The organism is Mycobacterium sp. IDUB_3, from assembly GCF_055419585.1.
Genome location: NZ_JBVAXZ010000001.1, coordinates 1,775,882 through 1,833,552 on the forward strand (window position 1 = coordinate 1,775,882; position 57,671 = coordinate 1,833,552).

Genomic DNA, 57,671 nt, shown 5'->3' on the forward strand with positions numbered 1-57,671 from the left:
GTCCAACAGCTCGTCTTCGCTGCCTGCCCAGCCGGTCATCGGCGCCATCGCGTCGACGTACTCTGCCGGTATCCAGTTCATGTAGCGGCGTAGGTGACGGTGGATCTGGGCGCGAGACTCCTCGGGGGATCCGAACGCGAACCAGAACGACGTGATCAGGTGGGGTTCGGGCTTGCCGACCTGGGCCCAGGCCGCCCGGGCCACGTCGAACAGCTCGTTCTGCTTGGCGACGTCGAGGTCCAGGGTGGTGCCGGCCAGCCCGTCGGCCCACGCGGCCGCGCTGCGGATGGTTTTCGGCCCGATACTGCCGACGAACAGCGGCGGACCGCCGGGCTGGACCGGAGCCGGTCCGACGGGCAGCACCGAGTCGGTGGTCTTCTCCCCCGCCCAGACGCGCTTCATCACGGCAACGCGTTCGGCCATGCCGCGCATCGTCTGCGTCGCCGGGTCGGCGCTCACGGCGTGGTAGTCCTCGTGCCGGCCGCCCACGCCGATTCCCACCGTCAACCGGCCGCCGCTGAGCAGGTCACCGGTCGCCAGCCCCTTTGCGAGCATGACGGGATCGTGCAGCTGCGGCACGATGACGGTCGTCAGCAGCCGCACCCGATTGGTCCAGGCGGCCAGCGCGCCCAGCAACGTCAGGTTGTCCGGATTGTCGAAGGCGATCCGCTCACCCCAGCACAGCGAAGAGAACGGGCCCTCGTCGATACCGCGCGCCCACGTCTCGAGCACCGTCGCATCCAGATCCGGCTCCATCACCGGCATCGTCATCGCAATCCGCACGACGGCGATTCTGGCATGTTTGATATGCGGCCCTTCAGTGGAACCATGGGGCGAGTGGCGTTCACCAGTAGTTCCATCGCACATGTCCGACTGACCGTGACCGATATCGAGCGGTCGCGGCAGTTCTACGAAAGCGTGTTCGGTTGGCCGGTGCTGATCGAAGTTCCCGAGAATGCTGACGAATCCACCCGCAACCAGTTGAGCTTCCTGTTCGGCGGCGTCATCTACGACCTCGGCGGGACGCTCCTCGGGCTGCGGCCGGTCGCCGCCGACCGCTTCGACGAGGACCGCGTCGGACTCGACCACATTGCCTTTCGCCTCGCCAGCAAAGATGAATTGGATTCGGCGGCAGCGCATCTCGACGAGCTCGGCGTCGCCCACCAGCCGGTCAAAGACATCGGGCCGTCCTACATCCTGGAGTTCCGCGATCCCGACAACATCGCCTTGGAACTAACCGCACCCAAGTAGCGCGGCGTTGGCGGGCCGGGCATCGGAGTGGTTGACTGGAAAGAACTATGACCATCAGTTTCAACCACACCATCGTCGCATCACGCGACAAACACGAATCCGCCGAATTTCTCGCCGAGCTGTTCGGCCTGCCCAGCCCAAAGCCCTTCGGCCACTTCATGGTTGTCGAGCTTGAGCACGGCGCGAGTCTCGACTACGCGGATGCCCCTGAAGGCGCGGACATCCCACGCCAGCACTACGCGTTCCTGGTGTCCGAGCAGGAGTTCGACACCATCTACGGCAAGATCACATCGCGCAATTTGCAGCACTGGGCAGACCCGGGGGCCAAACGGCCCGGCGAGGTCAACCGACGAGACGGCGGGCGCGGCGTGTACTTCCTCGATCCTTCGGGGCACGCCATGGAGATCCTCACGCGCCCGTACGGCTCTGGCAGCTGAGCCCGACCGGCGCCGATTAGGCTCGCTGGGAGCTCTACCCGTCGATGTTCGTGTCGTCCACGTCGTGCCGCACAACCCGCACCTTGCCGTGCGGTAGGCAGGCGGCGTATCCGTGGTACTTGCCATACAGCTCCCACGCGGTGACGTCGTCGTCCGGGGGCACGTCGACCTTGTGACCGTCGGAGAACTCGAGGTGGAGATCTCCGGTGTCAAACCAATCCAACCCTGTGCAGTTTCGCCCGGAGAAATCAAAGAGCGCACGCTCCTGGTCGGCGGGGTCATTCGGGTCGATTGCGACCACTTCCGCGGGGGCGGTGGCGATGGCCGGCAGGGTCAGGCGCATCGGTACCGAGATGACAAGCTCATTGTCATCGTCGAAATTCAGCACCAAACCATCGCGGAACATGATCCGCTGTAAAGCACAGCCTTCAAGCCAATGTTCGATCATTTTCGGCTCAGCCATGAGTCCACTCCGTCCTTGATATGCCAAGTGCACGAACCCCGCGCACCGCCCGGCAGAGCGTCAAATTCTGGGTTCCCGCGCTGCCGCGCAGTTAATCCCCACTCAGTGAATGTTCGGCCCGATGGGGTTTGGATTCCGTGAGGCCCAGCCCCCGATGGTGGCGACCCGCTTCGCCCCTAGTCGCCGGTGCGCGCTGTACCGTGCCGCTGACTTTCCTGCTTGCGATAGTCGTCGGCCAGCTGCGCGACATGCTTGGGCAGGCCGCCGGTGGCGACGTCGGCCAGCGTCGTCTCTTCCAGCACCGACCGCATGCTGGCCCGCAGCGCGCGCCAGACGTCGGTGAGCGCGGCCGTCGGCCCCGAGTACGGCAAGTCACCCAGCCCGATGTCACGGACGCTGGCCAGCGGGCCGTCGATACAGCGCAGCACGTCGGCAATGCTGATGTCTTTCCCGGACCGGGCCAATTCGTAGCCGCCCTCGCGACCGCGGTGGCTTCGCACCAGCCGGTCGGTGCGCAGGTTGGTCAGGATGTCGACCAGAAATTGCGACGGAATGCCCTGCGCCTGGGCCAAATCGTCCGTCTTCACCAGCGTTCCGTCGGGCACCGTGGCGAGCTGAATCATTGCCCGCACGGCATACTCCGCCTTCGCCGACATGCGCACTCACAGGATTGTGCCACCCGACGACACAATTTCGGTGCAGCCTGGCTGATCTGGCGGCTACCCGCGTGATTCAAGCAGGTCGATGATGCGCTGCGCCTGCTCCTCGGCCGTACTGCCCGGGGTGAGCCGCAGCTCGGGGTTCACCGGCGCCTGATACGGGCTGTCGATGCCGGTGAACTGGCTGATCTCACCCGCGCGGGCCTTGGCGTACAGACCCTTGGGATCACGCTTTTCGCATTCCTCGAGCGGGGTGTCACAGAACACCTCGATGAAATCGAAGCCGGCCTCGCCGTGCACGTTGCGGGCCAGTTCGCGTTGCTCGGCCAACGGGCTGATCGCCGGCACCAGCACGACGTTGCCGCAGTCGGCCAGCAGCGCCGCCACATGCGCCAGCCTGCGCAGGTTTTCGGCTCGGTCGGCCATGGAAAAGCCCAGGTCGGCGTTCAGGCCGTGCCGCAGATTGTCGCCGTCGAGAACGTATGCCGGAGTTCCCTTTTGGAGCAGCTTCTGCTCGACCAGCATGGCCACCGACGACTTGCCGGAACCGGACAAGCCGGTGAACCACACGGTCCTGCCTCGGGGCCTGGCCTCGGCGATGGCGGATGACTTGTGCCGCACCGTATTCGGGCTCGCAGCCTGTGCCGAGGCGCCGCGCAGCACCATGCCCGCCGCCACCGTTCCGTTGGTGTGCGGGTCGATGAGGATGAACGAGCCGGTGCTGGCGTTACGGGTGTACTCGTCGAGCAGCAGCGGCACCTGGGTGCGCAGCGAGATGCGGCCGAGTTCGTTGAGCTTCAGCGCCGCTGCCGTCTTGTCGCGATGCAGCGTGTTGACGTCGAGCCGATAGTCGAGCGCGGTCACCTTGGCATGCGTGGTGCGCGTGGTGTGCTTGATGACGTAGTCGCGGCCGGGTTCGAGGGCCGCGGTGTCGGCCATCCAGCACACCGTCGCGTCGAACTCCTGGGCGACCCGGGGCTGATTGTGGGTGCGGGCGATCAAATCGCCGCGCGAGATGTCGATCTCGTCCGCCAGGGTCAGCGATACCGCCATCGGCGGGAACGCTTCTTGCACCGGACCATTCGGCCCATCGATCGCGGTGATGCGGGTCTGCTTGCCGACGGGCAGCACCACCACTTCATCACCGGGACGCATGACCCCGCTGGCCACGGTACCGGCGTAGCTGCGGTGGTCCTGGTGCTCGCGGGTGTGCGGCCGGATGACGTACTGGACCGGGAACCGCACGTCGACCATGTTGCGGTCGCCGGCGATGTACACCTCCTCGAGGTGCGACAGCAACGCCGGGCCCTCGTACCAGGGTGTCTGGTCCGACTTGGTCACCACGTTGTCGCCGTGCAGCGCCGAAAGCGGGATGGTGGCCACATCGTGCACGTCCAGGCGCGCCGCGAAGGCGTGGAATTCGTCCCGGATCGCCTCGAATTTGTCTCTGTCCCAACCGATCAGGTCCATCTTGTTGACCGCGAGCACGATGTGCTGAATGCCGAGCAGGGACGCCAGGAAGGCGTGCCGGCGGGACTGTTCGAGCAAGCCGTGACGCGCGTCGACCAGCACGATCACCAGTTGGGCGGTCGACGCGCCGGTGACCATGTTGCGGGTGTACTGGATGTGGCCGGGGGTATCGGCGATGATGAATTTCCGCTTGGGAGTGGCGAAGTAGCGGTAGGCGACGTCGATCGTGATGCCCTGCTCACGCTCGGCCCGCAGGCCGTCGGTCACCAGCGCCAGGTCGGTGTAATCGTGTCCGCGATCCTTGGACGTCTTCTCCACCGCCGCCCACTGGTCTTCCATGACGGCCTTGGAGTCGTAGAGCAGCCGACCGATCAGGGTGGACTTGCCGTCGTCGACGGAACCCGCAGTCGCCAAGCGCAATAGCGTTGTCATCAGAAGTATCCCTGCCGTTTGCGGTCTTCCATGCCGGCTTCGGAGATCCGGTCGTCAGCCCGGGTGGCCCCGCGTTCGGTCAGCCGCGACACCGCGGTCTCGGCGATGACCTCGTCCACGGTGACGGCCTGCGATTCCACGCAGCCGGTGCACGTGACGTCCCCGACGGTGCGAAACCGCACGGTCGCCTCGAACACGGGTTCGTCATCGCGCGGGTGCATGTTCTTGTCGACCGCCAGCAGCATGCCGTCGCGGCGAAATACCTTGCGCTGGTGGGCGTAATAGATCGACGGCAGGGCGATGTTCTCGGCGCCGATGTAGGACCAGATGTCGAACTCGGTCCAGTTGGACAGCGGGAACACCCGGATGTGCTCGCCCTTGTGATGCCGGCCGTTGTAGAGGTTCCACAACTCGGGCCGCTGCGCCTTGGGATCCCACTGGCCGAACTCGTCGCGAAAGCTGAACACCCGCTCCTTGGCGCGCGCCTTCTCTTCGTCGCGGCGCGCTCCCCCGAACGCGGCGTCGAACTTGTTTTCCCGGATGGCACGCAGCAGCGTGAAGGTCTGGATCGGGTTGCGTCCCTGGCGCGGCTCGACGACCCGGCCGGCGTCGATGTCCTCCTGAACCGAGGCGACCACCAGGCGCACCCCGTGCTCGGCCACCAACTCGTCGCGGGTCGCGATGACCTCGTCGAAGTTGTGCCCGGTGTCGACGTGCATCACCGGGAACGGCAGCCGCCCGGGACGGAACGCCCGCAGCGCCAAATGCAGCATGACGATGGAGTCCTTGCCGCCCGAGAACAGCAGCACCGGCCGTTCGAACTCCGCGGCCACCTCACGAATGATGTGGATCGCCTCTGCCTCCAGCGAGCGCAGATGGCTCAACTCGTACTGTCCGGCGGCGGGGGCCACCGTCACATCACTGGTCATAGCTTCCTTCGATTAAAACCTGGCAGAACTGACCATATTTGGCATCTTAACGATAAATAAGACCAGCTCGGCTTTGCGGTGTCAACCGCAGGACCTGCGGCCCCCGGATCGGCCTGACGCGCACGCCGGTCACCGGACACATCACGTCAAGAGTCGCGGCGGCACTTTTGCGGCCGGTGGAGGTTGCGAAACCATGGACCGATGACTGCCACCCCTGAAACCGCCGGACCATCCGCGCCGGGCGGTCGCGACGTCATCGCGCAGTTTCTCCCTCAATCCCCATTCGTCGTCAAGCTGGGCATCGTCGCCGACCGCCTGGAAGAGGACGAAGTGCGGCTGCGGCTGCCCTGGGACCCCTCCAACGTGACCATCGGCGACATGGTCCACGGCGGGGCCATCGCCACGCTCGCCGATCTCACCGTCATGGCGGCGGCGTGGTGCGGCGCGCAGGCGCCGCCGGAGCTGCGGGGCGTGACGGTATCTCTCACGCTGGACTTCATGGCCCCGGCCCGGGCTACCGACGTGATCGGCATCGGTCGGGTGCTGCGGCGCGGCCGATCACTGGTCAACTGCGAAGCCGAGATCGTCGATCCGCGGGGCACGCTGGTCGCCAAGGCGCTGGCGACCTACAAGGTCGGTTGACGCACCACGCTCTCGCCGGGCTAGAGCGTGACCTCCTCGAGCTTGCCGGTGGCCACGTCGAAGACGAATCCGCGCACGGAGACGTGCTTGGTGACGAACGGGCTGCCCTCGATGCGGCGCAGCGATTGCCGGACATCCTCGGCGACATCGGCGAAAGCCTCCGCCGCCCACGGCGGTTTGAGCCCGGTCTCCTCCTGGATGCTGCGCTTGAAGTCATCGTCGGTGAAGGTGAGCATGCCGCAATCGGTGTGATGAATCAGCATGATCTCCCGCGTCCCCAACAATCGCTGGCTGATGGCCAGTGAGCGGACGACGTCGTCGGTGACGACCCCGCCGGCGTTGCGGATGACGTGGGCCTCCCCCTCGTTGAGCCCCAGGATGCGGTAGACGTCGAGCCGGGCGTCCATGCACGCGACGACCGCGACATGTTTGCCCGGCGGCATCGGCAGCGGCCCCTGGAAGGTGCTCGCATATTCGGCGTTGTTGGCCAGGTATTCCTCGGTAACCGTCACGCAAGCCTCCTCGGGAGTGTCACGGCCGCAACCGTGCTGCGTTTGCTGCTCGGCTCGGTACCGCGGTGGATCCTAACAACCGATCACACGCGATTCACGCATGAGAATCAACCGGATCGGAAGGGGATCGAACGCGCCGGGCGACCGCAACGCGCGACGCTGTGTCGGCGGCTCGATAGCCTGTCCCAATGCGACGTGGGGTGTGCGAACCGGCATGACTCGGTTTCTGGCACGCCGGTTGCTCAACTACGTTGTGCTGCTGGCGCTGGCATCGTTTCTGACGTTTTGCCTGACGTCGGTGGCCTTCAGGCCACTGGACAGCCTGCTGCAGCGCAACCCGCGCCCGCCACAGTCCGTGATCGACGCCAAGGCCCGCACACTCGGCCTGGATGAGCCGATACCGATCCGCTACGCGCACTGGGCGTCGCACGCCGTGCGCGGCGACTTCGGCAAGACCATCACCGGGCAGCCCGTCGGGACGACGCTGTGGCGCCGCATCGGAGTGACCCTGCGCCTGCTGATCATCGGTTCGCTGGCGGGCACCGCACTGGGCATCGCGGCCGGGGCGTGGGGCGCCATTCGGCAGTATCGATTCAGCGATCGTGTGGTCACCATGGTGGCGCTGCTGGTGCTCAGCACCCCGACATTCGTGATCGCCAGCCTGTTGATCCTCGGCGCGCTGCGGGTGAACTGGGCCGTGGGCATTCACATTTTCGACTACACCGGCGAGACCTCACCGGGCGTGACCGGCGGGACGGGCGCGCAGCTGCTCGACCGGCTACGGCATCTGGTCTTGCCGTCGCTGACCCTGGCGCTGACCGCCGCGGCGGGATACAGCCGTTATCAGCGCAACGCGATGCTGGACGTTTTGGGCCAGGACTTCATTCGCACCGCGCGCGCCAAAGGGCTCACCCGGCGGCGGGCGCTGGTCAAGCACGGGCTGCGCACCGCGCTGATCCCGCTGGCCACCCTGTTCGCCTACGGGGTGGCCGGCCTGGTGACCGGGGCGGTGTTCGTGGAGAAGATCTTCGGTTGGCACGGCATGGGTGAATGGCTGGTGCAGGGCATCGCGACTCAGGACACCAACATCATTGCGGCGATCACCCTGTTCTCCGGCGCGGTGGTGCTGCTCGCCGGTCTGCTCTCGGACGTTTTCTACGCGGCCCTTGATCCCCGGGTCCGGGTCTCATGACGTCCCAGGCGAACATCGATGGCGCCCAAAGTTTTTCGGGGCACGAGGTCGCGGACTTCACCTCCCGGCGCACCCTGGTGCTCCGGCGGTTCGCCCGCAACAGGTTCGCGGTGGCGTCGCTGACGTTGTTGGTGCTGCTGTTCGTCGGCTGCTATTCGCTGCCGGCGGTGCTGCCCTATTCCTACGAGGACCTCGATTTCACCGCGCTGCTGCAGCCGCCGAACGCGCGTCACTGGTTGGGCACCAACGCGCTGGGTCAAGACCTGCTGGCACAGATCCTGCGCGGGATGCAGAAGTCGATGCTGATCGGCGTCTGCGTGGCGGTCATCTCCACCGGCATCGCCGCCACCGTCGGGTCGATCGCAGGATATTTCGGTGGCTGGCGCGACCGCGCGCTGATGTGGGTGGTCGACCTGTTGTTGGTGGTGCCGAGCTTCATCCTGATCGCCATCGTGACGCCGCGAATCAAGAACTCGGCCAATGTCTTGATGCTGGTCCTGCTGTTGGCCGGGTTCGGCTGGATGGTCAGCTCGCGCATGGTTCGCGGCATGACCATGAGTCTGCGTGAACGCGAATTCATCCGGGCCGCAAGGTATATGGGGGTCTCCAGCCGTCGCATCATCGTGGGCCACGTGGTGCCCAACGTGGCGTCCATCTTGATCATCGACGCCGCGCTCAACGTCGCCTCGGCCATCCTGGCCGAAACCGGGCTGAGCTTCCTGGGGTTCGGCATTCAGCCGCCCGATGTGTCGCTGGGAACGTTGATCGCCAATGGCACCCAATCCGCGACCACCTTTCCCTGGGTGTTTCTGTTTCCCGCCGGCGTGCTGGTACTGATCCTGGTGTGCGCCAACCTCACCGGTGACGGCCTGCGCGACGCGCTCGACCCGAGCAGCGCGGTGCTGAGCGGTGGGGGCCGATGAGCCCGCTGCTCGAGGTCACCGACCTGGCGGTCACGTTCCCGACGGGTGGCGATCCGGTGACCGCGGTGCGCGGTATCAGCTACCGCATCGAGCCGGGCGAAGTCGTCGCCATGGTCGGTGAATCCGGTTCGGGGAAGTCCGTTTCGGCGATGGCGGCCATCGGCCTGCTGCCCGAGTACGCCCAGGTGCGCGGCTCGGTGCGGTTCCACGACACCGAACTGGTGGGCCTCGGCGACGACGCGATGTCGCGGTTCCGCGGCAAAACGATCGGCATGGTGTTCCAGGATCCCATGTCCGCGCTGACGCCCGTCTACACCGTCGGCGACCAGATCGCCGAGGCCATCGAGATCCATCAACCGCGGGTGGGCAAGAAGGCCGCCCGACGGCGCGCGGTGGAATTACTCGAGCTTGTCGGCATCGCGCAGCCGGGACGGCGCGCCCGCGCCTTTCCCCATGAGCTGTCCGGCGGTGAGCGACAACGGGTGGTCATCGCGATCGCGATCGCCAACGACCCCGACCTGTTGATCTGCGACGAGCCCACCACTGCGCTGGATGTTACGGTGCAGGCGCAGATCCTCGAGGTGCTCAAAACGGCGCGCGACATCACCGGCGCCGGGGTGCTCATCATCACCCACGACCTCGGGGTGGTGGCCGAGTTCGCCGACCGCGCCCTGGTGATGTACGCCGGACGGGTTGTCGAATCCGCTTCCGTGCCTGACCTTTACCGGGATCGCCGGATGCCCTACACGGTTGGTCTGCTGGGCTCGGTCCCGCGGCTGGACGCCGCCCAGGGCACCCGGTTGGTGCCGATCCCCGGTGCGCCGCCGTCTCTGGCGGGCCTGGATCCCGGATGCCCGTTCGCGCCGCGCTGCCCGCTGGCCATCGAGGAATGTCGGCTCGCGGAGCCCGAATTGCTCACCGTCGACGCCGATCACCGGGCGGCCTGTATCCGCACCGATCAGGTCGACGGCCGAAGCGCGGCGGACATCTACGGCGTGAGTACCGAAGCCCGCCAAGCGGAATCCGTTGACACGTCGGTGGTCGTTCGGGTGCGCGACCTGACCAAGACCTACCGGCTGACCAAGGGCGTGTTGCGCCGCAGCGCCGGCGAGGTGCGCGCCGTCGACGGCGTCAGTTTCGAATTGCGGCAGGGCCGCACCCTGGGCATCGTCGGCGAATCGGGATCGGGCAAGTCGACCACCCTGCACGAGATCCTGGAACTCACCGGGCCCGAGTCGGGCTCGATCGAGGTGCTGGGCACCGACGTCACCGCATTGAGCGCCGCGAACAGACGAGCACTGCGACGCGACATCCAGGTCGTCTTCCAAGACCCGGTCGCGTCGCTTGACCCACGGCTACCGGTGTTCGAGCTGCTCGCAGAACCCCTGCGGGCCAACGGGTTCGACAAGAGCCGCACCAACTCGCGCGTCGCCGAGCTGCTCGAGATCGTGGGGCTGCGCCGCGCTGACGCTGTCCGTTACCCCGCCGAGTTCTCCGGCGGCCAGAAGCAGCGCATCGGCATAGCGCGTGCGCTCGCTCTGCAACCGAAAATCCTGGCGCTCGACGAACCCGTGTCCGCGCTCGACGTGTCCATCCAGGCCGGCATCGTCAACCTGCTGCTTGACCTACAGGACCGGTTCGGCCTGTCCTACCTGTTTGTCTCCCACGACCTTTCGGTGGTCAAACACCTCGCGCACGACGTCGTGGTGATGCATGCCGGCGCGATCGTGGAGCAGGGCGACAGCCGTCAGGTCTTCGCCGACCCGCAGCACGAATACACTCGCCAGCTGCTGAACGCGGTGCCGCAACCGGATCCGGGCAGACGTGTCTAGGCGGGCGGTCACGGCGGGTGCGGGCACCCGGTTCGCGGCGGCGTTTCTCGCGATGGCCCTTGTGCTGTCGGGCTGCTCGGCGGCCGTCAGCCTGATTCCGGCGACCGGCCACAACGCGAGGATCGGCTCGACGAGCGACGTCAACCCCCACGATCCGGCGACCCTGCAAGACGGCGGCGACCTGCGACTGGCGCTCACCGACTTTCCGCCGAACTTCAACATCTTGCACATCGACGGCAATTCGGCCGACGTCTCCGCGATGATGAAGGCCACTCTGCCGCGGGCCTTCATCATCGGGCCGGACGGCTCGACGACGGTCGACACCGACTACTTCACCAGCATCGAGCTCACCGGCACTGCGCCGCAGGTGGTTACGTACACGATCAACCCCAAGGCGGTGTGGTCCGACGGCACACCGATCACCTGGGAGGACATCGCCAGCCAGATCCACGCCCTGAGCGGCGCCGACAAGACCTTCGAGATCGCCGGGCCCAGTGGCGCCGACCGTGTCGCCTCGGTGACCCGCGGTGTCGACGACCGGCAGGCCGTCATGACCTTCGCCAAGCCCTACGCGGAATGGCGGGGCATGTTCGCCGGAAACGGAATGCTGCTGCCCAAGAGCATGACGGCCACCCCGGAGGCGTTCAACAAGGGCCAGCTGGAGGGACCCGGGCCGTCGGCCGGTCCATTCGTCGTCTCGTCGCTGGATCGGACCACCCAGCGGATCGTGTTGAGCCGCAACCCGAAATGGTGGGGCGAACGGCCGCGCCTGGACAGCATCACGTACCTGGTGCTCGATGACGCCGCGCGGCTCCCCGCCTTGCAGAACAACACGATCGACGCCACCGGGGTCGGCACGATCGACCAGCTGACCATCGCGCAGCGCACCAAGGGGATCTCGATCCGGCGCGCCCCCGCTCCGTCCTGGTCTCATTTCACGTTCAACGGCGCCCCGGGCTCGATCCTGGCCGACAAGGCGCTGCGCGTCGCGGTGGCCAAGGGGATAGATCGGCAGACCATCGCCAAAGTCGTCCAGTACGGCCTCACCAGTAATCCTGCGGCACTGGGCAATCACATCTATGTCGCCGGGCAGCAGGGCTATCAGGACAACAGCTCGGTCGTGCCCTACGACCCGGCCGCGGCCGGTCGAGAGCTTGACGCGCTGGGTTGGAAGCGAGCCGGACAGTTCCGGGAGAAAGACGGTCGGCAGCTGGTGATCCGCGACCTGTTCTACGACGCCCAGGGCAGCCGGCAGTTCGCCCAGATCGCCCAGCACAGCCTCGCCCAGATCGGCGTCAAGCTCGAGCTCGTCTCTCGGTCGGGCAGCGGCTTCTTCACCAACTACATTAACGTAGGCGCTTTCGATATGGCCCAATTCGGTTGGCTAGGAGACGCTTTCCCACTCTCGGCGCTGACCCAGATCTACAAGTCCGACGGCGAGAGCAATTTCGGCAAGATCGGCAGCGAGCAGATCGACGCCGCCATCGAAGGCACGCTGGAAGAACTCGATCCCGCCAAGGCGCGGGCGTTGGCCAACGATCTCGACAAGATGATCTGGGCGGAGGGATTCAGCCTTCCGCTGACCCAGTCGCCCGGCGATGTCGCGGTGCGCAGCACGCTGGCCAATTTCGGGGCGGCCGGTCTCGCCGACCTCGACTACACCGCCATCGGGTTCACGCGGAGTTGAGCCACCGCCGTAGCCGATTCGGGATCGGCAGGGCGCCCTCGGCGATGGCCGCCGCCGCGAGTGCCTTCCACAGCAGCCGCACCTCTGGGCGCGGCGGGAGCGCGTCCAGCGCCGACGCCTGTGCGACAAGCCCGTTCAGGTCGCCGCGCCGGACCGCGTCGGCACTGGCGAGCGCGACGGGCTCACGGAAATCCAGGGCGCTGTGCGCCATGTTCGGCAGGCTCAACAGCGCCGCATTGGGCAGCAGCGACGCGACGCGCTGCGCGACGGCCGGCGGAGTGATGAGATCCCGACCGCCGGAAACCACCGCGGTGGGCCAGTCGAATTTCGGCAGTTCGGTTGGCAGGTCGTAGGGCTCGTCCTCGAAAGTCACTCGCTGCGTGCGTGCTCTGCTTTCGGCCACCGCGGGATCAAGCGGCAGGCCGTCGGGTTCGGCCGCGTAGTCCAGTTCGCGGAACGCGATGCGGCTCACCAAGTCTTCCTCGTACCGGTACGGCACATTGCTCAGAGTGGTGAACCGGGATAGCGCCGACCACAGCAACTTTCGGCCATCGAGTAACAGGTCGAGTTGCCGCTCGAGCAGGTCGGTTCCGCCGTAACCGTAGATCGTGGCGACGACCTGTGTCGCCGTCGAATTCATGACGCCGGCATCGACGAGTTCGCGCATTTTCGGTGCCACCGACGCGGTTTCGGGGCTGTCGCCCTTCAGCAGCAGCCGGCGGATCGCGCGGCGCACAATGACGATGTCGTGGTGGGACAGCAGCGGTGAATCGAGCACCATGCCGCGCACCCGGTGCGGATGGCGCACCCCGACGCCGGCCGCGATGTAGGTGCCGTACGAGGCGCCGTAGACGACGGCCGACTCGGCTTGGGCGTCGTCGAGCACCGCGGCCACGTCGTCGACTACCTGGTTCACGGTCAGCGACTGCGGGGGCAGGTCCGCACCCGAATCGTCGTGGCGCGACATCCCCACCCCGCGGTGCTCGATCATGATGACGTCGAGACCGGCGGCCGCTGCGCGCCGTCGCAGCCCCTTGTACATCTGCACCGACGCCACTCCCGGGCCGCCGGGGATGATGACCAGCGGATGGGCGGACTTGCGGCCCGCGCGCACGTAGTACAGATCGAACTCTTCGGCGCTGTGCGGTGAGATCGGCCGGCGCACGGGACGCACGCCGGGCAGTTGCGCCAGCTTCTCCTGTATCCGGCTGCGCTTCGCGTTCATCGTCATTCGCGTGGGCCCCCCATGATCCCATTCTGCAGGCAAGGCACCGGTGCGGCGACGAACCGCTTTGACCAGCGATATCGGCGGCGGTCGGCCGCCAGGGCTAAGCGCTGAGATCGATGCGGTGGGCGCCCTTGACACCGTCGTAGCGGTCCGGGCTACAGGTGAGCACGATCACCTGCCCGTGGGTTCCCACGGTGTCGAACAACTCCCCCATCTTGGTCAACCGATCCGGGTCGGTAAAACCGAGCGCGTCGTCGACCACCACCGGGACGGCGTCCTCCTTGGCGACCAGGGCCGCGCCGGCCAGCCGCGCCAGGATGCCGAGTTGCTCCTTGGCGCCCCCGGATAGGGATTCGTACGGCACCGTGATGCCGTTCAGCGTGCGGCTCCGGATGCACAGGTCGCTGTCGATGTCGACCTCGAAACTCGGACCGAAGACCGGGCGGCCGAGCCGCTGCAGCTCGGCCCGGTAGGGCTCGACGTAACGGCGCCGGGTGGTGTCACGGTGGCGCGTCATGACCGACCGCAGCAGTTGTGCGGCGCGGGCGCGGCCGCCCACCTGGGCGTGTTCGCTAGCGGCGTGCTCGCGTTCGGTTTCCGCGGCGTCGAGCTTGCCCTGGCGCCCCTCACCGCCGAACACCGAGAGTTCGATCGTGATCTCACGCAACGCGCGCGCGGCTTCCTCGTAGCGCTCGCGCAGCGAGTCGGCTTCCTTTTTGGCGTCGGCCAATTCGGCCTCGACCGCTTCGGGTGCGGCTGCGGCCAGTTCGGCGGCCAGTTCGGCGGCCCGCTGTTGCGCGGCCTGCGCCGCGCCAAGCGCCGTGGCCGCGGCGGCAGCGAGTTCGTCATCATCGGCCGACGCGCGTTCGGCGGCCAGCCGGCCGGCGGCGGCGTCCAGCTCGGCGCGCTGGGTCTGCAACGTGTTCTGCAGAACCGTTGCCCGCGTGGACAACTCAGCGAGACCGGTGGCGGCGGCGGCGGCGGCCTGGCGGCGCGCCTCGCATTCGCTCGATGCCGCCGCGCGAGCCTCAAGAACCGCGGTGAGTTCGGCGCGGGCGGCGCCGATGTCGGTGAGGACGAGTTGGGCCCCGGCGGGGTGTTCGGCGCGTAATTGCGCCAACCGTGACCGCAGCTCGTCGGCCTGTTCGTCACCGCACAGCCCGGCCAGCGTGGCCGTGAGCTGATCGCGGGTGCTGTGCAACTCGCGGCGACGCTGGTCGGCGGACCGTGCCGCCGCGAGGTCGCTCACCTGACCGGCCGCCAGCGCCGCGGCCATCTCCTCTTGCGCCGCAGCGTGTTTGGCGTGAATGTCGAGCGTGGTCGCGCCCGGGGTGACCCGAGCGGTCAGGACACCTGGAACCTCCACGGCGGTGGGTCCGGCGGCGGTGGTCGACCAGCTCTGTCCGGCCGGCAGCGAGATCTGCTGGCCGCCGACGATCAGCTGAACGTCTGTGGTGGCGGTGAATTCGATTGCCGCCGACGTCAGCGCCAACTGGTCACCGGTGCGATCGACGGCGGCCGCCGCGTCCTCGATGCGTCGCAGCACCGCGGCGGTGACGGCGACGGCACCGAGCTCGACGCCAATCCGTTCGCGATCCCGCTCGATCGCGTCGATCTTGGCCAGCCGGGCGGCCAACCGGTCGACCTCTTCGCGGTTGGCGAGTTGCTCGACCGTGCCCCGCGCCGCTTCGGTCCGGCGTTGCAACTCGGCAAGGGCCTCGGTGGCCTGCTGCAGCGCGGCGCCGGACGCTTCGGCCTCCGCATGCGCCGCCGCTTGGGCGGCGGCGGCTTCCTGGACCCGCGTTTGCGTTTCGGCCACGGCGCCCGCGCGGGTGTCGATTTCGGTGAGCAGTTGCCGGCGCGCGGTGTGGGCGCCGCTCGCCGCGGCGGCGGTGGCGCCCGCGGCCTCGGCGACCAGCTGGGCTTCACGCCGTTGCACGGTGAGCGCCGCGATCTTCTCGGCGGCTTCCTGCGCGGCGGCCACCCGCGGGCCGGCGGCGATACGGCGCTGGGAGAAGTCGGCCACCTGCTCGGTCAACACGGCGTGGCGGGCCACCCGGTCGTCGACCTCGGCGACCGCCGCCGCACACTCGGCGACCGCGGCCTCGGCATCGGCCAGCCGGGTGATCGCGGCGGCCCACTCGCCCGTCGGACGTCCGGTCGGGGTGAAGTAGCGGCAGTATTCGGCGTCGATGCGCTCGATGAGCAAGGGTTCGGTGCCGCACAGCCCCCCGCTGTCGCCGGCGGCCACATCAAGCGCCCGCGAGAGGGCGTCGCACCCGGACAGGTCCACCGCGGCGGTCGACGCCGACTGCAGCACCCGCTGGGCGTGCCACAGGTCGCTATCCACCGTCTCGGCCAGCATCGCCCGGACCCGTTCGTGGGCCTCGTCGCCGGTCAGCTGTTCGCGGTAGGGCCGGACCACGGTCAGCTCCGTCTCGCACTTCTTGTGAAACCGCTTGCGATAGATGAAACGATAAGGACCACAACTGATCTCGGCGGACACCTCGGAGCCCACATCACTGTGGGTGGGCTTGACCTGCTTGACTTCCTTCTTCGTCGAGCGGTCCCGCGCCTCCAGCAGGAGGTCCAGGGCTTCAATCATCGACGACTTGCCGATCTCGTTGGCGCCGCACACCACCACGACGCCGTGGTCGGGGAAGTCGATTTCGCGGTGCGATATGCCGCGGTAGTTCGTCAGGATCAGCCGGTGCAGCTTCACGCCGCGCCCCGGTCGGTGAGGCGCAGCAGCAGCGCCAGCGCCGCCTGCGCGTCGACGGCGGTCGGGCAGTCCTCCTCGCGCGCCGTCGCCACCAATTCTTCAACCGCGGCGGCGGCGAAACCTCCGATGCCGAGATCGCTGAATTCGCCATCGGCCGGGATCACCGCCAAATCGGTGTGACGTTCCCACAGGCCCAACCATGCGAATAACCGTGCGTATTTATCAAGGCAGGCGTCCAGCGCGGCGCGGTCGGAGACTGTCAGTGAACCGGTCAGGGCCAGGCGCACCACGGTTCGGTCCTTCTCGGTCATCAGGTCCAGGTTCATGTCCAGATCGGCGACGTCGCGGCTGGTGTCGACCTGTCGATGCATCGTGACGAACCGCCAGCTGCCGAGGTGCCGCGGCGTCACGCGGACCGCGCGCCGCGGGTCGGCCTCGTCGATGTCGACGATCAGGACATGGCCGGGGTCGGATTCGACGTCGTCGAAATTGGTGACTTCCGGGGAGCCGGAGTACCACACCCGGCCGCTGTCGCCGACCTGGGTGAGTGAGTGTTTATCACCGAGCGCCACATAGTGCACCACGCCGCGGGTCAGCGCGTCCTCAACGGAGGCAAGCCGGATCAGCGAAGGCTTGTCCCGATCCGGATCCAGCACGTCGACGCCGCCGTGCGCGACGAGGATCCGGGTGCCCTCCGCCGCGGGCAGGTCGTCGAGGGCGTCGGCGACCAGGTCGGTGGTCGGCACCTTCGAACGCCACGGCGCGGCAACGATCTCCAGCCCGGGACGCACCTGATGCACGCCGGCCCGATCGAGCACCACCACGTTGTCGGGACGCTCAGCGGCGAACAGCGCGCTGGTGTACACCGACGAGGCATCCAGGGGATCGTGGTTGCCCGGCAGCAGGTACACCGGAATTCCGATGGCGCGCATGGCTTCCAGGGACTGCCCGATCACCTTCGGCGGAAGCTGATTGTGTTCGAAGACATCGCCCGACACGACGACGAACTCGGCGCCCACTTCGGCCGCCAGCGCGCCCAGACCGGAGACCACGTCGCGGCGGGCCGCCGAATAGCGCGGCTGGGCGTCACCGGCGAGGAAGTGCCGGGTCATGCCCAGCTGCCAGTCGGCGGTGTGCAGAAATCGCATGCCGGCGACCCCCTCTCGAAGTGCGTGTTTACCTGGGCATCGAGAGTTTAGGTCTGCGCACCGACAAGACGCGGGACCTCGATCGGCAGGTCTTGGTCTGAGAAAATCCGGCGACACGCTGTGGTTCTTGATCGGCGGGTCGAATCCGAGGCGAAAACCGGCTCAATGCCGCGGTCAGGAACTGCTCGCGACTATGCCTCAGATGAGTTGCGCCAGTGTGAATCCAGACCTGAAGGCCTGCGCAAGCCGCTGCAGTCAGCCAAGCTCACCATCCACGAGCCCGGCTCGAACCACATTGGCGAACAACACTTTCCGATACAAGCTAACTTGGCGGGTTGACAGGCCTGCCGGGATTCGGAAACGCCGGGTTGGTGTAGGCCGGTGTCTGTGGCTCATCGCCGGGATTCGGATTCATGGTTGGTGATGGGCCGGACTCTGGCTCAGCTGATGGAGGCGGGGGTGCCCGATGTTCGGGCGGTGGCGGCTTGGGCACCAAATAGTTCTTCCACGCGCCCGGTGGATTGGGTGCAGGGGCGATCGTGTTATCCGGCCAGCGCCATGAACAGCTACCGGAAGCACCCCCGAAATCGCCTGCAGGAAGGGTCAACCCAAAACCCATAAAACTTCCACCGATGGGAGAGTTGCCACCTGGACCGCCCATGTTCCATCCGCCATATTCACAGTGCCAGTGCGTGCTGTTCTCTTCGAGAGGAAAATCGCAGTAGTACGTCGTGGCCCCCGCCTCGAAACTACTTCCGCCAACACCGGGATAGTCGCAGACGCCGGGGCCTGGAAGGTTGCCGCCCGGCCCGGCCCAGGCCACCGCCGAATTGAGGATTACCCACAAGGTGACGCCCGGTGCCACAAGTAATCTAATTCCCGTGCGCAACGACTCTTTCACTGTAACGCCTTCTAGCTTCGGCAATGGCAGCGCGTGCCTCGAGCGGGGGACTGCTATTCCAAGTTCTACAACGCCCGGGACAAATTCGCAGAGAATTTAGGATTCGTCCTCCATTAGGCTGGTTCTGGCCGTCGCCGCCGAGACTGTGCTGGCTATCGGCCGACCATCTCCACTCGCTACGCCTACCGATACAGCCGAGCTCGGCCACTTCATCTGCCACCCAACACCTGCTACCACCCGGAAAAATTGCTCGACGGCGATGGTGAGGACTACCACTTGCCGCGGCACTGATTAATCTGATTTCTCGTGACTGGCCAGCGCACCTTGCTGTTGATGCGGCACGCGAAGTCCGACTACCCGCCCGGCGTCGCCGACCATGATCGGCCGTTGGCGCCGCGCGGCATCAAGCAGGCGGGGCTCGCCGGCGACTGGTTGCGTGCCAACGCGCCGACCATCGATGGGGTGCTGTGCTCCACGGCGAGGCGCACCCGCGAGACGCTGTCGAACACCCGTATCGACGCGCCGGTGCGATACAGCGATCGCCTCTACGCCAGCACCCCCGGCACGTTGATCGACGAGATCAACACGGTGGGTGACGCCGTCAGCACGCTGCTGGTCATCGGGCATCAGCCGACGATGTCGGCCCTCGTGCTGGGGCTCAGCGGCGCCGGGGATACGAATAGCTCTGCCGCCGAACGGATTTCAGTCAAGTTTCCGACGTCGGCGATCGCGGTACTCACCGTGCCGTGCGCGTGGAAGCAGCTGGAACTCGGGGTGGCGACCCTGATCGGCTTCGAGGTGCCGCGCTGAACGTTGATCAGGAGTTGGTGGCCAGCGTCAGCTCCATCAACTTGATGGCCTGTCCGCATGCGTCGATGCCCGGGGCCTGCGGGTTGATCCACCAACCGACAACCCCGGCGGCATCGCTGGCCACGCCGCACGCGCCGTTCGCGTCGTCGGGCCGCATCACGATGGAGTCGATACCGGCGATCGAACGCGTCTCGATCTTGTACTTCAAGAATTCGGCGACCTTGCGTTCGTTGGACAGGCTGCCCTGCTCGAACCAGAACCGGGTGATGTCGATCAGGCCGGCCGGGTTGGCCGCCTGCCAGCGGCAGATCGCACCAACGAAGGTGCTCTGAATGTCGAGCGGATCGGCGCCCACGGTCTTGGCCAGGATGTCGCTGGTCAAGACCTCACATTCCTTGAGCAGGTTCGGATACTGCTGCTGGGAGTTGTTGTTGCGGGGCACGTTGCCACCCGCCTTGACCGCGTTGCCCCCGATCGAGCGGGAACAGCCCGTCAACACCAGCAGCGCGGCGATCACTACGGTCGCGGCGATACGGGCAGTCCTCCTGCTGCGCGACCCGGCGCGCATGGACGCCATCACTTGGAGTTCGCAATCGATTGACGAGCCAGTTCCTTCGCTATGTCGCACGGCGGCGGGAACGGCTTCTGGCTGAAACTGATTGACCATTCAATAAAGTCGTCCTGGAACTGAATCCCCACCTCGCAGAGCGAGTCACCCAGGTTTGGCTCGTTGCCGACGGCGATGAAACCGCCGTGGCCGTTGATGTTGATGTCGTCGACGCTGGCACGCGAGAGCTCCTCGGTCTTGCGTTCGCGTCCGATGGGGCTCCCGCGATACCAGGAGAAGGAGAAGTGCGGCCCCAGGATGCCGCCGCCGGCGAGCCACTGACACCCGACGGAGTTGCGTGCGGTGTTGATCAGCCCGCTGACCTTGGTGAGCTCGGCGACGGCCTGGTCGCTGATGCCGCCGCATTGCGGGAACATCGCACCGTGGCTGCCCTGGCCGTTCTGCGGCGTCGACGGCGCCGTCGCGCCGGGTTTGTTGCCGCCGGAATCGGAGCAGCCCGCGGTCGCGGGGATCAGGATCGTCAATGCTGACGCCACAAGAGCCAGCGCCCTCGTGTCACGCCGCACCGCTACCCTGCTTCCGTTCCGCCCGCTGCTGGTCCACACGATGCACTGTAGCGGCAGCCCAGCGGGTCAACCACCGACGCGCCTGAGCAGGTATTTCCGGGCCGCCAACACGTGTGGTGCGGACCTTGACCGTCCGGCGGTTGGCGGGGACGGCCGGGCGGACGGTATGCGACAGTTACCCAATGCTCCTGGCACTGCTGCGCCAGTACATCCAGCCGTACCGACGGCTGGTGGCGGTGCTGATGGCGCTGCAGCTGGTCAGCAGCCTCGCGTCGCTGTACCTGCCGACGGTCAACGCCGCCATCATCGACGAGGGCGTCGCCAAGGGCGACACCACCACGATCGTCCGCCTCGGCATGGTGATGCTCGGAGTCACCGCATTGCAGGTGTTGTGTTCGATCGGGGCGGTCTATTTCGGCTCGCGCACCGGAATGGGCTTCGGTCGCGACCTGCGCGTGGCGATGTTCGAACACGTCACCACCTTTTCCGAACGCGAGACCGCCCGATTCGGCGCGCCCACGCTGTTGACGCGCAGCACCAACGACGTGCGGCAGATCCAGTACCTGGTCCAGATAACCGGCACCGTGCTGGTGACCGCCCCCATCATGTGCCTCGGCGGGATCTTCATGGCCGTCCGCCAGGAGGCCGCGCTGACGTGGCTGCTATTGGTTAGCGTGCCGATCATGGCGGTGGCCAACTACTGGGTGATGTCGCACATGCTGCCCCTGTTCCGCCGGATGCAGGGCCTGATCGACGGCATCAATCGTGTGACGCGTGACCAGCTGGCCGGCGTCCGGGTTGTCCGGGCGTTCGCTCGGGAAGATTTCGAGCGTGACCGCTTCGCGCGGGCCAACACCGCGCTGTCGAATACCGCACTGAACGCGGGCAACTGGCAGGCGTTGATGCTGCCGGTGACCACGCTGACCATCAACGTGTCCAGCGTCGCGCTGATCTGGTTCGGCGGTTTGCGCATCGACCGCGGCCAGATGCAGGTCGGTTCGCTGACCGCCTTCCTGGCCTACTTCACCCAGATCCTGATGGCGGTGTTGATGGCGACGATGACCCTGGTGGTCTTGCCGCGGGCCTCCGTCTGCGCCGAACGGATCACCGAAGTGCTCGCCACCCGCCCCGCCGTCACCGACCCGGTAAATCCGCGCTCCCCGCGCGGCGCGATCACCGGAACGGTGCGTCTGGATGGCGCGACGTTCACCTACCCGGGCGCCGATCGCCCAGTGCTGCAGAATATTTCGTTTTCCGCGCTGCCCGGAACTACCACCGCGGTCGTCGGTAGCACCGGTTCGGGCAAGTCGACGCTGGTCTCGCTGATCTGCCGGCTCTACGACGTGACCAGCGGCGCGGTCTCCGTCGACGGCATCGACGTCCGCGATTACCAGACCGAGCGGTTGTGGTCGGCGATCGGGCTGGTTCCTCAGCGCGGCTACCTGTTCTCCGGGACGGTCGCGGACAACCTGCGCTACGGCGCCGCCCCTCACCAAACGGTCACCGACGAACAGATGTGGGAAGCGTTGCGGGTGGCCGCGGCCGACGATTTCGTGCGGGCCCACGACGACGGGCTGCGCATGCGGGTGGCCCAGGGCGGTATCAACTTTTCCGGCGGACAGCGGCAGCGACTCGCCATCGCCCGGGCGGTCATCCGCCGCCCGGCCATCTATTTGTTCGACGACTCGTTCGCCGCGCTCGATGCCCGTACCGACGCGCGGGTCCGCGCCTCGCTACAGGAGATCTCCAGCGCAGCCACCGTCATCGTTGTCACACAACGCATCTCGATCGCGGCGAAGGCCGACCAGGTGATCGTGATCGACAACGGGAATCTGGTGGGCGCGGGCACGCACGAATCGTTGCTGGCCGATTGCACCACCTACGCCGAATTCGCCGACTCGCAGTCGGTCGACACCGTGCGATCGGGTCGAGTCGGGGGCACGCCGTGACACGCGCGACCGCCAAGGCGGCGGCCCGGCCAGCCCCCGTCACCGGTTCCCGCGACTTCTGGGGTTCGGCCACCCGCTTGGTGAAACAGCTTGCGCCGCAACGACGACTCTGCGCCGTTGTGATCACCTTGGGAATCACCGGCACGGCCATCGGCGTGATCGTCCCGCGGATCCTGGGGCATGCCACCGATTTACTGTTCAACGGTGTCATCGGACGCCAGCTCCCCGCCGGCATCACCAAGGCGCAGGCCGTCGCCGCCGCACGCGGCAGAGGAGCCAACACCTTCGCGGACCTGCTGTCCGGGATGAATGTGGTGCCGGGCCACGGCGTGGACTTTCCAGCTGTCGCCCGGACGCTGACACTAGCCCTGGTCCTGTATCTCGTTTCTGCGCTGCTGATTTGGGGGCAGGCCCGGCTGCTCAACGTCACCGTGCAGCGCACCATGGTGGCGCTGCGTTCCGACGTCGAGGACAAGATCCACCGGTTGCCGTTGTCCTACTTCGACGGCCGCCAGCGCGGTGAACTGCTGAGCCGCGTCACCAACGACATCGACAACATCCAATCGTCCCTGTCGATGACGATCAGCCAGCTGCTGACATCTGTTCTGACCGTGGTGGCGGTGCTGGCGATGATGCTGTCCATCTCGCCGCTGCTGGTGCTGATCACCGTGCTGACGGTGCCGTTGTCCCTGCTGGCGACCCGGGCGATAGCGCGTCGTTCCCAGCGGCTGTTCGTCGCCCAGTGGACCAGCATCGGACGCCTCAACGCCCACATCGAGGAGACCTACAGCGGTTTCACGGTGGTCACGACGTTCGGCCACCAGGCCGCGGCGCGCGAGCAATTCCGCACCCTCAACGACAACGTGTACCACGCCAGCTTCGGCGCGCAATTCTTCTCCGGGCTGGTGGCGCCGGCGACCACCTTCATCGGCAACCTCGGCTACGTCGCCGTCGCCGTGGTCGGCGGCCTGCAGGTTGCCACCGGCCACATCACCCTGGGCAACATCCAAGCGTTCATTCAGTATGTGCGGCAGTTCAACTCACCGCTGAGCCAACTGGCCGGGATGTACAACACCCTGCAGTCCGGGGCAGCCAGCGCCGAACGCGTCTTCACGCTGCTGGATGAGCCCGAGGAATCGCCGGATCCCCCGCCCGTTGCCCAACCCTCGACGGGCGCGAGCCCCGGTGGACGCGTCGAATTCGCCCACGTGAGCTTCGCCTACCGCCCGGGCACCCCGGTGATCGAAGACCTGTCCATGGTGGCCGAACCGGGCAGCACGGTGGCGATCGTCGGGCCGACCGGAGCGGGCAAGACCACGCTGGTGAACCTGCTGATGCGGTTCTACGACGTCAACGCGGGCCGAATCCTGCTCGACGGGGTCGACATCACCACGATGGACCGCCGGTCGCTGCGGTCGCGAATCGGCATGGTGCTGCAGGACACCTGGCTCTTCGAAGGGACGATCGCGGAGAACATCGCCTATGGACGTCCCGACGCCGCTGAGGACGAGGTGCTCGAGGCCGCCAGGGCCGCCTACGTCGATCGTTTTGTGCGGACGCTGCCGGCCGGCTACCAGACCCGAATCAGAGGTGACGGCGGCAACATCAGCGCCGGCGAAAAGCAGCTCATCACCATCGCCCGCGCATTCCTTGCCCGCCCCCAGTTGTTGATCCTCGACGAGGCGACAAGTTCGGTCGACACTCGTACCGAGGTCCTCATCCAGCACGCGATGTGTGAACTGCGCCGCGACCGCACGAGTTTTATCATCGCGCACCGACTTTCGACGATCCGCGATGCCGACCGCATTTTGGTGGTCGAGGCCGGCCGGATCGTCGAACAGGGCAATCACACTGAACTACTTGCCCGGCGCGGCACGTATTACGAGATGACACAGGCGTAATGTCGCGCGTCTGGCGGACGCATTGATAAGCGGCCGCGATCGCTACCAAGAAGTTATTGAGAAGACACCAAGGAACAAACGAGACGCTGGGATCGTCCTACTCAGTAACGCACCTGAAAGGGGTGGCAGCAATGTTCTCTCGCCGCATCATGACAATGGCCACCACCGCCATCGGCGCCGCCGCCATCGCGCTTGCGGCCGTTGGCACGGCCGGCACTGCCGCAGCGAGGTCCGTGCAGACCGCCGATCAGGCGTTCCTCAGCCAGATGCAAAGTCTCGGCGTCACTTTCCCGTCGATTCAAGCTGCCGTGCAAGCGGGCCACCAGGTGTGCACCGAACTGGCCGCCGGCCAGACCCCGATCGCCGTCACCGTCCAGATCTTCCGCCACACCAACCTGACTCCCCCGCAGGCGGCCAGCGTGGTGATCGCGGCGACCAACGCCTACTGCCCGCAGTTCTCCGGGCAGCCCGCCTAGCCTGCCAACGGCCCACGATGGGGGATTTCGGGTAACCGGAATCCCCCATCGGCGGCTGGAGCCAATCGCACGCCAGACGGCTCCAAGAATCCGTAGAGAAGCCGAAAAGGCGGACATCCGAAGCTCTTCTCAACAGACCCGCGAGCACACGAGAAGAGGCCCAGTCGACACCCAGCGTCGCCCACCCCGGCCCGACCTACACCAAGCCCGCCGCCAGCAGCAACCCGGAGTCGGGTCCGGGAGCAAACACCGCCGACATCCCCGAATTGCTCGCCCAGTACAAGATCGGCGCCGTCGCCAGCGACAAGGACGACGCCGCGCAGACCGGCACCCCGTCGGGAATGGTGGGGCTGGAGCGAGCACTGGCCTCCGGTCACAAGGTGATCGTCAGCCTCAACGCCGAACTCATCTGGCACCAGCCCGTCGAGCAGAAGGACAAGAACGGCCGCCCGGAGTCCAATCACGCCGTGGTGGTGACCGGTGTGGACACCGTCGCCGGCATGGTTCACCTCAACGACAGCGGCACCGCGGAAGGCCGCAACGAGCAAATTCCGGTCCGGCTCTTCGTCGAGTCGTGGGACACCAGCAACGAGTCGATGGTCGTCACCACCTGAACCAAGGCGATTCGCCTCACGCGGCGCGCAACGCCCCCGGGCTTGCGCGCCGCGTGGTGGGTATGTCTCGGCGATGCAATCCAATTCGTGCGGGGCATCTACTATCGCGCTGAGTACGAACACATTTCAGTCATTCGATGGCACAGGACGGTGCTCTGGCGTGCGATCAATTCGACGACATGCCGTCGGAGCTCGACGGTTTGTCGGGATTGTCAACGAATCCGCCCAGTTGGCGTCACAATCACAACTGTGACCTCATGGCATCGGACGCCGCAGACGCGGAAAGGCGGGTAGGCGCGATGGCGGACAAACGTCTCGAATTCGGTCTACTCGGACCGTTGGAGATGAGCGTTGACGGTGCCCTGGTGCCGCTCGGCACGCCCAAACAGCGGGCGGTGCTGGCCCTGCTGCTGATGAACCGCAACAGCCCGGTCGGCGTCGACCGGCTTATCACCGCACTGTGGGACGAGTCGCCGCCGTCGGGGGCGCGGGCCAGCATTCACTCCTACGTGTCCAACCTGCGCAAGCTGCTGACCGGCGCCGGCGCCGACCCGCGCACGGTACTGGTCGCGGCGCCGCCGGGGTATAGGCTCAACATCCCCAACGACACTTGCGATCTCGGCCGATTCATCGCCGAAAAGACCGCCGGCGTGCACGCGGCGGCCGCGGGACACTTCGAACAGGCCAGCCAGCACCTGGCTGCGGCCCTGGCCGAATGGCGCGGTCCGGTGCTCGAGGACCTGGAAGACTTCCGGTTCGTCGACGCCTTCACCGCGTCCCTCGTCGAGGAGAAGATCCTGGCCCACACGGCGCAGGCCGAGGCCGAAATCGCATGCGGACGTGCGTTTACCGTGATCACCGAGCTGGAAGCGCTGACGACCGAACATCCTTACCGCGAACAGTTGTGGGCTCAATTGATGACCGCCTACTACCTCACCGACCGCCAATCCGACGCGCTGGCGGCCTACCGCCGCGTACAAAAGTCGCTCGCCGACGACCTCGGGATCGACCCGGGCCAGAACCTGCGCGCCCTCAATGACCGGATCCTGCGTCAGGAACCGCTGGACGCCAAGAAGAACGCCATGACGACCGCGGCGGTCGCGATCACCGTGCTCGAGCAGTACACGTCTGACACGAAGGTGGTCGCCTATCTGCACGAGGTGACCGGGCGCAGCTATCCGCTGCAAGGGTCGACAACGATTGGGCGGCTTAGCGACAACGACATCGTCCTCGACTCCCCCAAAGTCAGCCGCCACCATGCCGTCATCGTCGACACCGGAACCGGCTACATCATCGACGATCTACGGTCCTCGAACGGCGTGCACGTTGAGGACCAACGAATCCGGTCGGCCGCAACATTGCAGGACGGCGACCGCGTCCGGATCTGCGACCATGAATTCACCTTCCAGATCGCCGCAGACAACCACGACGAGGGCTAGGACCTCGGCAACCCGACCCGCGCTGACACGCGCCGCGATTGTTCCCGTTATCGTGCGGTGGGACGCCTGCGCGCTTACCGTCATGATTGCTCAGTCACGGGTTGCAATCGTGTGTCTGTCCGCAAGTCTTGAATGAGACCGGCAGGCCGGGGGTTGGGTTGGAAGGATGAGGAATGAGTGACGAGCAGTCCTCACGGGCGGGGTCGATGTTTGGGCCCTACCACCTGAAGCGGCTGCTGGGCCGCGGGGGGATGGGTGAGGTCTACGAGGCCGAACACACCGTCAAGGAGTGGACGGTCGCGGTCAAGCTCCTCTCCGAAAGCTTCAGCCGGGACCCGGTGTTTCGCGAGCGGTTGAAGCGCGAAGCCCGCACGGCCGGTCGTTTGCAGGAACCGCACGTGGTGCCGGTGCACGACTACGGCGAAATCGATGGCCAGATGTTTCTGGAGATGCGCTTGGTCGAGGGCACCGACCTGGACAGCGTGCTCAAACGTTTCGGCCCGCTGACCCCGCCGCGCGCGGTCGCCATCATCACCCAGATCGCCTCTGCGCTCGACGCCGCCCACGCCGCCGGGGTGATGCACCGCGACATCAAACCGCAGAACATTCTGGTCACCCGTGACGACTTCGCCTACCTGGTCGACTTCGGCATCGCCAGCGCCACCACCGACGAGAAGCTCACCCAGCTGGGCACCGCGGTCGGCACCTGGAAATACATGGCGCCAGAACGGTTTTCCGACGCGGAGGTCACCTATCGCGCCGACATCTACGCACTGGCCTGCGTGCTGTTCGAGTGCTTGACCGGATCCCCGCCCTATCGCGCCGACAGCGCCGGCGTGCTGGTCTCCGCCCACATGATGGACCCCATTCCCGCTCCCAGCGAGCAGCGCCCGGGCGTCCCCAAAGCATTCGACCCCGTGATCGCCCGCGGCATGGCCAAAAAGCCCGAAGACCGCTACGCCAGCGCGGGCGACCTGGCCCTGGCGGCCAAGCAAGCGCTCAGCAGCCCCGACCAGGACCGCGCCGCCACCATCTTGCGCCGCAGCCAGGAAGCCGCACTGCCCGGCGCTCAGGCCCACGCCGCTCCAGCGCCTCCGCCGGCGTATCGGCCCACGTTCAACACCCCGCCGCCGTCGCCATTCGACCCGCCCGCGGCGCCCAGTTCCGGTCCGATCCCGTCGCAGGGCGCTCAGGCGTGGACCCCCACCAGCGGCCCGATCCCGGCGGCCGGCCAGCCCGCGCCGCCGTATTACCAAGGCGGCAGCGCCAACTGGGGCGGCCCGCCGCAGTTCACCAGCTCAACGCCCTGGGGCCAGCCCCCGCCCAAGCCGCACCGCAGTGTCTGGCCCATCATCGCCGCCGTCGCCGTGGTGCTCGTTGTCATCGCGAGCGGCGTGGGCATCTGGCTGGTCGTCCGGCCCAAGCCGGAACCGCCGCAGGCCGCCCCGCTGGGACCCGAACGCCTCAGCGGTCTGCTGCTCAGCCCGGCCGACATCAACGGCGTGATGGGCTCCTCGTCGATGCAGCCGGGCAAACCGATCACCGCGACGGACAGCTCGTCGGTGACGGTGTCCGCGCCGGATTGCCAGGGCGCGCTCTACACCACCCAGGATCCGGTCTACGCCGGCAGCGGCTACTCGGCGGTCAGCGGCCTGGTGTCTTCGGAGGCGGGCGACAATTACGACCACTGGGTCAACCAGGCCGTCGTGCTCTTTCCGTCCGCCGACCGGGCGAAGAGTTTCGTGCAGACCTCAGCGGAGAAGTGGAAGGGCTGCGCCGGCAAGACGGTGACCGTCACCAACAAGAGCAAGACCTACCGGTGGACGTTCGCCCAGCTTCAGGGCAGCCCGCCGAAGATCACACTGATGGACACCCAGGAAGGCGCCGATGGCTGGGAGTGCCAGCGCGCGCTCAGCGTGGCCAATAACGTGGTCGTCGACATCAACGCGTGCGGGTACCACATCAGCGATCAGGGTGGGCAGATCGCCGACAAGATCGTCGGCAAGGTCGATAGCGAGAAGCCGGAAGGCTGACCGGCCGCACCGTTAAGCCCTTGTCACGACTGAAGATCGGGCCCCTGCGCGCGTAGGTCGTCGACCGCGGACATCGCGCCCCGCAATTTGGCCAGCCACTCCTCGGCGTGTTCGCCGACCAGCCTCACCGACCACGCCAGCGCGTCGGCGCGGGACCGGGCGACCCCGGCATCGACCAACGTGTCCAGCACCTGTCGTTCGGGTTGCTTGAGCCGCGTCATGACCGGTACGGCGATGTGGGTGAACAGAATTCGCTCGGTGCCCGCCGTGGAACCGACCTCGACGCCCCAGGACACCTTGCGTCCGTAGCGATCCTGCGCTTCGTCGGCGATGTGCATCCGCTCCGATCGGGTGTCTTCGCGGAATCGCGAAGCTCGCCCGGCCGCGCGGGCCTCGCTGGCTTCGCCTTCGGCACTCGCCGCATCGGGGAGCTTGCCGATGACGGTGATCTCTTCGCGGTCGACGGTCACCGTCGGGTCGCCCTCGAACCAGTTCTCCGGAAGACGGCCCGCGAACCATTCCGCGGCGTCGCTGGCGTCGGGTTGCTGGGCTTGCTGCCAGCCCCCGGGGCGGCCGTACCGCCTCTGTGTGTGATGCGCTTTCATGATTACATAATTACACCGTTGCATCTGTAAGGGAACGGCCTTTCACCGGCAGCGAAACGACAGACGGCCGCGGGGCCACCTCCCGTCATCCCGATCGGCGGGTAACCGCTGGTCGGCGACTTTGACAAACCGGGAAAACCCGTTGATCTGGGCAATTCGTCGGCGTATTTTGGTTAGCGAAGCAGGCCCGGAAGCGACCAATTCGAAGTGCCGGAACACGGGGTAGGAATCCGGCCGCGTAGGACACGCATAAGACGGAGTCAGACGCCCCCTGGAGTCGCGCCGGGCCTGCCCATCTGCCGGGACCCTTATTCGTCCGGCTCCGCACTGGCCGTCAGTCGCCGTCGCCCCGCCGGACGCGAAAGAGCTTCACCTCGCTCTTGATGCCCTTGAGCCGACGTGCGCCGGCGAACGATCCGGAGAACTCACCGCGGTCGGCGATGACGTCCCAGACAGAATCCGCGACCACGACCGTGCCCGGGCGCGCCACGTTCGTGACGCGGCTGGCCACATTGACCGGGCTGCCGAACCAGTCACCGGCCCGGCTCACCGCCATGCCGGACGCCACCCCCGCTCGCAACCGGGGAAAGTCGTTGTCGGTGTCGACGGCTTCGACGAGTTTGACGATGACGTCGAGCAACGGCAGCGGATCGGGGCAGACGAACATCACCGCATCACCGATGGTCTTGATGAATCGCACGGGGGGCACGGTCATGTCGCGGGCGAGGATGGCCAGCCGGTTGGCCAGGTGCCCCAGCTCCTCGGGCGACACCGCCTCGCCGATCTTCGTGAAGCCGACCAGGTCGGCGAAGGCGACGGTGATCTGGCGCGCTCCGGGTAGCGGCTCGCCGGCGGCCCGCTCGGCGGCATTGATCGCCTCGGTCTCCATCATGTGGCGCAGCTGCATGAACAACATATGCTCGATCATCGGCCCTAGCATCGGCGCGATCTCGCCCACCAAAGCCTTTGAAGCCTTGGCGATTTCGAGCTCGCTGTTACCCGGTCGCATGATCGCCGAAAGCGCCGTGTAGCGCATGACTTCGGCGGCCCGCGACAAACCTTCGGCGAGCACCCGAACCACGAGAACCACCTGTTCGGGATCCAGCCCCAGCTCCACGAATCGCTGGGAAAAGGCGGCGGCTTCACCGTCGGCGCGCATGTGCACGACCGCGTCGGGGTCGTCCACCCGGACCAGACCGATCGCGCGCTGCACGCGCTGCAACAGGTCCAGGTCGATGCCATGGGTCTCGCTGATCTCGCGGGTGGACACGTAGGTGCCGTCATCGCCGATGAGGTGGCGGGTGGCCAGCAACAGGGGCGGATTGGTGGTCCGGATCTCCTCTTTGGTGATGCCCTGCTCGAGCAGCCACGTCACCAGCTCGGCGCGCTCGGCGCGCGCGTTCCCCTCTAGCCCGTCGAGCAGATCGTCGATGTTCTGGTCGGCCCCGTCCTGCACGTCGCCAACGTACAACGCGGGCCAGCCATGATGTGAGGTGATGAGCACACCGCTGCTGCGGGGATTCCCGCCGGTCGTCGATGAGCGCGCCAGGACGTTGATTCTCGGCTCGTTTCCCAGCGCGCAATCGCTGGCGGCGGGCCAGTACTACGCCAATCCGCGCAATGCGTTCTGGTCGATCACCGGTGAGCTGTTCGGCTTCGATGCATCCGCGCCCTACGACGGACGGCTCACAGCACTGCGGTCTCACGGCGTCGCCCTGTGGGACGTGCTGCATGCCTGCCGCCGCGTCGGCAGCTCCGACTCGGCGATCGAGTCGAACAGTGTGTTGGTCAACGATTTCGGTGAGTTATTCGAGCGCCACCCCACCATCACGGCGGTGTACTTCAACGGCGCCAAGGCCGCCGACCTGTTCCGCCGGCTCGCGACGGCGCCCGATCGGATCCGATATCAGCGGTTGCCGTCTACCAGCCCGGCCCACGCGGTGCGGCCGGGCGCCAAGCTCGCGGCTTGGACCGTGCTGTTGAACCCCGCCTAGGAGACCGGCGGTCGCCGCAGCGACCACGGCCGGGCGGCTTCGATCTGCGCCGAGAGTGACAGCAGGGTCGCTTCGTCATACGGCTTGCCGACGAGCTGGACCGACATCGGCAGACGATCCCCGTCGAAGTCCCACGGAACCACCGCCGCGGGCTGCCCGGTCAGGTTCCAGATCTGTTGGTAGGGAACGTATTGACCGACCCGCAGCAGCGTGGACACCGCACCGCGGCGTTGATACGCGCCGATCCGCGACGGGCCCGCCGCGGTGCCGGGGGTGATGACGACGTCGACGTCGTCGAAGATCGCCTGGATCCGCGAAATCACCGCCCCCTCATTGGCTCGGATGGCCTCCATCCGCCGATCGGAGAAGAAAGATCCCAAACGGGCGATGTTGCGGGTGCGCGTTTCCAGGCGTTCCGGATGGGCCAACGCGTCCGCGTCGTCGCAGATACCGCGCAGATAGCGGGGCAGGTAGTTGGCGAGTATGGCCGAGGCGGGATATTCGGGGTCCGCCCTGACGACGTCATGGCCGAGGTCACGAAGCAACGCGCCGGCCTGCTCGACCGCGGCCAACTCCGCCTTGCCGACCCTGACCGGAAGTGGGGTTGGGACCTTGGTGCTCAACGCGATTCGCAACCGGCCGGGACTGCGCCCGGCCGCGATCGCGAACTCCCCTTCGGGGCCGGGCACCGTCGACGTCGCATCCAGGAACACGGCCGCGTCCATCACCGTCCGCGTGATCGGACCGTTGACGCTCAGTCCGTACCAGGCGTCGTCGTGCGGTTCCAGCGACACACGATCGCGTTGCGGCTTCAGGCCGAACAGGCCACACCACGTCGCCGGGATGCGGATCGAGCCGCCCCCGTCGGATCCCAGTGCCAGCGAAGCCAACCCGGCGGCGACCGCGGCGGCACTCCCGCCGCTACTGCCGCCCGGGGTGCGGGTGGGATTCCACGGGTTACGGGTGGCTCCGAAGGTCATCGACTCGGTGTAGGGCAGCATCATCAGCTCGGGCACATTGGTTTTGCCGATGATCACGGCGCCCGCGGCCCGCAACCGGCGCACCACTTCGGCGTCGGAGGTGACGGCGGGCCGGTGTCCGCCGCTACCGAACGTCGTCACCTCCCCGGCGACGTCGACATCGTCTTTGATCGCGATCGGCACGCCGAGTAGCGGTAGCCGTTCGCCCGCGGCCAGGCGCTCCTGCGCCACGGCGGCCTCGTAACGCGCTTGGTCGGCGAGCACCACGCGGTAGCAACGTAGCTGGCTGTCCAGCCGGGCGATCCGCTCTAGATAGAGCTCGAGCAACTCCGGCGCGGTCAATTCACCGTTGGCCAGCATGCGCGCGTGTGCCGCCGCGCCGGCGAAGGCGAGATCGTTCACCGCGGCAGCGTATCTCGATAATCGCCGCAGGCCCCGAATGGTCCCGGCATGGCTGCGACGCAGCAGCCAGTACCGTGGGCGACATGTCCTGCGTGTTCTGTGCGATCGTCGCCGGCGAGGCTCCGGCCATCCGGGTCTATGAAGACGACGACTACCTGGCCATCCTCGACATTCGCCCATTCACCCGCGGCCACACATTGGTGCTGCCCAAACGGCACAGCGTCGATCTCACCGACACCTCGCCGGAGACGCTGGCCGGGATGGCCACTCTGGGGCAACGCATCGCCCAGGCCGCGCGCAGCACCGAATTGGCCGACGCGACCAACATCGCGGTCAACGACGGCCGCGCCGCTTTCCAGACCGTCTTCCATATCCACCTGCACGTTTTGCCCCGCCGCAATGGGGACAAGCTGTCGGTGGCCAAGGGGATGTTGCTGCGCCGCGACCCCGACCGGGATGCCACCGGCCAGATTCTGCGCACCGCGCTGGCCCGCATCGATGCAAGTCAGCCGGATTGAGCCGCCTACCCGATCACGGCCGGCGCCCGCACCAACCTGGCAAAAGCCCCACTTCGCGAACGTCAGCAGCGGTTTAATGCCCTGTAACTCGTGGTGAGGTTGTTCATTTCTTCACCACACAGCAGGGGAGCGGCTGGTGCGGCGATGAAACGCTGGGCGGTGCATCCGTGGCGGCGGTCCGGGGTGCCCGCGCGAACGGGCTGGCTGCTCACCGGCCTTTACGGCGTCGCCGAGTTGTTGATCGTGGTGTCGAAGTTCTGGGGATCGCATGGCCCCTACGGGACGCGACCGATCAACGAGGTCGTCATCGCGGTGTGTCTCGCAGTGACGGCTGTGTGTGCCGGGACCGCGGCACGCCGCACGGCCGGACGGCAGCGATACGGCTGGCTGGCGCTGGTCACGGGCCTGGTCGGCTGGGCGGCGGGTGAGATCATCTGGGCGGTCTACGACGTGCGGCCGGAATTCGATCACGCCGCCAACCCGGCGGCGACCGAGATCGTGCTGCTGTTGTATCCGCTCGGCGCCATGACCTCGTTGGTGTTGTTGTCCCGGCTCTCTCGCCTCGACAACTTGCGGCGGCTGCTGCTCGACGGCCTCATCGTGGCGACTTCGCTGTTCGTCATCTCCTGGGTGTTCGTGGTCGAAACGCAGCTGCGGGAGCACACCGGCGCCCGGCTGACGACGCTGGCGGAGGTCTTCAGCGACATCGTCCTGCTGACAACCGCAATCCTGATGCTGTCGCGGGCGCGTCCCGGCGACCAGCCGAGCCGAACTCTGCTGGCCGGCGGGATCGGGATGATCAACCTTGCCGATCTGGTGCTGGTTTTCGACACCGGCATCGGCAGCTATCACACCGGCTACGTGGCCGACCTGACCCGAGTCGCCGGGCTGGCGATGCTGGCGCTGGCCGCGGCGGCCAGCTGGCACGAGCGCCCCGCGCCGCGGTCGCAATTATCACCGGACGAGGTGGAACTGCGCACCCGCCTGTGGCTGCCGTACCTGCCGCTGACCATGGCAGCCGCGGTGGGCTGGGCGCACGCGGCCGGCAACACGATGCACAAGCCCTTGCTGGGTGCGCTGGGAATACTCGTGGCCGCCGTATTGGCCCGACAGTTCGTGGCCCTGGTGGAGAACCAGAATCTGCTGTCCGAAGTCGCGCAGGAGGCCTTCCGTGACCACCTGACCGGTCTGGCCAATCGGGCGCTCTTCCTACATCGGTTGGAGCTGGCCATCGCGCGTCGACACCCCGACGGCACACCGATCGCGGTGTTGTGCCTGGACCTCGACAATTTCAAAGCGGTCAACGACGCCCTCGGCCATCCGGCCGGCGACGAACTCCTGGTCCGGGTCGCCGGCCGGCTCACCGCGGCGCTGGGCGATACGGGCACCATCGCCCGGCTGGGTGGCGACGAATTCGCGGCGGTCATCGAAACCTCGGTCGAAGAATCGCAGGCGGCCGCGCACCGCATCCTCGACGCCTTCACCGGAGCCATTCTGATCGACGGCATTCCGATCACGGTGCGGCCGAGCATCGGATTCACGGTGGCCACCGGCTCGGCGAACTGCACGGTCGATCAGCTGCTGCGGCACGCCGACCTGGCCATGTATGCCGCCAAACGCGAAGGCGGACAATGTATCCGCAGCTTCATGCCCGACTTGCCGCTGCCATATGCGTTTCCGGCCGCGCCGGTTTCGCACAGATCGCCCGTGGCCTCCCGTGCAGTCAGCGGTGGTGACGGCGATACGCCGCACGATTCCCGGCCAACCGCCGAGGTCGCCACTGTGGCAACCAGCCCGCCCGAGGACGCGCCCGACGCCGCCCGCTGGCCGCCACGCGACGTCCGGGCCGCAATCGCGCTGCTGGCAATCGGATTGGTCGCCTTCACCGTGTCCACCGTCGTACGTCCCAATGCCGGGCACGGCATCGTCTCGGCCGCCGCGCTGTATACGGCGCTGACCGTCGTCGCGGCCGGACTGATCGCCCTTCGCGCGTACCGTGTCCCGGCCGACCGGTTCGCCTGGGCGCTGATCGCCGCGGGTATGGCGTCCTCGGCCGTGGGTGACGTCGTCTATGCCTTATGGGTGCCCGACGGCCGGTCCCCGTCGGTGGCCGATCCGGAGTACCTGGCGTACTACCCCTTCGTCTACGCCGGGCTGTTGCTGCTTATGCGGGCACGGCTCAAGCGGCTACCGATACCGATTCAGCTCGACTCGTTCATCTGCGCGTTGACGTTGGCGGCGGTCGCCGCGGCGTTGACGGCCGGCCCGATCCGGGCGGCCGCGGTACACAGCCCGGCGACGGTATGGGTTGGGCTGGCCTATCCGTGGAGCGATCTGGTGCTTCTGGCACTGGCCGCCGGCATGTTGCCGATCCTTGGCTGGCGCAACGAAATTAGCTGGGCACTGCTGGTGGCCGGATTGGTCTTGTTCGCGGTCGCGGACGCCGCGTATCTCTTTCAGGCGTCCGCCGGCTTGTATCGGACCGGCTCGCTGCTGGATGCGTGCTGGGCCGCGTCGTCGTTGCTCATCGCGATGGCGAGCTGGGCCAGATCGTCGTCGATCACGCCACCCCCCCGAGGCCGATACGGGCCCTACATCACTCCGGTGGTGTCCGCCATCGTGGCACTGGGCGTGATTGTCCTGGCACATCATTCGCGACTCGCCGCGACGCTGGCGGCCTTGAGCCTGGTCGTGGCGACCGGGCGGTTCGCGCTGACCTTCCGCCACGCGAGCCTGCTGGAGACGAGCGACAGACTCGCCATGATCGACGAGTTGACGGCACTGCCGAATCGGCGCTCGCTGGTGACGGCCCTGACCGGGTTGCCCGTTTCGCCGCCAACGGGAACGAGGTCGATGCCGACCAGAGCACACGCCCGCCGCGCGCTGTTGTTGTTGAGCCTCAGCGATTTTCACGAGATCACCGACTCGATCGGTAGCCAGTTCGGTGATGAGCTGCTATGTCATATCGCAAATCGACTGGTCGGCTGCGTCCGTCGTGACGATCTGCTCGCGCGGGTGGGCGAAGACCAATTCGCGGTGCTGCTGTCGGATGGCGCCAACCTCACCGCGGCCAGCGCTTCAGCGGGGCGCCTGCTCGAAGCCTTGAGCGAGCCGATCGCTTTGGATCCGATCACCGTGCAGGTGGACGCCCGCATCGCCATCGCGCTCTGCCCAGACCACTGCGACTCCCCGCAAGACTTGCTGAGCCGCGCCGAAACCACCATGGCGCACGCCAAATCCGCCCGCAGCAAGATCGCGGTCTACGACTCCTCGTTCGAGGTTCAACGCGACAACGACCCGAGCCTGATCGAGGAATTGCGCACGGCGTTGTTCGACACCGACGAGCTGAGGCTGCATTACCAGCCCAAGATCGACGGCCGTGACGGCAGCGTCCACAGTGTCGAGGCGGTGCTGCGCTGGCAGCACCCCACCCGCGGAACACTGCTGCCGGAGGAGTTTTTGTCCGTCGCCGAACGCGCCGGGCTGATGCGCAAAATCTCCAACCGCACGCTCTCCATGGCCCTGGCGCAGGTCCGCTCGTGGCGCGAGGAAGGCATTCCGCTGACCGTCGCGGTGAACCTGTCCACGACCAACCTGCTGGACATCGAACTCGTCGGCACGGTCGAGCGGCTCCTCGCCAACCACGATCTGCCCGCCGAGGCGCTCATCCTCGAGATCACCGAGAGCGCACTGGTGGATTCGGTGCGATCCCGCAACACCGTCGCAGCGCTGCAGGAGCTGGGAATCCGGATCTCGCTCGACGATTACGGCACCGGTTGGTCGTCATTGGCTCGCCTGCAAGAGGTTTCGGTCGACGAGCTGAAACTCGACCGAATCTTCGTGTCGCGCCTGGCCCACGACGCGCGATCGGTCGCCATCGTGCGGTCGACGGTGGCACTGGCGTCGAATCTGGGTGCCGACCTGGTCGCCGAGGGAGTCGAGAACGAGGCCACCCTGAGCGCCCTGCGCCGGTATGGCTGCAACATCACCCAGGGCTTCGTGCACAGCCCGCCGCTGCCGCCGGACGACCTGCGCGACTGGATCGCCACCCATGCGCCGCATCCCCGGTCCAATGAGCGGGCGCGTTCGAACGAGGGCTAGAACAGCTCCTTGGCCAGTAGCTCCAGCGTCGCGACCCGCGCGGGTGCGATGTCGGGATCGGTGCCGCGGCGTGCCGAGGCCACCGGGTTCACCATGACTTCGTCGACGCCGAACCTGTCGGCCAGCGCCCGGATCTGGTCGGCGGCCTCGGCCGGCGCCCCCAATACTGCGCGTTGCAGGCCGCTCTCGACGATCCGCTGTTGCTGTCCGGTCAACTCGGCGACCGCGGCCTCCTCGACCAGCGGCACCGGTCCCAGCGGCTGCCCGGTGCGGAGCCGGGCCATCATCTGCAGGTTGGGCAGCATCAAAGCCGTTGCCTCTTCCCGCGTTTCGGCCACCGCGGCGTTCACCGTCAAAAAAGTCAGCGGTTCGGCGGTCAGCTCACCGGGCTTGAATCGCGAGCGGTACACCTCGAGTGCCTCTTCGGTTCCGTTGCCGGAGAAGTGATGTGCGAACACATACGGCAACCCCTTGGCGGCGGCCAGATGCGCCGAGTACATCGACGAGCCCAGCAGCCACAGACGCGGTTCGCCCGCCGCGGCCGGGGTGGCTCTGAGGGTGTAATCGCCGGAGCGCAACGGCACCCGCACGCCGCGAGCGCTCATCAGCGCCGCCACGTCGTCGAGGTATTCGGGGAAGTTCTCGATGTCACGGTCGTCGCGACCGCCGCGCAGCGCGTACGACGTCACCGGATCCGACCCGGGCGCGCGGCCGATGCCGAGGTCGATCCGGCCCGGGGCGGCGGCTTCCAGCAGCGCGAACTGCTCGGCCACCGCCAGCGGGGCGTGATTGGGCAGCATCACGCCGCCCGACCCGAGCCGCAGCCGCGAGGTCTGCGCGGCCAGATAGGCGAGCACCACCGGCGGGCTGGTGGCACCCACCGACGGCATGTTGTGGTGCTCGGCGACCCAGTAGCGGGTGAAGCCCAGCCGGTCCGCGGCCTGCGCGAGCTGCACCGTGGCCGCCAGGGCCCCACCGGTCGTCTGGTCGGTGCGCACCGGGATGAGGTCAAGGACGGAAAGACGCACGATCGCGTTAACGCGCACTGGCCGGCAAACGTTCCCGCCGCCCGGGCTCAGTAGTCCTTGAGCGTGATGGAGGCGACGATGCGGTCGAACACCTCTTGCGGTATCGGTGCACCGCCCGGAATGTTGTCGACGACCAGCCACTGGTTGCGCTTGACGTAGTCGCTGAACTCGCGGTGATAACTGGCGAAGGCGGCTTCGTAGTCGACCGTCCCGTCCTGGGAGGCCGCCTTGAGCTCACCGGCCAGGATGTAGGCGCCCAGCAGCGCGACACTGGTCCCCTGACCCGACAGCGGCGAACAGCAGTACCCGGCGTCACCGACCAGCGCCACCCTCCCCCGCGACCAGCGATCCATCTTGATCTGCGACATCTCGTCGAAGTAGAAGTCCGGTGCGGTCCGCATGTACTCCAGCAGCTGCGGGCGCACCCAACCGTCCCCGGCCATCCGCCGCTCCAGCTCGGCCCATTGGGCCGCGGTGTCGCGGTAGTCGACCCGCAGATCGGTGTCCATGAACCCGACCATCGCCCGCGCCTCGGTGTTGTTGCGCGCGCTGTAGATCCCCGCCATGCTGGCGTCCCCGTAGTGCCACATCTGCCAGTACTCCAGGTCCAAGAAATTGGGCACCGTGAAGATCGCCGCGTGCGTGCCCAGCCGCTCGATGAAGTTTTCTTCCGGCCCGAAGACCAATCGCCGCACATTGGAGTGCAATCCGTCGGCGCCGATCACGAGATCGAAGCTGCGCGGCGCGGCGCGCTCGAAGGTGACCCGGACCGCCGCGCCGTCGTCCTGCACGGCGGTGATGGTGTCGTCGAAGAGATACTCGGCCGTCCATTGGCTTGCGCCATAAAGCAATTCGACCAAGTCGTCGCGCAATAGCTCGATGTTGGGACTGTCGATAGGGGCCCCAGAGGGCGCAGAGAGCGCGGCCTCGGTGTCCCGGGACAATTCGTTGCCGTCACGATCGACGACCGAGGACCCCTGGATTTGCGTCCTGCGCTTCTGGGCGGCGCCGAGCAGGCCCATGCGCTCGAGCACCGTCAAAGCCGGTCCGCGCACGTCGATCGCCTGACCGCCCGGCCTCGGCCCCCGATGGCGCTCCACCACAGTCACCGAAAAGCCATGCCGCCCAAGCCAAAAAGCGGCAGCCGCGCCCGCCACGCTGGCGCCCGATACCAGAACCTCGGTCACTTGATCCCTGCCAGTTCTTTTGCGTCGCGAAAGACGTCGTCAAGCATTGCTGGTGTCAACCTACCGGTGAACATGTTTTGCTGGCTGGGGTGGTAGCAGCCGAGCAATCGCACACCGGGCGCAAGATCGGCAACGACGCCGTGGCCGAACCGGGGCTTGCGCCCGGCGAAGGTGCCCGGTAGCCGCAGCGCGATCTGCCAGCCGAATCCGCCTAGGGCCACGACCACGCGGACATCCTCGGACACCAACCGCCATTCGGCCTGCAGCCAGGGCCAGCAGGCGTCGCGCTCCTCGGTCGTCGGGGCGTTGGCGGGCGGCGCGCACCGCACCGGCGCGACGATGCGAATGTTCTTGGTCTGCAACCCATCCGCGGCGTCGAGACTGGTCGGCTGGCTCACCAGCCCGGCCCGGTAGAGCGCCGCGTACAACTGGTCGCCCGAGCGGTCGCCGGTGAACATCCGCCCGGTCCGGTTGGCGCCGTGCGCGGCGGGCGCCAACCCGACGATCAACAGCCTGGGCCGCACCGACCCCCAGCTGGGCACCGGCCGCCCCCAATACGGTTGGTCGGCGAAGGCTCGGCGCTTGACAACCGCGACGTCCTCGCGCCAGCTGACCAATCGCGGGCAGGCCCGGCAGACGCTGACCAGCGCGTCGATTTCGGGAATCGAACCGGCGTGTTCGGCAAGCTCGACGACGGCGGCGGCATCCGTTGCCACCGGGGTCTGCGGTGTCGCCGGATCACCCGGCCATCCGGCGCCGGCCCCAACCGGAGAGCCGAACATCTGGCCGGTGCGTGGGTGGGCGAGCACAACAACATCCTGCATGAGACGAAAAATTCAGTCGCCGCAAATACCGCTTTGGCATACATTCAGCGGCGATATTCCAATGAAAAGCGGCGGCCCAGCGTTCCTGATCCTGTTCGCCACGCTGATGGCGACGGCGGGTAGCGGCATCTCGATTGTCGCGTTCCCGTGGCTGGCGTTGCAGCACCACAACAGCGCGCGCGACGCCTCGGGTGTCGCGCTGGCCATGACGCTGCCGCTGGTGTTGTCCACTCTGGTCGCCGGCGCGGCGGTCGACTTCTTCGGGCGGCGCCGGGTGTCGCTGATCTCCGATTCGCTCTCCGGGACGGCGGTGACCGCCGTCCCGCTGATCGCCTGGTGGCTCGGCGGCGACGCGCTCAACCTGGCGGTGCTGGCCGTGCTGGCCTTCTTCGCGGCCGGGTTCGACCCGGCCGGGACGACGGCACGCGAGTCGATGCTGCCCGAGGCGGCTGCCCGGGCGGGCTGGTCGCTGGCCCGCACCAACAGTGTCTACGAGGCCATTCTGAACCTGGGGTTCATCGTGGGTCCGGGCATCGGCGGCTTGATGATCGCCACGGTCGGCGGCATCAACACCATGTGGGTGACGGCGGGGTTGTTCGCGTCGTCCATCCTGACGATCGGGCCGCTGCGGCTCGCGGGCACCGGCAAGCCCGAGCGCGAGACCCGGGCCGCCGGGTGGATGTCCGGCATCGCCGAGGGACTGCGGTTCGTGTGGAACATGCGGGTGCTCCGCACGCTCGGCTTGATCGACCTGGCCGTCACCGCGCTGTACCTGCCGATGGAAAGCGTGCTGTTTCCGAAGTACTTCTCCGACCAGCACCAGCCCGCGCAACTTGGGTGGGCGTTGATGGCAATCGGCTTCGGCGGCGTGGCGGGAGCGCTCGGCTATGCCGCGCTGTCGAATTACGTGGGCCGACGCACGGCGGTGCTGACGGCGACCCTCACCTTCGGCGCGGCGACCGTCGGGGTCGCGTTCCTGCCGCCGTTGCCCGTGATCCTGGTGCTGTGCGCGGTCACCGGCGTGGTCTACGGACCGATCCAGCCGATCTACAACTACATGATGCAGACCCGTGCCCCGCATCGGCTGCGCGGCCGGGTGGTCGGGGTGATGACGGGATTGACCTACGCGGCGGGCCCGTTGGGCTTGCTGGTGGCCGGCCCGCTGACCGACGCGGCCGGACTGCAGGTCACGTTCCTGGCCCTGGCGGTGCCGATCCTGCTGATCGGTCTCGTCGCCTGCCGGCTGCCGTCGCTGCACGAACTGGACCGCGCGCCGGAGTTCGCGGAAGACCCGGGGCCGTGACGCGGGCTTAGTATCGGGCCGTGAGCTCTGACGCCCTGGCCGGCCTGATCGCCGACCTGCCCGACGGAATGGTCGTCACCGATCCGACGGTCACCGAGGGCTATCGCCAGGACCGCGCGTTCGACCCGTCGGCCGGCAAGCCGCTGGCCGTGGTCCGGCCGCGGCACACCGAAGAGGTGCAGACCGTGTTGCGCTGGGCCGCCGCGCACCGGGTGCCGGTCGTGACCCGCGGCGCCGGCAGCGGCCTGTCCGGCGGGGCGACCGCACTGGACAACGGCATCGTGCTGTCCACCGAGAAGATGCGCGACATCACCATCGACCCGGTGACCCGGACCGCGGTGTGCCAGCCCGGGCTGTTCAACGCCGAAGTGAAGAAGGCGGCCGCCGAGCACGGCCTGTGGTATCCGCCGGACCCGTCGTCGTTCGAAATCTGCAGCATCGGCGGCAATATCGCCACCAACGCCGGCGGCCTGTGCTGCGTGAAGTACGGCGTCACCACCGATTACGTCCTGGGCATGCAGGTGGTGCTGGCCGACGGCACCGCGGTCCGGCTGGGCGGCCCGCGCCTCAAGGACGTCGCGGGGCTCAGCCTGACCAAGCTCTTCGTCGGCAGCGAGGGCACGCTGGGCGTCGTCACCGAGGTGACGCTGCGGCTGGTGCCCAAGCAGAACGCGTCCAGCATCGTGGTGGCCAGCTTCGCGACCGTCGAGGACGCGGTCGACGCGGTGCTCGGGGTCACCGGGAAGCTTCGCCCCTCGATGCTGGAGTTCATGGATTCGGTGGCGATCAACGCCGTCGAGGACACCCTGCGCATGGACCTCGACCGCGGGGCGGCCGCCATGCTGGTGGCCGGGTCCGACGAGCGCGGCCGCGCCGGTAGCGAGGACGCCGAAATTATGGCCGAGGTGTTCGCGGAACACGCTGCGACGGAGGTGTTTTCGACCGACGATCCCGACGAGGGCGAGGCGTTCGTCGTCGCCCGGCGGTTTTGCATCCCGGCCGTCGAGGCCAAGGGATCGCTGTTGCTCGAGGACGTCGGGGTGCCGCTTCCGGCGCTGGGCGAGCTGGTCACCGGGATCGCGGGCATTGCCGCCGAGCGCGACCTGATGATCTCGGTGATCGCGCACGCCGGTGACGGCAACACCCACCCGCTGATCGTCTACGACCCCGCCGATGCCGACATGACCGAGCGCGCCCACCTGGCGTTCGGCGAGATCATGGACCTGGCGGTCGGGCTGGGCGGCACGATCACCGGGGAACACGGCGTCGGCCGGCTGAAGCGGCCCTGGCTGGCCGGCTATCTGGGACCGGACGTGATGGAGCTCAACCGGCGCATCAAGCAGGCGCTGGATCCGCAAGGCATCCTCAACCCCGGGTCGGGCATCTAGTCGTTTCGCGAGTGCGCGGCTGGCCGCACGTTGGAGCTCGAATCGGCGGCGAGCCGCACACTTGCGCGCCTGCGGCGGTTGACATATTGGCCCTGGTGTCGTACGAATGAGACATGGCTGCTGTTATGTCTCACGACGCACCGGTTAAGTTTCAGCTGGCCACCGCCGACACGTGGTCGAATCCGTGGGCGATGTACCGCGCGTTGCGCGATCACGACCCGGTGCACCACGTCGTGCCACCCAACCATCCCGAGCATGACTACTACGTACTCTCCCGGCACGCCGACGTGTGGGCCGCGGCCCGCGATCACGAAACCTATTCGTCGGCACAGGGTCTGACCGTCAACTACGGTGACCTGGAAATGATTGGGCTGCAGGACAACCCACCGTTCGTGATGCAGGATCCACCGGTACACACCGAATTTCGCAAACTGGTGTCACGGGGCTTTACCCCACGGCAGGTGGAGGCCGTGGAACCCAAGGTTCGGGAATTCGTCGCCGAGCGCATCGAGGGGTTGCGCTCGGCCGGCGGCGGCGACATCGTCACGGAACTGTTCAAACCGCTGCCGTCGATGGTGGTCGCCCATTATCTCGGTGTGCCCGAGGAAGACTGGGCCCAATTCGACGGCTGGACCCAGGCGATCGTCGCGGCCAACACCGCCGACGGCGGTGTCGCCGGAGCCCTGGAAACCGTCGGCGATGCGGTCGGGTCGATGATGGCCTACTTCACCGGGTTGATCGAACGGCGCCGAACCCAACCCGAGGACGACACCATCTCGCACCTGGTGGCCGCCGGTGTGGGCGCCGACGGCGACATCGCCGGCACGCTGTCGATCCTGGCGTTCACGTTCACCATGGTCACCGGCGGCAACGACACCGTCACCGGCATGCTCGGGGGCTCGATGCCGCTGTTGCACGAACGACCCGACCAGCGTCGGCTGCTGGTGGACGACCCCGGCCGCATTCCCGACGCGGTCGAGGAATTGCTGCGGATGACCTCACCGGTGCAGGGACTGGCCCGCACCGCCACCCGGGACGTGACCGTCGGCGAGACCACCATCCCCGCGGGGCGCAGGGTGCTGCTGCTGTACGGGTCGGCCAACCGCGACGAACGCCAATACGGTTCGGACGCAGGCGAGCTCGACTTGACCCGCTGCCCACGCAACATCCTGACGTTCAGCCACGGTGCGCATCACTGCCTGGGCGCGGCCGCGGCCCGGATGCAGTCCCGCGTCGCGCTGAACGAACTGCTGTCCCGCTGCCCTGACTTCGACGTCGACGAATCCGGCATCGTCTGGGCCGGCGGCAGTTACGTCCGGCGCCCGCTGTCGGTGCCCATCCGGGTGAAATCCTGATGCCCGGCAACGACTGGCTGGGCGCGCACCGGACCGAGGCGGCCGCCGACCGGATCCTCGATGCCGCCGAGCAGCTCTACACCCAGCGTGACTCCGACTCGATCGGCATGAACGAAATCGCCCGGGCGGCAGGCTGTTCCCGCGCCACGCTGTACCGATACTTCGAGAACCGCGAGGCGCTGCGAACCGCCTACATCCACCGCGAAACCCACCGGCTGGGCCGCGAGATCATCGCGCGCACCGGCGACATCGAGGACCCACGCGAACGGCTGGTCGCAAGCATCCTGGTCACGTTAGCGATGGTGCGCGAGAGCCCGGCGCTGGCGTCCTGGTTTGCCACCACCCGCCCGCCGGTGGGTGGCGAATTGGCCGGGCAGTCCGACGTGATCGCGGCCCTGGCGGTCGCGTTCCTGCACTCGCTGGGACCCGACGATCCCGCCGTCATCGAACGTCGCGGCCGCTGGACGGTGCGGGTGATCGTCTCGCTGCTGACGCACCCGGGCCGCGACGAGGACGAGGAGCGGGCGATGATCGAGGAGTTCCTCGTCCCGATCGTGACGCCGGTCTCCGCCCGCGGCTAGCGGCTCAGTCCCGGACGCGGGTGAACCGGTGCAGCAGCCACGCCAGCGGGATCGTCACCACCAGCGTCGCTACGTACAGGTACAGCATCGAGCCGGTGTAGACGCGCGCGCCGACGATGTAGTCCATCGCGAATTCCATGGTGATCAGGTGAATCAGGAAGATCTCGTAGGAGATCTCCCCCAGCCACACCATCGGGCGGCTGGCCAGGATCCGCGAATACCAGCCCTGGGCACCGGGAGCGCCCCCCAGGGCCAGCGGGGCCACCGCGAGCGCGGCGATGACGGCGTAGAAGCACGTCTTGAACAACGCCTCGCTCAGCGTCGCCGGGGAGGTGGTGGGCGCACCGGCAATGGGCGTGGACACGATGAAGTAGCAGATGACGGCCAGCGGTATGGCCACGAACCCGTAGCCGCGCACCCCCATCTCCTGCAGCACGGTGAGTATCATTCCGGCGAGGAACCAGGCCAGATAGGTGGGGAGCCACAGCCGCGCGCCATCGGGAAACCAGTGGTCGGTATGCACCAGCACCAACCAGGCCGGGCTGATCAACGTCATCCCGGCCAGGGCGCCTAGCACCAGTTTCGGTTGCCACTGCCGCCGGCAGATCACCACCAGCAGCAGGTAGGCCAGCAGCGGCAGGATGACGTAGAACGAGCCCTCCACCGCCAGGCTCCACATCTGCGTCAGCCCCTGGTGCAGATACTTGCCCAGGTAGCCGTTGCAGTAGATCTGCGTCAGCGTCAGGTTGCGCGCCAGCCCCAGCCAGCTGTGTCCGGGGTTCGGCCCGGCGTTGCGGTAGTGGTAGAGCACATAGGCGAACAGCACGGTGATCACGTAGGCGGGCATGATGCGCCGAACCCGATGCCACGCATAGCGACTCAGTGACGGCGGTGCGCCGCTGTTCGCCGCCGACTTCACCCACGGGCGAAACAACAGGTAGCCGGAGAGCACGAAGAAGATCGGCACCCCGATCTCCATCCGGGAACCGACCAGGCCCCAATATCCGTGCGTGTATTTGCCGGTGGTGTAGGCCGCGTGGGTGCCGACGACCAGGAGCGCGGCGACCGCACGAACCCCGGTCAGCGAGGCGACCCGGTCGACGCGAGAGGTCTGCTCGAGCCCGCCTTGGGCGTCTTGCTCTTCCGACAGCGTCATCCGCCGTGTTTCCTGCGCGGCTTCCCACCCTCTCGGCCACGGGGCTTGTTGGCGGATGAGCGCTCGGGCTGGAGGTTGATCAGAACCCCCGAAATGCGGGTGTTTTCAAGCCTTTTGAAGATCGAATTGGGCAACTTTTCCGGCAGCTCCACCAGGGAGAAATTCGGTCCGATCGCGATGTGGCCGAAGTCGCTGCGATGCAGCCCGCCCTCGTTGGCGATGGCGCCGACGATCGCGCCCGGGCCGATCTTGTGCCGCTTGCCCACCGCGATGCGATAGGTGGCGAAAGGCTTAGCATTCCTTGGCCTTTCGGGGCGGTCGCGACGTTCGGTGCGCCGCTCGCGCCGCTCCGGCGGCGGTTCGGGCGACATCAGGAATTCCTCGCCGTCGCGGGACTGCACTGCCAGCGCGGCGGCGATGTCGGCCATCGGCGTGTCGTGCTCGCGTTCGTAGTCCTGGACCAACTTGCGGAACAGGTCGATTCCGGGTGAACCGAGCGCGGTTGTGATGGAATCGGCGAACTTGGCCACCCGTTGGGCGTTGACGTCCTCGACGGTGGGCAACTCGGTTTCGGTAAGCGTTTGGCGCGTGGCCTTCTCGATCGCCTTGAGCAGGTGGCGCTCGCGCGGGGAGACGAACAGCAGCGCGGATCCCGAACGTCCGGCCCGGCCGGTGCGCCCGATCCGGTGCACATACGACTCGGTGTCGTGCGGGATGTCGTAATTGACCACGTGTGATATCCGCTCCACGTCCAGCCCGCGCGCGGCCACGTCGGTGGCGACCAGGATGTCGATGCTGCCGTCCTTCAGGGCGGCGACGGTCCGCTCGCGCTGACCTTGCGGGATGTCCCCGTTGATTGCGGCCGCGGAAAACCCTCGGGCCCTGAGCTTTTCGGCGACTTCTTCGGTGGCCTGCTTGGTTCTGACGAAGACGATCATCGCCTCGAACTGCTCGACTTCCAGCACCCGGGTCAGCGCGTCCATCTTGCGCGGGCCGGCGACCTGGATGTAACGCTGCGAGATATTCTCGGCGGTGGCGGTTTTCGCTTTGGTGCTGACCTCGAGGGGGTCGTGCAGATACTTGGTGGTGATCTTGCGGATCGCGGGCGGCATGGTCGCGGAGAACAGCGCCACCTGTTTGTATTCCGGGGTTTCGGACAGGATGCGATCGACTTCTTCGGCGAAGCCCATCGTGAGCATCTCGTCGGCCTCGTCGAGAACCAGATAGTCGACGTGGGACAGGTCCAGCGTCCCGCGCTCGAGGTGGTCGATGACCCGGCCCGGCGTGCCGACCACCACGTGGGCGCCGCGGCGCAGACCGGCCAGCTGGACGCCGTAGGACGAGCCGCCGTAGATCGGCAGCACGTTGATCTTGGGCAGGTGGGCCCCGTACCGGCTGAACGCCTCGGCCACCTGCAGGGCAAGTTCCCGGGTGGGGGCGAGCACCAGTGCCTGGGTGGCGGTGCTGGTGACGTCGATCTTGGACAGGATCGGGATCGCGAAGGCGGCGGTCTTGCCGGTGCCGGTCTGCGCCAGACCGACGACGTCGGAGCCCGCCATCAGCGCCGGGATCGTGGCGGCCTGAATGCCGGTGGGCGACTCGTAGCCGACGTCGGCGATCGCCCGCAGAACCGAGGGATTGATCTGCAGGTCGGCGAACGTCGTTGAGGCAGCTTCAGTCGAGCTGTCCGAGGGGGTCATCGTCCAAGGAGTCTAGTGGTGATCCCGAGCGCAGCGGACCTGAGCGCTGCCGGTGAGAAGCCAACCCGCCGATCCGGTGATCATCAGCACACCCGGCCATGCCTGCCGCGGCCCCGGACCCGATGACGGTACGGTCCCCAGATGTGTGGTCGTTGCTGTGTCGTACCGAGCCACTGACCGGCTCGGCCGCTGTCGCTCTCATCGCCTTCACGTTGACAGGCTGCGGGTCGGGGGACTCCACCGTCGCGAAGACGCCGCAGGCCAGGACGTCGGAGACCGCGTCGATCACGGCCCCGGCCACGCCGCCGGCCGCCGCCCCACCCGGGAACGCCCCGCCCACCGATCCCTGCGCGGTCAACCTTGCGTCGCCCACCATCGCGAAGGTGGTGTCCGAGCTGCCCCGCGACCCGCGCAGCCAGCAGCCCTGGAACCCCGAACCGCTGGCCGGCAACTACAACCAGTGCGCACAGCTGTCGGCGGTCATCATCAAGGCCAACACCAATGCGGTCGCTCCGACCACCCGTGCGGTGCTCTTCCACCTGGGCCAGTTCATCCCGCAGGGCGTGCCCGACACCTACGGGTTCAACGGCATTGACCCCACGCAAACCACGGGCGACACGGTGGCGCTGACCTATCCCGGCGGGATCAACGGCCTGAACACGGACGTGAAATTTCACTGGAACGGCAACGCGGTCGAACTCATCGGCAACACCCCCGCTCACTAATCTCCGGGCGCGCCCGCCCGACATGGCCCTCCTGTCGGAGTGCTGACCTACAGTGACTCCAATGTTGGTCTCCGGCGACAGCATCGTTTACAGCGCATCGGATCTTGCTGCCGCCGCCCGCTGCGAATTCGCGCTCCTGCGGGACTTCGACGCGAAGCTGGGCCGCGGCCCCGCCATCACGGTCGAAGACGAACTGCTCGCGCGGACGGCCGAGCTCGGTAGCGAGCACGAGCGACGCGAACTCGCCTCGCTGCGCGACCGGTTCGGGCAGGCCGTCGCGATCATCGGCCGCCCGGCGTACACGCCCGCCGGCCTGGCGGCCGCCGCCGACGCCACCCGCCGCGCCGTGGCCGACCGCGCCCCCGTGGTGTATCAGGCGGCGATGTTCGACGGCCGCTTCGTCGGCTTCGCCGATTTCCTGATGCGCGACGGCGAGCGGTACCGCGTCGTCGACACCAAACTGGCCCGCTCGGCGAAGGTGACCGCGCTGTTGCAGCTGGCGGCCTACGCCGACGCGTTGGCGGCATCCGGCGTCCCGGTCGCACCGGAGGCCGAGCTGCGGCTGGGCGATGGAACCGCGGTGCGGCACCGCGTTTGCGACCTGATCCCCGTGTACCGCTCTCAGCGGGCTCGGCTGCAGCGCCTCCTCGATCAGCACTACGCGGGCGGCGCGGCGGTCCGCTGGGACGACGAGGGCGTGGCGGCGTGTTTTCACTGCCCGCTCTGCATCGAACAGCTGCGGGCGGCAGATGACGTTCTACTGGTCGCCGGCATGCGAGTGAGCCAGCGAGACAAGCTCTTTGACGCCGGGATCAGCACGGTCGCCGAGCTGGCCGATCATCGCGGACCCGTGCCCGGCCTGGCGGCCGGTGCGTTGAACAAAATGACCATCCAGGCGAAACTGCAAGTCCGGCAACGCGAAACCGGTGTTCCTCAGGTCCAGGTCATCGACGCGCAGCCGCTGGCCCTGCTACCCGAGCCCGACCCAGGGGACCTGTTCTTCGACTTCGAAGGCGACCCGCTGTGGACCACCGACGGGCGCGAGTGGGGCCTGGAATACCTGTTCGGTGTCTTGGAGGCCGGGCCGACGGGCACGTTTCGCCCGCTGTGGGCGCACGACCGGGCCGAGGAACGCAAGGCGCTGATCGACTTTCTGGCGCTGGTGGCCAAGCGTCGCAAGCGCCGCCCCAACATGCACATCTACCATTACGCGCCCTACGAGAAGACCGCGTTGTTGCGACTGGCCGGGCGCTACGGGGTGGGCGAGGACGAGGTCGACGAACTGCTGCGCAGCGGTACGCTGGTCGACCTTTACCCGTTGGTGCGCAGGAGCATTCGCGTTGGCGCGGAGTCGTTCAGCCTCAAGGCGCTGGAGCCGCTCTACATGGGGGCCCAACTGCGCGCGGGCGACGTGACCACGGCCACCGGTTCGATCACCTCCTACGCACGGTACTGCGAACTCCGGGCGGACGGCCGCGGCGACGAGGCCACATCGGTGCTCAAGGAGATCGAGGACTACAACCACTACGACTGCCGGTCGACACAGGAGCTGCGCAACTGGCTGATGTTGCGCGCCTACGAATCCGGCGTGGTGCCGATCGGCGCCCAGCCGGTGCCCGACGGCAACACCGTCGACGACCGCGACCGGCTGGCGGTGACATTGGCGGCGTTCACCGGGACCGCCGGCGTCGACGACCGCACCCCGCGGCAGACGGTGGTGGCGCTGCTGGCCGCGGCGCGCGGCTACCACCGGCGCGAGGACAAACCCTTCTGGTGGGCGCATTTCGACCGGCTGAACTTCCCGATCGAGGAGTGGGCGGATAACACCGATGTGTTCGTCGTCGAGCAGGCATCGGTCAGCGTCGACTGGCACACGCCGCCCCGCGCGCGCAAACCGCAACGGCGGCTGCAGCTACGCGGCGAGCTGGCGCGCGGCGACTTGAAGAGCGACGTCTTTGCGCTCTACCACCCGCCGGCTCCGCCCGGCATGACCGACAGCCCGGACCGGCGGGCCGCCGGGCGGGCCTCGGTCGTGGAGGCCGACGATCCGGCGGTGCCCAGCGAAGTGATCGTTCTCGAACGAGTTGGCAGCGACGGCAACACCTTTCACCAGGTGCCGTTCGCGCTGACGCCCGGGCCGCCGATCCCGACGACGGCCCTGCGGGAATCGATCGAGGCGACCGCCGCCGCGGTGGCCGCCGGCTTGCCGCAACTCCCCGACAGCGCCATCGTCGACGTGCTGTTGCGCCGGGCGCCCCGCACGGGCAGCGGCGCCCCCCTGCCACGTGGCGACGACACCGTCGCCGACATCACCACGGCGCTACTGGATCTGGACTCGTCGTACCTGGCGGTGCACGGACCGCCCGGCACCGGCAAGACGCACACCGCCGCCCGGGTGATCCACGACCTCGTCACCACACACGCCTGGCGCGTCGGCGTGGTCGCGCAGTCGCACGCCACCGTGGAGAACGTGCTGGATTGCGTGATCGACGCCGGCCTGGACCCGCAGCGGATCGCGAAGAAGCGCAACGACCACCGGGCCCCGCGCTGGCGCGAGATCGACGGGGGCGCCTACGCCGCGTTCCTCGCCGACACGCCGGGATGCGTGGTCGGCGGGACGGCATGGGATTTCGCCAACGCGAACCGGATACCACCGGGAAGCCTGGATCTGCTGGTGATCGACGAAGCCGGCCAATTCTGTTTGGCCAACACCATCGCCGTGGCCCCGGCCGCCGCCAACCTGCTGCTGCTCGGGGACCCCCAGCAGTTGCCGCAAGTCAGCCAGGGCACTCATCCGGAGCCGGTGGACAATTCCGCGCTGGAGTGGCTGGTCGACGGTCAGCGCACCCTGCCCGACGAGCGCGGCTACTTCCTGGACCTCTCGTACCGCATGCATCCGTCGATCTGCGCGGCGGTTTCGGCGCTGTCCTACGAGGACAGACTGCGTTCCCACGACTGCACGGCCGCCCGCCACCTCGCCGGGTATCCGCCTGGCGTTCAGCTGCTTTCGGTTGAGCACCAAGGCAATTCGACCGACAGCCCCGAGGAGGCCGACGCGATCGTCGCCGAGATCAACCGGATGCTCGGCGCGTCGTGGACCGACGAACACGGCACCCGGGCGCTGACCGCCGCCGACGTGCTGGTGCTGGCGCCCTACAACGCCCAGGTGGCGCTGCTGCGTCAACGGCTGGCCGCAGCGAAGCTCGACGGAGTGCGGGTCGGGACGGTCGACAAGTTCCAGGGCGGACAGGCGCCGGTGGTCTTCGTCTCGATGACGGTGTCGTCCATGGACGTGGTGCCCCGTGGAATCTCCTTCCTGCTCAACAGGAATCGACTCAATGTCGCGGTGAGCCGGGCCCAGTATGCGGCCGTGCTGGTGCGCTCCCCGTCGCTGACGGAGTATCTGCCCGCCACACCGGCGGGCCTGATCGACCTGGGTGCATTTCTGGCGCTCACGCAGCCCGATCTGCGGTGACCGCCCTAACCGGTTGACGCGAAAAGTGTTCCAACAGGGATGAATGTGGCTCGCGGAGTCTCCGCGTCAAACTCGGTTGCGCATCGGTGAAAACCGCTCAACCTGCACGGGCGGGCCGTCGGCTGACGGCGGCGGTACGACGGCAGCGACACCGTTGATCACGGTAACGACTGTCCGGCTCCCACGCTCAATGTTCAGGGTGCCATGTTGAAAATTCTGGACGACCCACTCCGGCTCCTGGATTTCGGTGCTGGTCGGCAACCCCAGCGCGCTATGTTCGTAGCCCAGGGTGCCCCACGCGGCGTAGATGGTGCCGGTGACGGGCTGCGCCCCGGTGGTCGGCGACCAGTACATTGCCCCCTTTTCGAAGATGACGTAGCGCGTGGCTCCCGCCCCGGTCGATTCCGACGACTGTGGTGCGCCCAGGGCGCTCTTCATGCCGCCCATCGCCTGCCACCGGTCATAGATGGCACTACCTTGCAGCGACTGCGCCAGATCACCGGCGCTGGGGCGCTTGTTGAACCGCGCAGCAATGTCACGAATCTGGTTCATCAAAGGGAATCCAAGGTTGCCGGGGCAATCGGTATCGCCGACGTCGCGGTGAGCGAAAATGCACGGCAAGCCCACGGTGGTGCCCTGAGGGAAATGGGTGTAGGGGCCCCCTTCCGATGTCAACGCGACGCTTCCCTGCGGGTCGACGCCATCCAGTGCCAGACGCCACCCGAGCAGGCGCCCCACGGTGTGCAGCTGAACCGGCGTGGGGACCACCGCGTCGAAGTCTCCGATCATGCACACCGCCCATGTGGTGCGGTTGAACCCGCCAGTGTGGGTGCCCAGAACCGGTCTGGTCATCCCGCCGAATCGGCCCTCGAATATCTGACCGTACTTGTCGACCAGCGCGTTGTAGGCGATGTCCGACCAGCCCAGAGTGCGGGTGTGGTAGTCGTAGATCGACCGCACAGTTGCCGCCGAATCCTGCTGCGCGTATTCATTTACACCGGCGGTGTGGTGCACGACGGCTGCCTTGATTCCGTTGTCGTACATCGGTGCTCGGCGGCGAATCGACTCATCGGCGCCCCACCCGGCCCGACTGATGATATTGAGGTCCTGCCCCGGCGCTTCTACCGCCGAAACCAAGGACGTATCAGCTGCCGCCCTCAGGGGTTGGACCAGACCTGATGCGGCGGTGCCCAAACTCAGCATAATCGGCGCCGCGGCAGCATATTTGAGGACATCACGGCGCGAAAGAGACGGTGTCGCACTGCACCCGCACCGATCACGCACGGCGCCACGATAGCCCGTGGTTACCCTATTCTTCGCGCGACCCGCCGGGGTCTAATGCTGTTGTCAGACGAGGGGTTCGTAGCACTAGGCGCCCCAATCGACAAGCGCGTCTAAAGCCCATCCAACTGCCGGAAGGCATCAGCGAACGGAGGACACGATCTCAGGAACGATGATCGAGACGACGCCGAGCTGGTGTCTACATTCCTCATCGGCAACCGACGGGAACCAGCGGACAAAGTGGCAGTTAGCTGATTAGCCGGCCAATGTGCCCGAACAGGTTGCGCGCGACCGGCAATCACCATTGACCACAGCAAACACTCCGACCCCGACTGACGGCTGCCGAGAACATCGGTTGCGATATTGATTGGTAATGCGCTGCTGCACGAGGCTTTTCGTGCCACAGTTGCGCTCTGACGCAAATTTGACCTAACCGGTTGACGAGTGCCGGCCCGAACCGGTGGGGTCGTCGTCAGGATCGGAGCGGTGGTGGTAACCCCGCAGCGATTCACCGTCGGTGAAGTGAAGGCCCGCCGATCCGTTGTGGTGGCGGCGCGGCGGCCGGGTGGGCCGGTCACCGGGCGGCATGGATCTGGGTGCGCGCCGCACCGCCACCTGGCGAAGGCGTTTGCCGCTGTCCACGCGAGACCCGTTGTGGGCGTAGCCGATTGGTTCAGCCTGCGGGTCCGGGCCGCGCCGCGGTACTCCGCTGGACGGCGGGCGTTCGACCGGCCGCCGGGGCGGCTCGGGAACGCTTCCCCGCTGGGCGTCGGGCTCGCGCACCAGGACGAATTCCACGTACTCGTCGTCGTCATAGTCGTCGTCGACCACGTCGTCGTCGGGGCCCAGCGGATCGTCGCCGCCCCCGCGATCGCCCCTGCCCTCCCACGGCGCGGAGCCCACCAGGAACAGAGCGGCGATGATCCCGAACAACGCAATGAACGCCGGCAACAGCACCGACTGCGACATCGCGGCCGCGAACGGTTCGCGCAGGAACCCGGGCAGTTGCAAGGCGAGCGCGTCCTCGCCGGCGGCGTCTCCGGACGGCTGGCGCGGCATCTCGGCGGTGATCCGCCACGTCATGAACGCGGCCATGCCGGCGCTGCCGAGCACCGCGCCGAGCTGGCGCACGGAGTTGTACACCGCGGATCCCGCGCCGGCCAGGTGTGGCGGCAGGTTACGCGTCGCGGTCGCGGTCAGCGGCGACCACACGAACGCCATCCCGACGCCCATCGCGAAGAACGGCAGCACCAGCCGCCAGATCGGCGTCGTCGGCGACATCTCGAAGGTGAGCCAGGTCAGCGCGATCGCCAGCACCGAGAAGCCGAAGCCGAGCACCGGCTGCGGATGATATTTGTCGACGATCTTGCCGACGAACGGCGCGAAGACACCGTTGGCGATGGCCATCGGCGCGATCAGCAGGGCCGAGCGCGTCGGCGACAGCCCGCACACCGCCTGCGCGTAGAACGTCAGCGGCAGCATCATCGCCGTCGCGGTGAACGAGATGATGGCCACCCCGACGTTGCACAGGCTGAAATCACGGTCCCCGAAGATGCTCAGCGGAATCAGCGGCTCGTGGGCGTTCAACGCCTGCCAGAACGCGAAAGCCGTCATGAACCCGACGCCCGCGACGATCAACGCCCAGATCCAGGGCTGCCAGTGCGCGGCCTGCCCCTGCTGCAGCCCGAACACGATCAGGAAGATGCCGATGCCGGACAGCGCGACCCCGATCAGGTCGAAGCGGTGCGACTGGGTGGGCAGCACCGGAATCAGCCAATACGCCAACCCGAGCCCGATGACGCCGATGGGGATGTTGACGAAGAAGATCCACTGCCAGCCCAGCCCGTCGACCAGGACACCGCCGGCCAGCGGGCCCACCAGGCTGGCCACCCCGGCGGTGGCACCCCACAGGCTCACCGCGACGCCGCGCCGCTGCGACGGGAAGATCCGGGTGATGGTCGACAGGGTCTGCGGGGTGAGCAGGCCCGCGCCCACACCCTGCACGACGCGCGCCGCGATCAGCATCGCGGCGCTGCCTGCCAGCCCGCACCACACCGAGGAGGCGGTGAACACGACCAGGCCGACCAGGTACAGGTTTTTGGGACCGAACCGGTCGCCCAGTCGCCCGGCCACCAGTAACACGACCGCATAGCCCAGCAGGTAGGCGCTGGTCACCCACACCACGGTGTCGTAACCGATGCGCAGGCTGGCCATGATCGTCGGGTTGGCGATCGCGACGATGGTCGAGTCGACCATGATCATGAAGAAGCCGATCATCATCGCCCACAGCGGGTTCCAGGGGTTCTGCGACTGCGGCGAGCTCCGGGCGAAAAAGTCCCAGCGGTTGGCGGCCCGGGCCGGGCCCGATCCCGCGCGCCCCGTTGCGCCGGGCGTGCGGGGCGTAGCCGTGGTCATCCACCCCACCTCGTTTCGCTCCCGACGATGCTGTTCAGCCGAATCGGCCCGGCTGGTCGACCGGCCCAACCCACGCAGGTGATACACCACGCGCGCGGCGCGGTAAACAGCAGGAGGACCAACGACGGCACGGACCGCCGCAGGCATCCAGGCTGCATTATTCCCGGTGAGGCAATAGGCCGGCTGCCAAGGACCCGGTCATGGCGCATAACCCGTCAGTATTCGTCGCGAGCGGGTTAGCCTGGGGGAACGCCATCAGCAGGAGAGAAATATGCGGGCTCGACGGAGAAAATCGGCGAACCGGTTCTTCACCATGTCCAACGCGGGACAGCAGCCGACCGCCAAGAACGGTCGACCGAAAATGTCCGCGCGGGCGTTGGCGCAGGTCATCGAGCGGAGCTCGTGGATCCAGGGCCCCGCCGCCGAGGCCTATGTGACCCGGCTACGCAACGCGCACCCCAATGCCAGCCCGGCCGAGATCATGGCCAAGCTGCAGAAGCGATACGTGGCCATCGTGACGGCCGGCGGCGTTGCCGTGGGGGCCGCCGCGACCGTTCCCGGCATCGGCACGATCAGCGCCCTGTCCGCGGCGGCCGCGGAATCGGTGACGTTCTTGGAGGCCACCGCGTTCTTGGTGTTGGCGACGGCGGTGGTCTACGACATTCCGGCCGATCACCGCGAACGGCGCCGTGCGCTGGTGCTGGCGGTCCTCGCCGGTGACAACAGCGAGCACGCCGTCGCCCAGCTGCTCGGGCCGGGCCGCACGAACGGCGGCTGGGTCTCCGAGAGCCTCGCCGCCCTGCCGCTGTCGTCGATGTCGAAGCTGAACTCACGGCTGCTCAAGTCGTGGGTCCGCAAGTACACCGTGCGCCGCGGCGCCCTGCTGTTCGGCAAACTGCTGCCGGTCGGAATCGGGGTCGTGGTGGGCGCCGTCGGCAACTACCTCGCCGGCAAGAAGATGATTCGCAACGCCAACAGGGCGTTCGGGGCCCCGCCCGCGCGCTGGCCCCGCGCGCTGCATCTGGTGCCCCCGATCCACGAAGCAGGCTAGCGGGTCGCCACCACCGGGACCGGCCCAGACCGCCCTGGTGCCCCCAGGTCAACCTGGCGGATCGGCGGCGAAAGGTTAGCCTTTATAGGGCGGAAACAATGGGTACCGCCATGGGTGTGAGGTGTTCGGTCGTCCGGGGCCGACAAGGGTGCAGGCGCCACGGGAATGCGCTTGCGGAACAGAAGGATTGAGGCGAACTGCGGTCGTGAGCAACATAAGTTCACCATTCGGGCAGAACGAATGGCTGGTCGAGGAGATGTACCGCAAGTTCCGCGACGACCCCTCGTCAGTCGATCCGAGCTGGCACGAGTTCCTGGTCGATTACAACCCCGAGCCCGCCGGCGAGCCCGCGCCGACCGTGCCGGCCAGCGCTGATGGACCGCAGGCCGCCGCCGCCCCTGCACCGGCGAAGCCGGCTCCGGCGGCCCCCCAGACCACCGAGCCCGCCAAGCCCGCACCGCCCGCCAGCACCGCCGCCGGCAATGGGGTCGCGCCGCGGCCGGCCAAAGCCCCCACTCCCCCGCCGGCGGAAGGCGACGAGCTGCAGACGCTGCGCGGCGCCGCGGCGGCCGTCGTCAAGAACATGTCGGCGTCGCTGGACGTACCGACGGCGACCAGCGTCCGGGCCGTCCCCGCCAAGCTGATGATCGACAACCGGATCGTCATCAACAACCAGCTCAAGCGCACCCGCGGCGGCAAGATCTCGTTCACCCACCTGCTCGGCTACGCGCTGGTGCAGGCGGTCAAGAAGTTCCCGAACATGAATCGGCACTACGCCGAGGTCGACGGCAAGCCGACCGCGGTGACGCCGGCGCACA

The 57,671-nt window shown here is 67.3% G+C and carries 44 protein-coding genes and 1 pseudogene (2 of these 45 running past the window's edge); 24 read left to right on the forward strand and 21 right to left on the reverse strand.

The features are described 5' to 3' along the window. Positions 1 to 771 carry the 5' portion of an LLM class flavin-dependent oxidoreductase gene (locus tag ACZYVJ_RS07755; RefSeq protein ID WP_463832893.1) on the reverse strand. It extends 108 nt beyond the left edge of the window, so the window shows 771 of its 879 coding nt (coding positions 1–771); it begins with the start codon at positions 769 to 771; its stop codon lies off the left edge, out of view. A gap of 57 nt (positions 772 to 828) precedes the next feature. On the opposite strand from ACZYVJ_RS07755, the gene ACZYVJ_RS07760 reads away from it, so the two are divergent. Further along, positions 829 to 1,251 (forward strand): VOC family protein, encoded by a 423-nt coding sequence (locus ACZYVJ_RS07760; protein ID WP_463832894.1) that lies wholly within the window; start codon positions 829 to 831, stop codon positions 1,249 to 1,251. A gap of 47 nt (positions 1,252 to 1,298) precedes the next feature. Beyond that, on the forward strand, positions 1,299 to 1,688 hold the full coding sequence (locus ACZYVJ_RS07765) for a VOC family protein (protein ID WP_463830469.1): 390 nt from the start codon (positions 1,299 to 1,301) through the stop codon (positions 1,686 to 1,688). A gap of 34 nt (positions 1,689 to 1,722) precedes the next feature. On the opposite strand, the gene ACZYVJ_RS07770 is transcribed toward ACZYVJ_RS07765, so the two are convergent. The 4 genes from ACZYVJ_RS07770 to cysD form a co-directional block, all read right to left on the reverse strand. Continuing rightward, on the reverse strand, positions 1,723 to 2,151 hold the full coding sequence (locus ACZYVJ_RS07770; RefSeq protein WP_463830470.1) for a DUF6188 family protein: 429 nt from the start codon (positions 2,149 to 2,151) through the stop codon (positions 1,723 to 1,725). A 176-nt stretch (positions 2,152 to 2,327) separates the two neighbouring features. After that, positions 2,328 to 2,813 carry an Rrf2 family transcriptional regulator gene (locus tag ACZYVJ_RS07775; RefSeq protein ID WP_463830471.1) on the reverse strand — a complete coding sequence of 162 codons (486 nt, stop codon included), beginning with the start codon at positions 2,811 to 2,813 and terminating at the stop codon, positions 2,328 to 2,330. Positions 2,814 to 2,870: 57 nt separating this feature from the next. Continuing rightward, positions 2,871 to 4,712 carry an adenylyl-sulfate kinase gene (gene cysC / locus ACZYVJ_RS07780; RefSeq protein WP_463830472.1) on the reverse strand — a complete coding sequence of 614 codons (1,842 nt, stop codon included), beginning with the start codon at positions 4,710 to 4,712 and terminating at the stop codon, positions 2,871 to 2,873. After that, positions 4,712 to 5,641, reverse strand: coding sequence for a sulfate adenylyltransferase subunit CysD (cysD, locus tag ACZYVJ_RS07785; protein WP_463830473.1), 930 nt, complete (start codon positions 5,639 to 5,641; stop codon positions 4,712 to 4,714). Before cysD ends, cysC begins: the two co-directional genes overlap by 1 nt. 201 nt (positions 5,642 to 5,842) lie before the next feature. Between cysD and ACZYVJ_RS07790 the strand changes: the two genes are divergently transcribed. Then, positions 5,843 to 6,283 (forward strand): PaaI family thioesterase, encoded by a 441-nt coding sequence (locus ACZYVJ_RS07790; RefSeq protein WP_463830474.1) that lies wholly within the window; start codon positions 5,843 to 5,845, stop codon positions 6,281 to 6,283. Between the two features lie 20 nt (positions 6,284 to 6,303). Here the strand turns inward: ACZYVJ_RS07790 and ACZYVJ_RS07795 are convergent, their stop codons facing one another. Further along, positions 6,304 to 6,795, reverse strand: a complete 492-nt coding sequence (locus tag ACZYVJ_RS07795) for a beta-class carbonic anhydrase (protein ID WP_463830475.1) — start codon at positions 6,793 to 6,795, stop codon at positions 6,304 to 6,306. Positions 6,796 to 7,009: 214 nt separating this feature from the next. On the opposite strand from ACZYVJ_RS07795, the gene ACZYVJ_RS07800 reads away from it, so the two are divergent. From ACZYVJ_RS07800 to ACZYVJ_RS07810, 3 genes and pseudogenes are all read left to right on the forward strand, one after another. Further along, entirely contained in the window at positions 7,010 to 7,987 is a 978-nt protein-coding gene (locus ACZYVJ_RS07800; RefSeq protein WP_463830476.1) for an ABC transporter permease, read from the forward strand. Then, a complete protein-coding gene (locus tag ACZYVJ_RS07805; RefSeq protein ID WP_463830477.1) occupies positions 7,984 to 8,910 on the forward strand; it encodes an ABC transporter permease in 927 nt (308 codons plus the stop codon). The genes ACZYVJ_RS07800 and ACZYVJ_RS07805 overlap by 4 nt, the downstream gene beginning before the upstream one ends. Further along, positions 8,907 to 12,429: pseudogene (locus ACZYVJ_RS07810) on the forward strand (dipeptide ABC transporter ATP-binding protein). The gene ACZYVJ_RS07805 and the pseudogene ACZYVJ_RS07810 overlap by 4 nt, the downstream one beginning before the upstream one ends. On the opposite strand, the gene ACZYVJ_RS07815 reads toward ACZYVJ_RS07810, so the two are convergent. The 3 genes from ACZYVJ_RS07815 to ACZYVJ_RS07825 form a co-directional block, all read right to left on the reverse strand. Continuing rightward, positions 12,416 to 13,660: an alpha/beta hydrolase gene (locus ACZYVJ_RS07815; protein ID WP_463830478.1), complete on the reverse strand. Its 1,245-nt coding sequence runs from the start codon at positions 13,658 to 13,660 to the stop codon at positions 12,416 to 12,418. The pseudogene ACZYVJ_RS07810 and the gene ACZYVJ_RS07815 overlap by 14 nt on opposite strands. A 97-nt stretch (positions 13,661 to 13,757) precedes the next feature. After that, complete coding sequence (locus ACZYVJ_RS07820) at positions 13,758 to 16,379, reverse strand: AAA family ATPase (protein WP_463830479.1); 2,622 nt, start codon at positions 16,377 to 16,379, stop codon at positions 13,758 to 13,760. Beyond that, entirely contained in the window at positions 16,376 to 17,527 is a 1,152-nt protein-coding gene (locus tag ACZYVJ_RS07825) for a metallophosphoesterase family protein (RefSeq protein ID WP_463830480.1), read from the reverse strand. Before ACZYVJ_RS07825 ends, ACZYVJ_RS07820 begins: the two co-directional genes overlap by 4 nt. A gap of 1,207 nt (positions 17,528 to 18,734) precedes the next feature. On the opposite strand from ACZYVJ_RS07825, the gene ACZYVJ_RS07830 reads away from it, so the two are divergent. Beyond that, positions 18,735 to 19,238: a SixA phosphatase family protein gene (locus ACZYVJ_RS07830; RefSeq protein WP_463830481.1), complete on the forward strand. Its 504-nt coding sequence runs from the start codon at positions 18,735 to 18,737 to the stop codon at positions 19,236 to 19,238. 7 nt (positions 19,239 to 19,245) lie between these two features. Here the strand turns inward: ACZYVJ_RS07830 and ACZYVJ_RS07835 are convergent, their stop codons facing one another. Next, entirely contained in the window at positions 19,246 to 19,806 is a 561-nt protein-coding gene (locus ACZYVJ_RS07835) for a DUF3558 domain-containing protein (RefSeq protein ID WP_064885068.1), read from the reverse strand. Between the two features lie 8 nt (positions 19,807 to 19,814). Continuing rightward, positions 19,815 to 20,372 carry a DUF3558 domain-containing protein gene (locus ACZYVJ_RS07840; RefSeq protein WP_463832895.1) on the reverse strand — a complete coding sequence of 186 codons (558 nt, stop codon included), beginning with the start codon at positions 20,370 to 20,372 and terminating at the stop codon, positions 19,815 to 19,817. 182 nt (positions 20,373 to 20,554) lie between these two features. Here ACZYVJ_RS07840 and ACZYVJ_RS07845 point away from each other — a divergent pair, with 182 nt between their 5' ends. The 6 genes from ACZYVJ_RS07845 (at position 20,555) to ACZYVJ_RS07870 (ending at position 28,784) form a co-directional block, all read left to right on the forward strand. Beyond that, positions 20,555 to 22,321, forward strand: a complete 1,767-nt coding sequence (locus ACZYVJ_RS07845) for an ABC transporter ATP-binding protein (RefSeq protein ID WP_463830482.1) — start codon at positions 20,555 to 20,557, stop codon at positions 22,319 to 22,321. Continuing rightward, positions 22,318 to 24,222, forward strand: a complete 1,905-nt coding sequence (locus ACZYVJ_RS07850) for an ABC transporter ATP-binding protein (protein WP_463830483.1) — start codon at positions 22,318 to 22,320, stop codon at positions 24,220 to 24,222. The genes ACZYVJ_RS07845 and ACZYVJ_RS07850 overlap by 4 nt, the downstream gene beginning before the upstream one ends. Positions 24,223 to 24,353: 131 nt before the next feature. Then, a complete protein-coding gene (locus ACZYVJ_RS07855; protein WP_463830484.1) occupies positions 24,354 to 24,698 on the forward strand; it encodes a DUF732 domain-containing protein in 345 nt (114 codons plus the stop codon). A gap of 266 nt (positions 24,699 to 24,964) precedes the next feature. Next, positions 24,965 to 25,312 (forward strand): cysteine peptidase family C39 domain-containing protein, encoded by a 348-nt coding sequence (locus tag ACZYVJ_RS07860; RefSeq protein ID WP_463830485.1) that lies wholly within the window; start codon positions 24,965 to 24,967, stop codon positions 25,310 to 25,312. Between the two features lie 257 nt (positions 25,313 to 25,569). Further along, the gene (locus tag ACZYVJ_RS07865; RefSeq protein ID WP_463830486.1) at positions 25,570 to 26,751 is read left to right on the forward strand and encodes a BTAD domain-containing putative transcriptional regulator; all 1,182 of its coding nucleotides are present in this window, start codon (positions 25,570 to 25,572) and stop codon (positions 26,749 to 26,751) included. A 173-nt stretch (positions 26,752 to 26,924) separates the two neighbouring features. Next, complete coding sequence (locus ACZYVJ_RS07870; RefSeq protein WP_463830487.1) at positions 26,925 to 28,784, forward strand: serine/threonine-protein kinase PknH/PknJ; 1,860 nt, start codon at positions 26,925 to 26,927, stop codon at positions 28,782 to 28,784. Between the two features lie 23 nt (positions 28,785 to 28,807). Here the strand turns inward: ACZYVJ_RS07870 and ACZYVJ_RS07875 are convergent, their stop codons facing one another. Both ACZYVJ_RS07875 and ACZYVJ_RS07880 read right to left on the reverse strand, forming a co-directional pair. Further along, positions 28,808 to 29,389: a hypothetical protein gene (locus ACZYVJ_RS07875; RefSeq protein WP_463830488.1), complete on the reverse strand. Its 582-nt coding sequence runs from the start codon at positions 29,387 to 29,389 to the stop codon at positions 28,808 to 28,810. Positions 29,390 to 29,723: 334 nt separating this feature from the next. Beyond that, a complete protein-coding gene (locus tag ACZYVJ_RS07880) occupies positions 29,724 to 30,845 on the reverse strand; it encodes an adenylate cyclase regulatory domain-containing protein (RefSeq protein WP_463830489.1) in 1,122 nt (373 codons plus the stop codon). A 40-nt stretch (positions 30,846 to 30,885) separates the two neighbouring features. Between ACZYVJ_RS07880 and ACZYVJ_RS07885 the strand changes: the two genes are divergently transcribed. Further along, complete coding sequence (locus ACZYVJ_RS07885) at positions 30,886 to 31,383, forward strand: DNA-deoxyinosine glycosylase (protein ID WP_463830490.1); 498 nt, start codon at positions 30,886 to 30,888, stop codon at positions 31,381 to 31,383. On the opposite strand, the gene ACZYVJ_RS07890 is transcribed toward ACZYVJ_RS07885, so the two are convergent. Then, positions 31,380 to 32,765 (reverse strand): amidase, encoded by a 1,386-nt coding sequence (locus tag ACZYVJ_RS07890; protein WP_463830491.1) that lies wholly within the window; start codon positions 32,763 to 32,765, stop codon positions 31,380 to 31,382. The two genes, ACZYVJ_RS07885 and ACZYVJ_RS07890, sit on opposite strands and share 4 nt — an antisense overlap. An 83-nt stretch (positions 32,766 to 32,848) precedes the next feature. On the opposite strand from ACZYVJ_RS07890, the gene ACZYVJ_RS07895 reads away from it, so the two are divergent. Then, a complete protein-coding gene (locus ACZYVJ_RS07895) occupies positions 32,849 to 33,283 on the forward strand; it encodes an HIT family protein (protein WP_463830492.1) in 435 nt (144 codons plus the stop codon). Positions 33,284 to 33,427: 144 nt separating this feature from the next. Further along, positions 33,428 to 37,384 (forward strand): diguanylate cyclase domain-containing protein, encoded by a 3,957-nt coding sequence (locus ACZYVJ_RS07900; RefSeq protein ID WP_463830493.1) that lies wholly within the window; start codon positions 33,428 to 33,430, stop codon positions 37,382 to 37,384. Here ACZYVJ_RS07900 and ACZYVJ_RS07905 read toward each other — a convergent pair. Genes ACZYVJ_RS07905 through ACZYVJ_RS07915 form a run of 3 tightly spaced genes read right to left on the reverse strand, consistent with a single transcriptional unit; the run spans position 37,381 to position 40,423 of the window. After that, on the reverse strand, positions 37,381 to 38,412 hold the full coding sequence (locus ACZYVJ_RS07905) for an LLM class flavin-dependent oxidoreductase (protein WP_463830494.1): 1,032 nt from the start codon (positions 38,410 to 38,412) through the stop codon (positions 37,381 to 37,383). The two genes, ACZYVJ_RS07900 and ACZYVJ_RS07905, sit on opposite strands and share 4 nt — an antisense overlap. Before the next feature lie 47 nt (positions 38,413 to 38,459). Continuing rightward, entirely contained in the window at positions 38,460 to 39,599 is a 1,140-nt protein-coding gene (locus ACZYVJ_RS07910) for an FAD-binding protein (RefSeq protein ID WP_463830495.1), read from the reverse strand. Then, positions 39,596 to 40,423, reverse strand: coding sequence for a uracil-DNA glycosylase (locus tag ACZYVJ_RS07915; RefSeq protein ID WP_463830496.1), 828 nt, complete (start codon positions 40,421 to 40,423; stop codon positions 39,596 to 39,598). The genes ACZYVJ_RS07910 and ACZYVJ_RS07915 overlap by 4 nt, the downstream gene beginning before the upstream one ends. Before the next feature lie 61 nt (positions 40,424 to 40,484). Between ACZYVJ_RS07915 and tap the strand changes: the two genes are divergently transcribed. From tap to ACZYVJ_RS07935, 4 genes are all read left to right on the forward strand, one after another. Further along, positions 40,485 to 41,726 carry a multidrug efflux MFS transporter Tap gene (tap, locus tag ACZYVJ_RS07920; protein WP_463830497.1) on the forward strand — a complete coding sequence of 414 codons (1,242 nt, stop codon included), beginning with the start codon at positions 40,485 to 40,487 and terminating at the stop codon, positions 41,724 to 41,726. 20 nt (positions 41,727 to 41,746) lie between these two features. After that, a complete protein-coding gene (locus ACZYVJ_RS07925; RefSeq protein ID WP_463830498.1) occupies positions 41,747 to 43,114 on the forward strand; it encodes an FAD-binding oxidoreductase in 1,368 nt (455 codons plus the stop codon). Positions 43,115 to 43,227: 113 nt separating this feature from the next. Further along, entirely contained in the window at positions 43,228 to 44,469 is a 1,242-nt protein-coding gene (locus ACZYVJ_RS07930) for a cytochrome P450 (protein ID WP_463830499.1), read from the forward strand. Further along, positions 44,469 to 45,050: a TetR/AcrR family transcriptional regulator gene (locus ACZYVJ_RS07935; RefSeq protein ID WP_463830500.1), complete on the forward strand. Its 582-nt coding sequence runs from the start codon at positions 44,469 to 44,471 to the stop codon at positions 45,048 to 45,050. Before ACZYVJ_RS07930 ends, ACZYVJ_RS07935 begins: the two co-directional genes overlap by 1 nt. A 4-nt stretch (positions 45,051 to 45,054) precedes the next feature. Here the strand turns inward: ACZYVJ_RS07935 and ACZYVJ_RS07940 are convergent, their stop codons facing one another. Continuing rightward, positions 45,055 to 46,206, reverse strand: a complete 1,152-nt coding sequence (locus ACZYVJ_RS07940; protein ID WP_463830501.1) for an acyltransferase family protein — start codon at positions 46,204 to 46,206, stop codon at positions 45,055 to 45,057. Further along, positions 46,203 to 47,906 (reverse strand): DEAD/DEAH box helicase, encoded by a 1,704-nt coding sequence (locus ACZYVJ_RS07945; RefSeq protein WP_463830502.1) that lies wholly within the window; start codon positions 47,904 to 47,906, stop codon positions 46,203 to 46,205. Before ACZYVJ_RS07945 ends, ACZYVJ_RS07940 begins: the two co-directional genes overlap by 4 nt. 122 nt (positions 47,907 to 48,028) lie before the next feature. Here ACZYVJ_RS07945 and ACZYVJ_RS07950 point away from each other — a divergent pair, with 122 nt between their 5' ends. Both ACZYVJ_RS07950 and ACZYVJ_RS07955 read left to right on the forward strand, forming a co-directional pair. Then, the gene (locus ACZYVJ_RS07950) at positions 48,029 to 48,631 is read left to right on the forward strand and encodes an LppP/LprE family lipoprotein (RefSeq protein WP_463832897.1); all 603 of its coding nucleotides are present in this window, start codon (positions 48,029 to 48,031) and stop codon (positions 48,629 to 48,631) included. 61 nt (positions 48,632 to 48,692) lie between these two features. Next, positions 48,693 to 52,106: a TM0106 family RecB-like putative nuclease gene (locus ACZYVJ_RS07955; protein WP_463830503.1), complete on the forward strand. Its 3,414-nt coding sequence runs from the start codon at positions 48,693 to 48,695 to the stop codon at positions 52,104 to 52,106. A 66-nt stretch (positions 52,107 to 52,172) separates the two neighbouring features. On the opposite strand, the gene ACZYVJ_RS07960 is transcribed toward ACZYVJ_RS07955, so the two are convergent. Next, positions 52,173 to 53,150 (reverse strand): N-acetylmuramoyl-L-alanine amidase, encoded by a 978-nt coding sequence (locus tag ACZYVJ_RS07960; RefSeq protein WP_463830504.1) that lies wholly within the window; start codon positions 53,148 to 53,150, stop codon positions 52,173 to 52,175. A gap of 666 nt (positions 53,151 to 53,816) precedes the next feature. Next, complete coding sequence (locus ACZYVJ_RS07965; RefSeq protein WP_463830505.1) at positions 53,817 to 55,802, reverse strand: MFS transporter; 1,986 nt, start codon at positions 55,800 to 55,802, stop codon at positions 53,817 to 53,819. Positions 55,803 to 56,073: 271 nt separating this feature from the next. Between ACZYVJ_RS07965 and ACZYVJ_RS07970 the strand changes: the two genes are divergently transcribed. Together ACZYVJ_RS07970 and ACZYVJ_RS07975 are read left to right on the forward strand one after the other, a co-directional pair. Then, positions 56,074 to 56,853, forward strand: a complete 780-nt coding sequence (locus ACZYVJ_RS07970; protein WP_463830506.1) for a hypothetical protein — start codon at positions 56,074 to 56,076, stop codon at positions 56,851 to 56,853. 205 nt (positions 56,854 to 57,058) lie between these two features. Then, positions 57,059 to 57,671: the beginning of a multifunctional oxoglutarate decarboxylase/oxoglutarate dehydrogenase thiamine pyrophosphate-binding subunit/dihydrolipoyllysine-residue succinyltransferase subunit gene (locus ACZYVJ_RS07975; protein WP_463830507.1), read on the forward strand. Its footprint extends 3,110 nt past the window's final position; only the first 613 of its 3,723 coding nucleotides appear in the window; its start codon is at positions 57,059 to 57,061; its stop codon lies off the right edge, out of view.

Excerpts from the sequence above, each read along its gene's own strand:
- ACZYVJ_RS07760 (WP_463832894.1), top strand. The coding sequence starts at position 829 with ATGGGGCGAGTGGCGTTCACCAGTAGTTCCATCGCACATGTCCGACTG.
- ACZYVJ_RS07765 (WP_463830469.1), top strand. The coding sequence starts at position 1,299 with ATGACCATCAGTTTCAACCACACCATCGTCGCATCACGCGACAAACAC.
- ACZYVJ_RS07770 (WP_463830470.1), bottom strand. The coding sequence starts at position 2,151 with ATGGCTGAGCCGAAAATGATCGAACATTGGCTTGAAGGCTGTGCTTTA.
- cysC (WP_463830472.1), bottom strand. The coding sequence starts at position 4,712 with ATGACAACGCTATTGCGCTTGGCGACTGCGGGTTCCGTCGACGACGGC.
- cysD (WP_463830473.1), bottom strand. The coding sequence starts at position 5,641 with ATGACCAGTGATGTGACGGTGGCCCCCGCCGCCGGACAGTACGAGTTG.
- ACZYVJ_RS07790 (WP_463830474.1), top strand. The coding sequence starts at position 5,843 with ATGACTGCCACCCCTGAAACCGCCGGACCATCCGCGCCGGGCGGTCGC.
- ACZYVJ_RS07800 (WP_463830476.1), top strand. The coding sequence starts at position 7,010 with ATGACTCGGTTTCTGGCACGCCGGTTGCTCAACTACGTTGTGCTGCTG.
- ACZYVJ_RS07805 (WP_463830477.1), top strand. The coding sequence starts at position 7,984 with ATGACGTCCCAGGCGAACATCGATGGCGCCCAAAGTTTTTCGGGGCAC.
- ACZYVJ_RS07815 (WP_463830478.1), bottom strand. The coding sequence starts at position 13,660 with ATGACGATGAACGCGAAGCGCAGCCGGATACAGGAGAAGCTGGCGCAA.
- ACZYVJ_RS07825 (WP_463830480.1), bottom strand. The coding sequence starts at position 17,527 with ATGCGATTTCTGCACACCGCCGACTGGCAGCTGGGCATGACCCGGCAC.
- ACZYVJ_RS07835 (WP_064885068.1), bottom strand. The coding sequence starts at position 19,806 with ATGCGCGCCGGGTCGCGCAGCAGGAGGACTGCCCGTATCGCCGCGACC.
- ACZYVJ_RS07845 (WP_463830482.1), top strand. The coding sequence starts at position 20,555 with ATGCTCCTGGCACTGCTGCGCCAGTACATCCAGCCGTACCGACGGCTG.
- ACZYVJ_RS07855 (WP_463830484.1), top strand. The coding sequence starts at position 24,354 with ATGTTCTCTCGCCGCATCATGACAATGGCCACCACCGCCATCGGCGCC.
- ACZYVJ_RS07865 (WP_463830486.1), top strand. The coding sequence starts at position 25,570 with ATGGCATCGGACGCCGCAGACGCGGAAAGGCGGGTAGGCGCGATGGCG.
- ACZYVJ_RS07870 (WP_463830487.1), top strand. The coding sequence starts at position 26,925 with ATGAGTGACGAGCAGTCCTCACGGGCGGGGTCGATGTTTGGGCCCTAC.
- ACZYVJ_RS07875 (WP_463830488.1), bottom strand. The coding sequence starts at position 29,389 with ATGAAAGCGCATCACACACAGAGGCGGTACGGCCGCCCCGGGGGCTGG.
- ACZYVJ_RS07885 (WP_463830490.1), top strand. The coding sequence starts at position 30,886 with ATGAGCACACCGCTGCTGCGGGGATTCCCGCCGGTCGTCGATGAGCGC.
- ACZYVJ_RS07895 (WP_463830492.1), top strand. The coding sequence starts at position 32,849 with ATGTCCTGCGTGTTCTGTGCGATCGTCGCCGGCGAGGCTCCGGCCATC.
- ACZYVJ_RS07900 (WP_463830493.1), top strand. The coding sequence starts at position 33,428 with ATGAAACGCTGGGCGGTGCATCCGTGGCGGCGGTCCGGGGTGCCCGCG.
- ACZYVJ_RS07915 (WP_463830496.1), bottom strand. The coding sequence starts at position 40,423 with ATGCAGGATGTTGTTGTGCTCGCCCACCCACGCACCGGCCAGATGTTC.
- tap (WP_463830497.1), top strand. The coding sequence starts at position 40,485 with ATGAAAAGCGGCGGCCCAGCGTTCCTGATCCTGTTCGCCACGCTGATG.
- ACZYVJ_RS07930 (WP_463830499.1), top strand. The coding sequence starts at position 43,228 with ATGGCTGCTGTTATGTCTCACGACGCACCGGTTAAGTTTCAGCTGGCC.
- ACZYVJ_RS07935 (WP_463830500.1), top strand. The coding sequence starts at position 44,469 with ATGCCCGGCAACGACTGGCTGGGCGCGCACCGGACCGAGGCGGCCGCC.
- ACZYVJ_RS07940 (WP_463830501.1), bottom strand. The coding sequence starts at position 46,206 with ATGACGCTGTCGGAAGAGCAAGACGCCCAAGGCGGGCTCGAGCAGACC.
- ACZYVJ_RS07945 (WP_463830502.1), bottom strand. The coding sequence starts at position 47,906 with ATGACCCCCTCGGACAGCTCGACTGAAGCTGCCTCAACGACGTTCGCC.
- ACZYVJ_RS07950 (WP_463832897.1), top strand. The coding sequence starts at position 48,029 with ATGACGGTACGGTCCCCAGATGTGTGGTCGTTGCTGTGTCGTACCGAG.
- ACZYVJ_RS07955 (WP_463830503.1), top strand. The coding sequence starts at position 48,693 with ATGTTGGTCTCCGGCGACAGCATCGTTTACAGCGCATCGGATCTTGCT.
- ACZYVJ_RS07960 (WP_463830504.1), bottom strand. The coding sequence starts at position 53,150 with ATGTACGACAACGGAATCAAGGCAGCCGTCGTGCACCACACCGCCGGT.
- ACZYVJ_RS07965 (WP_463830505.1), bottom strand. The coding sequence starts at position 55,802 with ATGACCACGGCTACGCCCCGCACGCCCGGCGCAACGGGGCGCGCGGGA.
- ACZYVJ_RS07970 (WP_463830506.1), top strand. The coding sequence starts at position 56,074 with ATGCGGGCTCGACGGAGAAAATCGGCGAACCGGTTCTTCACCATGTCC.